The organism is Rosenbergiella nectarea (genome assembly GCF_900111105.1).
In the GTDB taxonomy this organism is placed as follows: domain Bacteria; phylum Pseudomonadota; class Gammaproteobacteria; order Enterobacterales; family Enterobacteriaceae; genus Rosenbergiella; species Rosenbergiella nectarea.
Map to the genome: position 1 here is coordinate 1 of NZ_FOGC01000007.1, position 57,671 is coordinate 57,671.

The window sequence follows — 57,671 nt, forward strand, 5'->3', positions numbered from 1 at the left end:
TTAAATAGTGATCCGCATAGTGATAGGCATCACCATAGGTGGTGGTATCCCCGCGGGTCGCATCGACCTGGGTGTTCAGGTCATCCGTGGCCTGGCGGTAATTATAATCACGGGTGCTGACCTGTTTTTGCACCACGCGATGATGGCTCTCCATGCCCCAGACCGAGTCCGCGCCTTTTGAATGCTGTCCTGATGGCGGAATCGATGGCAGGATCAGGCCTTTCTCGACCCCCTGCTGGCTGTCGTAAAACTCCACCACATCGATGTTCAGGCGCGTATCAGTGGTAAAGCGGAACCAGATACCGACCTCGCCCAACAGACGGGTAATAAAGTGCAGATCATCCTCGCCGTACTGCATCACCTGCTCACGGCGCGGGTACTCTTTTGTCAGTGAGAACAGAAAATCCTGACCGCGCATGGTGTGACGCTCACGCAGAATTTTTTCCACGATCTGCGGCACCGACATATCCTGATAAATCGCGTTCTGATGCGAGCGGTCAAGCAGCGCCAGGCGTGGCTGCAGCGTCAGGGCATAGTGAGTTTCATCTTTTGAGGTGTTGAGACGTTCAAAGCCGCTCACCACCCCCTGAAGGGTGCGCACGACCTGCTGTATTTTGATGCCGTAACCTTGATCAACCGGGGCCTGCAGCGTCAAGGAGGCCGCTTTCATCAGTATCATTTCTTTGCTGAGGGCATGGTCAGAACTGGTGAATTCAATACGGTAACTGAACGGTGTGCTCAGGGCCTCTGAGCCTTCAAAGGCCAGCACATCGAGTACAGACTCGCAGTCTTTCACTGCCAGCAGGTGGTGGTTATGGCTAAATCTTAGTGGAAAATGACTGCTCATCCCGACACTCCTTGTATAAGATCGAATGCGAGTCCAATCCCCTCTTCCTCACTCCAGCTAAGCGTCAGGCGTTGGGGTTTCTGTTTCGCTGCCATGTGGGTCAGCAGCTGCTGGCTCAGCACTGGCAAAATTTGCTGGTTGAGCAGGCTGTCGACGTTACGTGCCCCGGTGTCCGGTAACAGGCAGGCGGCGGTCAGGGCATCAAATAGGCTCTCTTCGATAGTCGTGTTCAAGCCGTAGTGGCGGTTCAGGCGCTTACTGACCTGTGCGAGCTTTATCTCCACGATGATACGCATCGCCGCTTCGGCCAATGGGCGGTAAATCACGGTCTGGAAGCGGGCTAGCAGTGCCGGCTGGAAGTGGTCGCGCAAAATCGGGCGCAGCAGCTCGTACAGGTCGCCTTCGGTGGCCTCCGGCTGTTCATCAAGCCGTTGCATCAGGAGGTCACTGCCGAGATTCGAGGTCATCAAAATAACGGTATTACGGAAGTCGATTTCGCGCCCTTCGCCATCACGCATAACGCCGCGGTCGAAGACCTGATAGAACAGGTTCATTACATCGCGGTGTGCCTTTTCCACTTCATCCAGCAGCACCACGCTGTACGGACGCTTGCGCACCGCTTCGGTGAGAATCCCGCCCTGACCATAACCCACGTAACCCGGAGGAGAACCTTTCAACTGGGAAACGGTATGCGGCTCCTGGTACTCGGACAGGTTGATGGTGATGAGTGACTTCTCACCGCCGTACAGCACATCCGCTAGTGCCAGCGCGGTTTCGGTTTTCCCGACGCCACTCGGGCCGACCAGCAGAAATACGCCCTGCGGACCATTCTCGGACGTGAGCCCCGTTTTTGCCGCACGCAGGCGCCGGGCGATGGCGGTCAGCGCCATGTCCTGCCCGACCACGCGCTTGCCTATTTCGTTTTCGAGTGTCAGCAGTTCGGTCTGTTCGTCTTTCATCAGGGAAGAGAGCGGAATACCGGTCCAGTCGGCGATCACATTTGCGACCGTGCGGCTATCCACATCCACTTGAGCCAGCACATCGCCCTGCTTCAGCTGCTGTTGCAGGTCGGATATTTTAGCCTGCTGGCTGATATCCTGGCGGCAGGCCATCAGCTGCTGTACCAACGCCTTTTCGTTGTTGAAACGCGCTTCCTGCTCCCCGATACGCGCGTCCAGTTCAGTCCGCTGCTGCTCAATGGCACCCAGTCGGTCACCATGACGGTTGCTGCCGCAGGCGATGTCTTCCAGCAGCGCCTGCTCTTCCAGTTCCAGCGCGGTCAGTTGTGCTTTCAGGCGTACAATAGCTTCCGGCACCGTGTCGAGACTCATACGGACACGCGCGGCGGCGGTATCCAGCAGATCAACAGCTTTGTCTGGCAACTGGCGGCCTGTTAAGTAACGACGTGACAGGGTGACGGCGGCACGCACCGCATCATCGGTGATATGTACGTTATGATGTTCGGAATAGTGGGATTTCAGGCCCCTGAGCATCAGGCACGCCGTGTCATCGTCCGGCTCATCCACTTTCACCCTCTGGAAGCGGCGCTCCAGCGCGGCATCGCGTTCAAAATACTGTTTGTATTCAGACCAGGTGGTGGCCGCAATAGTGCGCAGTTCACCGCGCGCCAGCGCCGGCTTCAGCAGGTTCGCCGCATCCGCCCCGCCGGCCTGGTTACCGGCGCCGATAATGGTGTGGGCTTCATCGATAAACAGCAGAACAGGCTCCGGCGACTGCTGTACAGCATCGATAACGTTTTTCAGGCGCTGTTCAAATTCGCCCTTCACTCCCGCCCCTGCCTGTAACAGTCCGAGGTCGAGGGTGCGCAGAACAACCGACTTGAGCGATTCCGGGACGTTACCCTCTGCTATACGTAGCGCCAGGCCTTCAACCAACGCCGTTTTGCCGACACCTGGCTCACCGACCAAGATCGGGTTGTTCTTGCGACGACGGGAGAGGATGTCCACCACCTGACGAATTTCCGTGTCGCGCCCAAATACCGGGTCAATCTTGCCCTCTTTTGCTTTGGCGGTGACATCAAGGGTGAACTTATCCAGTGCGTTCTGCAGCGCTGGGGGCAGCTCACCCTCTTTCAGTTCAGCCCCCACCGGACGTCCGACAAACTCCACTTCGCCGCCGTGGCGCTGCGCCAGTTCGGGTTCCTGCTGCACGTCCGGGCGTTCGTCGGACTGTGCATCCAGTAACGGACGCAGGCGCTCCAGCTGGCTCTGGCCGAGCGTCAGCAGTGGCCATAACCCATCACAGCGCAACAAACGTTGTTTTTCTGTCAGCACCATCAGTAAATGCACACTGCGAATACTCTCTTCACCCGATAGCGAAGCCAGTAGCCAGGCTTCCTGTAATAGTGTCTGGATAACAGCAGAGAGCTGTGGGCGACTACGTACCGAACGAGGTAAATTATCCAGCCAGCCCAGCAAATTCTGCCAGATAGCGTCCATGTCCCATTCATAGCGTCTTGCCAGCACGGTCAGGTCGCCCTCCCCCTGCTCCAGCAGTTTCAGCAGTTTCAGCAGCCAGTGCTCTGGCAGAATTTCCGCATGGGCACGCATCTGGCAGAGCGAAGCCGCCCCTTCCATCGCACGGGCACAATAAGGGTTCAGACGTCGAAGAAGGATTGCCGGGTTTTCCATGAAATTCTCTCTTTATCGGTTCCTGGACACGCTACCGCCCATCGCTGTTTCCCGTGAAGGGGACCAAAGCGCATACGGTCAGGCTGGCAGTTTGTGGTTTTTTTTGCTGAAAGCCTGTTCCAAATAGGCGCTCAGCAAAACAGCGGAAAGGACACCCCTCAGCTAAAAAGTGAGGATTACGCTAGAGAGTCCGTGTCGCAGGAAGGCGGCAAGTTCGTGAGTCCCCGGAAGCATAGATGACTATGTGACCGGGGCGAATAAATGAAGCCAATGCTCCTGCGGCGTGAAATATGATGCGTAATCAGGCGGTGGCGCGTTCGTTCCAGCTATCAGAATGAATGATGTTGCCGTCTTTATAAGTCCAAGTGATTTTTTCGTAACGCAACTCGATAGCTTCGAGGTGATTGTGTTTCTCGTAAGCAGGATCTTTGACGTCGTGCATCACCGGATTCACTTTCACCACCTTCACGTTCTCGAGTTTAGTGTTGAAATATTCCACTTCTTGGCCCGCATCGTTAATTTTGTACCACTTGAATTCCGCAGACTTCAGGGTCTGACCGGTAGTCACAGCCTTATATAGATAAGGGCTGGAGGAGTCGATTTCCTTGGTGAACAGGAACGGGGTGTGGATACGGGTACCGGTCAGCTTGCCGGTGTTGTTGTCGGTCGGTATATACAGGTTATGCTTCTGCGCGACCACTTCGATACTGCCTTCGCGATCCTGAACGTCTACAGACCCTTTGATGTCCGCGCCGCCGTCGTCTTTAAGCCAAAGGTAAACAGGTATTGCCATGAGAATTTCTCCATTTATACACTTCATCCTTCAGACTGCCTCTTTGTTGGCTGCCTTCATTCGCCCCGGTCACAGAGCAGTCTCTGCTCCCGGGGACTCACTCCGTTGCCGCCGCGATGCAGCCCGAATGATTTTGTGTATCCTTTTTACGAAGCGTCATCATCCTGCGATGACGTTTTGGGATTGCCCGGTACCTGGCAGGCATTGGCCTGCGGTACCAGACTGATGTCGACACGGCGATTGAGCGCACGCCCATCCGGGGTGTCGTTAGTTGCGATCGGGCGGCTTTCACCATAGCCCTGTACCGCAAAACAGCTTTCCGGTATCTCACCGGTGTCACGCATCCAGTCGCGTACCGCTTCGGCACGCTTCTGAGAGAGCGTCTGGTTCAGTTGCGCATTACCGGTGTTATCGGTATGGCCGGCGACCACAATCAACCAACCGGGCTTCGCCTTAACACCGACCAGCGAGTTCACGAGCATTTTGGTGGACCCAGCTTTCAGCGCCGATTTACCTGAATCAAATAGCGACATGCTGTCGAGGCGAATCGTTTTCGGTATCGGTTTGGGCGTGGGCTGCGGTGGTTTAGGGGGCGGTGGCGGGGGCACATATGTGCGGATCGCATCCAGCACCCGTATCCGTAGCCCCTCGCCCTGATACAGACCGAGGCTCAGCCGAGCGGGTACACCATTTCGCGCCCAGTCATCCAACTGCGCCACATCGGTGCGCAGGACGGCAACGGCATCACTTTTCTGCTCGTAATCACTCATCGGGATTCCGTCATAACGGGTAATATCAAAACTCACACGATGCATTAACTGACGATTATTCCAGCCGCTGCTGAGTAGCGCGGCAATTGCCGCCAGTGAGAAAATCCCGAGCGCACAGCGCCATGCACGTTCACGCGACGTAAGGCCTTTCCCTTCCGGCAGCAGCGGCAGGATAAAATCCGGTAGCAGGGAAATAACCGTACTGTCCGTTCCCACCGGCTGCCAACCAGCCACCCGTTGTAGTGCAGTGTGGCGTGAGAGCCACGCGGTCCAGACCGAGTTTGCCAGACTTCCGGCAAGGATCGGCCCCATCCCCCATAGAACCGCGGTAGGTGCTATAGCCGGAACGTCGGGACTCTCATCCAAAAAGACGGCTTCGACATGCTGATAGAACCAGCTCATCAGGCTGTTAATCAGTACCTGTTGCTGCATCACAGGCGTTCCGCCAGTCGTTATCCATCCAGCGATGGAACACGGAGCTAAAGACTCACGCCAGACCCGGCCCCCTTTCCCCGGAATAGCCGCCTGCCAGAGCGGGTCATTCGTCATCACACTGCCTATTTGACCATTCAGAACGAGCGGCACCGCATGTCCAGTTTCTTTACGAAGCTGGCTGATTTGCCAGCGCATAGCCAGCAGGCGACTGGCCAGGGCATCGCTGTCTGCATGCTTCTGCGGGCAGACACTAACCATTACCGAAAGCTGGCGTCCCCAGTCGGGGCGCAGCCACAGTATTTGACGGGCTGCCAGTTCAAGTTCCTGATGATCCTCTAACCGGATCCAGCACCCCTGCGCGACAGTGAGCACGGGTGACTGATGGGGCCAAGCAAGGGGCAGATCGCCACAGACCAGTACCACAGGCTGACGGTAAGTGGCGTCTGGAAGGTCATCCAGTTGCAGAGTCACATCAGGATCCGAACGGCAACGAGTGACAGTCCAGAACGCCAGGATAAGCCCCAGTATTGCCAGCAAAACGAGCACAGAAGCCAGGCGGGATGCCGGCAGGTAGCCCAGGCAGACCACAGCACTTAGCAAAGCGGCCCACAGCGCAAGCCCGCGCTGTTGTGCAGGACTCATTTCACGGCTCCCGGCATCAGGCTTGATAGCGTCTGATCTAACCAGTAATCTAGCCCCCACCAGAGTGCAGCGACCACCACCACGCCCAGACCGATACGTACGGGCCACAATGCCAGCCAACGACCCACTCTTCGTCCGGTACGGCTTTCTGCCATTACCGGATGAGTCTGCGGATAGTTGAACGGCGTGACATATTCATTGAGCGCGTCGATAAGTTTCTGGCGCTCCGGCTCGTTCAGAGAGCGGAAACTGCCGAGGAATCCCAGCATCATGACCCGCTGGAAGCAGGTCATCACAGCATGGTCAGGGGCCGGTTCGCGTAGCACATCGCGCATCCGATCACACAGCGTATCACCGGCGTCCATGGTGCCGAGGAAGTATCCTTGCAGGGGAATGTCATACCACTGTATGCAGGCATCATCCTCCACTCCTCGACCTTTGACTGCTTCATCAAGCAGCGCACACTGTGCAGTGAGAATATGCTGACAGCTGACTTCATCGAGTTCGTTCGCTTTCAGCTCACGCTGCACGCGCTCTACATCAGTAATGCAGCGCTCCCACAAGGTGCGCCCTTCTCCATCCTGAAACGTCGGGCCGTGACGCAGGCTGATCACCTGCAGCCAGGTGTCCTGCAGCAAGGCATCAATGTCAATGGATGCAGCAGCGCTGCGTTTAGGCTCACTCATGTTCTCAGTACCGCAAAGAGTTCAAGTTCAGGCTCGCCGAGCATGCCCGGCACGTAAAACATACAGGTGCCGCCCTGGAGCATTTCGCTGGCCAGAGGATGAGAGATATCGAGACTGAAATACTGGTTTTCCAGACGCAGTGGGATGGCGGCCGGCACATGACGCAGGGAGATCAGGGGTACACCCACCCGAGATGAATTGACGATACTCCTGACATGATCGGGACTGCCGACCTTGCATTGGCGTGGGAACTGTTCCTGCAGCTGTGTCACCCGCATGGGTGAACGCACGGAGAGGTAGTAATCGGCCCCTTCGCGCAGGCGCGGGTCATGCAGACGAGCCTGCCAGAAGTGAAGCCGGGCATCATGCTCAAGCTCAATCGTCACCACACGCGACGGCAAGCTGGCTTCCAGCAGGTCGGCCAGTAGGTCAAAGAGCGGCGGGAAGACGTTATTCAGTTGCTCATGCTGCCAGACAGGAATAGCACTCACCTGGTGTTCCAGCGAGAAGGTCAGCAGGCTACCCGCAAGGCGTACCAATTCCAGGTACAGACGCTCCGGGGGACTTTGCGGGTGACGCTGAAACTGTCCGAGCACGGGTTCTGCGCTGTTCAGGGCATTGAGCAGCCAGAACAGAGACACATCAGCCACGGCAAAATCGGCCATGCGCTCGTTACTTTCGCGACGCATGTCCATCAGGCGACTCAGACGGGCACGCAGTTGCATCATCAGCTGTTCTAGCTGGGTCACCAGCCAGCGGCTGCCCTGCAGAACCAGCAGTGGCGGAAGGAAGGTTTCATCGAGCACCCAGCTCCCCTGTGGATCCTGCTGCAGACGGGCGACCGGACAGGTCAAGTAATCACTGTTGTTCTGATGGGCTAAACGCAGCGTCAACTCGGGCTGCAAAACCGCAATCTGGCGGGTATCGTCCCCGAAGGTGTTGCGGACATCCCGCCAGCGCTGGCGATAACGCACAGGACGCTCGGCCATCTCATCGGGCTTAAGGCAGTTGCCGCCATTTGCCCGCAGAAGCGGAAGCGCCAGAACCACCACCACTTCCTGTGATTCGCCCTCTAGCGCCAGCACCGGCGGCAGGGGATCGGCATTATCCGTATCGATAAGCGTGCCGTCGGGGAAACGAATGTACAGACGACGCGGCTGCAAACGGCCCAGTTTCAGTGCATCCGGTTCGAAAGTGGCCTCAATCATTCCCCAGGGATGGCAGAGACCCAGTCGGGCGATACATTCCGCAGACCAGGCCGCATACGCGACCTGTTGCTGGAAATGCTGGGGAGAGACCATAACGCCCCTATCCCATAACGGTTGTTCCGTTCTCATTGGCTTCCTGCCTTAGCTTATGATTTCGCCTTCGGCATCTGGGAAACCAGTGATAGGTTGACATCCATGCCTTCTACTTGGAAATGTGGTACGGCGTAAAGCTTCACACGGAAAAAGCCCGGGTTATCTTCAATATCCTCTACCACCACTTTCGCATCGCGTAGTGGATGTGACGCCTGCAGCTCATCACCCGGATCGGTCATTTCCGTCACCAGACTGCGTACCCAAGTATTCAACTCCAGCTCCAGCAGACGACGATCTTTCGTCGTACCGATGTTTTCCCGCTGGATAAGCTTTAGATAATGCGCAATACGCGACAACAGGAAGATATACGGTAGACGGGCATTAATACGACTATTGGCCGTCGCGTCAGAGGTATCGTAAACTGCGGGCTTTTGGGTAGAGTTGGCGCTAAAGAAACAGGAATAATCCCTATTTTTATAGTAGCTTAGAGGAATGAAGCCCAGATTTGCGAATTCAAATTCGCGGGTTTCTGGGATCATCACTTCTGACGGGATCTTGACCTGATTGCCGGTCCCCAAATCGTAGAGATGAATAGGTAAGTCCTCGACGGCACCACCGGCCTGCGGACCACGAATCTGTACACACCATCCATTATTGATAAAACTACGAACCATATTCGATGCGAAGGAAAACGAGGCGTTGGTCCAGAGATATTTATCGTGATCGGGGCCTTTTACTTCTTCCATATAATTGAAGCTGCGCACAGGGACAGTATCTGGACCGTACGGCAGGCGCGCCAGGACGCGCGGCATGACTAGACCGATATAGCGGGAATCGTCCGTCTCGCGGAAAGATTTCCATTTGATGTATTCTGCGCGGTCAAAATAGTTACCAATGTCTTTGATTGCGGCCACCTCTTCCATCGACTCCTTCAGGAAGAATTCAGGACCAGCAGAGCCGATAAACGGCATATGCGCAGCAGCAGACACTTTTGATATGTTCCGCAGCAGGGCCACATCCTGCGCAGAGGCATCAAATTCGTAAGCGGAAATTAGGGCCGCAATAGGCTCGCCACCCGGCGTATCATACTCATCAATATAAGACTGTTTGTACAGACCACTCTGAATGATCTCGGGGCTATCCTCGAAGTCCTGACGTAGGTCCTCTTTAGACATATCCAGTAGCTCAATCTTCACGTTCTGGCGGAAATCGGTTTTATCGACCAGGGATTTCGTGCCACGCCACAGACTTTCTACTGCCTGAAAAGCCTCATGGTGCATGACGGCATCAAGCTGACGGCTAATCTGGTAGTCCAGCTCAGCGATATGATGGTCAATGAGGTTTTTGTCGAGTTTAGCAATCTTTGAGCCCGATTTTTTCAGGCATTCCAGAAATACCTGCATCCCAGCCGTTAAACGTTCATCCGCCGTCGCATCCGACATCGCTTGCGTGTCCTGCCAGATATCCAGCGCGCTTAGCTCGGATACCGGGTGTAGGTTTATTTTCTCGAATAAAGACGTATAAACTCCACCTGTAGCAGGATGTTCCAATACCACGCTCTCGCCGCCAGTCGTATTCTCATTTTTTGAAGACATCCGTTTCTTCCTTATTAATCCGTTAAATCATGGGGACCTTTAGGGCTGTTTTGGGGCCAAGGCTAAAAGTTCGGCGCTAAGTTCGGCGCGTAGAGTGGGATCAATCAGAATTTTTTCCAGCTCCTTTCGAAAAGCCTGATTGTCCAGCAAGTTAGCTTTTAAATCGCGAAGCAAATTACGCATAGAAAGCATCGCCTTTAACTGGGGGACCTGCCGGGAAACCTCCTCCGGGGTGAAGTCTTTCATGCTGCGAAAGGTCAGGCAGATACTGTCTTCGCTGCCATCGCCGGCGAGTGTGTTTTCAACGGTCAAATTAACTTTTGGGGAATACTCTACAAGCACAGAGTCAAAGTTTGTTTTGTTGAGGTTAACTTTCTTGCGCTCAGATAAGGGCGCGGACTCCTGGCCATTGCTGAAATCACCCGCCACGAGCAACTTTAGGGGGAGCTCAGTTTTCTTGCTCGCTCCCCCGGTATGTAGGTCAAGCTTTAGATTAATACGTGCCTTGGGTACTTCATTCTGGAAACTATCAGCCATATCATCATCCCTTGTTTATCGCTGTGTAGACTTTTCAGACTCTCATGATCTGGATGCATGATAGAATAATGATCGATTAAAGATCAATAATACGGAGCTTTAATTTGCATATATGTTATTACTAAGAATTTTACACTAGACCCTAATAGTAAATCGTTTTACAAGCCCATTAAAATGAACTACATATAGCCTATTAAATGAGCATTTATATCGTAATAAATGAAAATCCGGATAATTAATAATCAAATGCGGTTCAGGTGATTTAAATCAATACCTGAGAGTTACGGATACGCATTCAGTTTCAGGAATAACGTTCAGATAAGCTGTGTAGAAAAATGAGGAGCAGGACAGGAACACGGAATTGATAATATTGCCACCGATGATGATATCTTTCGCTACGGTCTTTACGTCGAATTCCCATAAAGATTATACCGAGAAATTAGGGTTATCTCCGACGCAGGGCCTTATCTGCTATCAAAACGATACATAATCTGGCTAAGCCACTGCATACTTTCAGCAAGTGTGAGTGGAGAAAATGCTTTGGGGGAAGATTGAAGAAGAGTATTCAAGGCTGGAATGGGTCGCGAAAAAAACCGTCATTCTCTATACCAGATTACGGTTTTCACAGGACTCTTAAACGTTTAACCAATCGCCTTACTGATGGCTAATCGTTACGGCTCACACTGTGAGCCTTTTTTTAGCGGGTCATCCCGGCACTGTGCATCAATAGCCAGAGGATGATTGCCACCCCCCCCAGTGCCGCAATACTGCCTAACCACAGCAGCAACAACCAACGAAGCTGTGTCATCTTGCCAGAGGGCGTCTTGCCCTCTGACGTTGATGCGAGACGCTTAACCGCCAACTCAGTGATACCCTTCATCTTCAGAAATCTTCCCACGGAAGACATAGTAACTCCAGAAGGTGTAGGTCAAAATGACTGGGATGATCAGTAAGCCACCCACTAGCATAAAGCCTTGGCTTTGTGGGGGTGAAGCCGCCTGCCAAATAGAGATGGACGGTGGAATAATATTTGGCCATAAGCTAATTCCAAGACCAGTAAAGCCAAGGAAAATTAAGCCTAAGGTCAGTAGGAACGGCGCATAATCCGCACGACGTTTCACTGCCTTCAGAATACCCAAGCCACACATCACCACCAGTACGGGCACAGGTAAGAACCAATAAAGATTCGGTCGAGTAAACCAACGCTCAGAAATGGCATTGTGCGCCAGTGGTGTCCAAATACTGATAATCGCGATAACAATTAATAGCGCAATCGTCAGCGGCTTGGTTAATTGTGACATCTTATCGTGCAATGCATGCTGAGTTTTCATGATCAGCCAGCTGCTGCCCAGCAGAGCATAGGCTAATACCAATCCAACGCCGCAGAATAGAGGGAACGGCGATAACCATCCCATCACATCGCCGGTAAAGACACGGCCCGTCACCTGGATACCTTTAAGAATGGTACCAACCGAGATGCCTTGCATAAAGGTCGCGAGGAAAGAGCCACCAATAAAGGCTTTATCCCAGAACGGTCGGTGATGTTCTGTCGCTTTGAAGCGGAACTCGAATGCCACACCACGGAAAATTAACCCGAATAGCATCAGCGTGATGGGGATCGATAAGGCATCCGCAATCACGGCGTATGCGAGAGGGAATGCACCGAAAAGCGCTGCGCCCCCTAGAATGAGCCAGGTTTCATTACCATCCCACACTGGCGCGACAGTGTTGACCATCATGTCACGTTCAACAGGATCTTTAATGAAGGGAAAAATTAACCCTATCCCAAGGTCAAAGCCATCCATCACGATATACATCAATATGGCAAAAATAATGATGGTGAACCAAATAATTGAGAGATCGATACCCATGTTATTTTTTCTCCTCTGGTTTCTTAGAGGCATCTACCGCAGAGAGTGGACGAGCCGGCGTATGGTGTTGACCTGGACCACCATGGATCTCTTCTCTTCCCTCGCCTTCTACTGGACCTTTCTTGATAAGACGGATCAGATACACATAACCAATACCAAATACCGATGCGTAGACAACAATAAAGGCAATCAAACTGAAGGTCATTTGTAGCGCGCTGTGTGGCGAAACGGCATCACTGGTACGTAGAACACCGTAAACCACCCAGGGCTGACGACCAATCTCTGTCGTAAACCAGCCGGCTAACATCGCTAATAAACCAGAAGGGCCCATTAGCAAGGTGAACCATAAGAATGGACGTGAATCATAGAGACGTTTTTTATAACGCATCCATAGGCTCGCAACACCTAACAGAATCATCAGCATGCCCAGCCCAGCCATCACACGGAATGACCAGAAAACAATCGTCGAGTTAGGGCGATCCTCTTTCGGGAAGGTTTTCAATGCAGGCACTTGCTTATCAAGGCTATGCGTGAGAATCAAGCTTCCCAGATAAGGAATTTCCAGCGCATATTTAGTTTTTTCCTGCTGCATATCTGGCATACCAAACAGAATAAGCGGAGTCGGCTCGCCAGGAGGGTTTTCCCAGTGACCTTCAATCGCTGCAATTTTTGCTGGTTGGTGTTCAAGCGTATTCAGACCATGCGCATCACCCAAGAAAGCTTGAATAGGCGAGACGATTAATGCCATCCACAATGACATTGATAACATTTTCTTAATGGCAGGCGTTTTATTGCCCCGAAGTAAATGCCACGCCGCAGAAGCTCCGACGAAAAATGCGGTCGCCAAGAAAGCTGCGGTACTCATATGCATTAAACGGAACGGGAACGAGGGGTTGAAGACAATCTGCATCCAGCTTTCAGGTACCACAACACCATTCTGAATGCTAAAGCCCTGCGGGGTTTGCATCCAACTGTTAGAGGCTAAAATCCAGAAGGTCGAGAGAATGGTGCCGAGTGCCACCATACAGGTTGCGAAGAAGTGCAAGCCAGGCCCTACGCGATTCCACCCAAATAGCATTACCCCAAGGAAGCCCGCTTCCAAGAAGAACGCTGTCAGTACTTCGTAGGTTAACATGGGGCCGGTGATACTTCCCGCGAACTGGGAGAATCCACTCCAGTTAGTCCCAAACTCATAGGCCATTACCAGCCCAGAAACGACTCCCATACCGAAGTTAACCGCGAAAGCCTTTATCCAAAAATGGTATAAATCGCGATAAGTTTCGTTTTTCGTTTTTAACCACAATCCTTCTAGCACGGCGAGGAAACTCGCTAGCCCGATCGTGATCGCCGGAAACAAAATATGGAAAGATACAGTAAACGCAAACTGTAATCTTGCCAGATGAAATGCATCAAGCCCGAACATTGCCACCTCTTACATTACAATTAAAAGACAATTAATGATAATACTTAACAGACAGTGAAATCATTTAACACAATGATTTCTATCAAACTATTTTACGCTTATCGCCTGATATGAACAGAATTATTCAGAATAATTTAAGCGTTTTTGGTGGACCGACTGTTACCTAAGGGAGAGCGGTAAATGGAAAGTAATTAAAGTGTAGCGGAAAAAGGAGATAGTGGAAACACTGGAGATAATAGTGTTACTTAAGTGTGACTATTTACAACAATTAGCCAGAGAGGCGCTGGCAATGAACGTTAACTTTTGACTTCGTAGTTGCATTGGAACCAACGTGTCGTATAGCCAGGTAAGGTACCGGCCTCCTCGGGTAAAGGGTCAACTTTGTCAAAGCCTTGTTGAACACAACGTTGCGTAATATAGGCATTGAGCGCGGCGCGGTCGAGTTGATGAGGTTGATAACGGAATTGATAGGTATGCGCAACCTTATCGTGATCGATTTCTGTAAACCCCCCTATTTGCTGCTTCGCACACCCCACCACTAGAGTGCTGATACTAAACGCTATTCCTGCCCAGAGTGCCTTATTGTACGACATGGTGCCCCTTCCATAATGAGATTGACCCTAGATCTCGCTACTATAACCGAGACAACGGTGCGCATTATCGTATTTTATGGTGTTTGGATGATTATCAGTAGATTCTGAACCTTTATCAGCCCACGACCATCTGACGGATAAGATTCGCAGCTTTTGGCTGAGGTAATGTTAGGATCGTTCGATAAAGATCAATCGACATCACGCAGAGCTTTTGATGGTCTGTCGCTAAATCCTCTGGTTGATTGAGTTGCTGTAATTCATTACCCCATTGCGGATAAAGCCTCTTCACCACGTCATTCAGCGCATTATGTGCAGCCGCAATATCGCGCGGCCGGTCGCCATCTTGACTGTGTAGAAATAGTTGCTCTAGGGCTTCTTCATCAACTTGATTCATTTGAGGGCTTAGGAGTTCGCCAATGTTCACGCCGCCTGATACTTGCGGATAAAGGAATCGATAGCAACTTTCAGCTGAGATCTTGTTCAATGCTTGCATCTCTTGAACCGCGACGGCAATGTAGCCCGTTACCGCGCGATCATCTGCCTTAACAATTCTAAGGTTCACCAATTCGGTGAGCTGTCCACGCACCTCACCGATCGCTTGTTGTTGACTATGCTCTGCGGCCAATGAATGCATAAAAGACTCACTCACTTCCTGCCAAAGCTGTGGCTCTTGCTGTTTAAGTAATCGATAGCCCGGTAACGCGGCAAATTGAGCGAGCGCCTGTTGCTGCGCGTGCTGACGCGAATCGGTTGAAGGGGTATAGAAGCGATAACCGATGGCACCGATGATAACGATGATGATAAAAATAAGAGTGGCTTTACGCACAAATAATATCCGTTAAATCTCACTACTCTGCCTAGCAGTCGCTGTGACGGCCAGTCAAAGAAGAAATATTAGGTCGTTAAGGTATTGAACTGGATGGATAACCTAGGTCATAACCCAGTCCTCAATCCTTAGAATATAGCTGATTTTCTCAGAGGATTAAGTCTGAAATTGTTAATCTTCCCTACAGACGACAGAAATTTAGCCACTAGCCATCACTCTGCCCTTCGCTCAAATCAATCAATACCGGACAGCACGCGGTTTCGAGCACCGCGGCGCTGACGGAACCTTTAAACAGTCGGTTAAAGGGGGAGAGGTGTCGACGTCCCATAATAATCATGGTAGCGGAGAGCTTATTCGCTTGCTCAACAATGACCGCTGCAGGCTCCCCTCGGCAAAGTAGACCGCGAGCCGAGACCCCGGACTGTTGGAAAGGGACTAATGCGGCACGAACGCTGGTCTCAGCACAGTTTAGGGGATCTTTAGGCTGCCCATGCTGTTGGACGGCTTGGTCGATCGCGCACTCAATATCCATCACCTCACCCTCGACGCCGCCGTCAGTCGGTAGACAGCAAATAATCACGACTGACGCATTTCGGAGCATAGCTTCTTGCAACGTTAATTGACTGATCGTGGTGGAAAGATTGTTCTGGTGATCGATTGCCATAACCACTGTATTCATCACATTATCCCTTAGTCGAAGATATTTTCACTCTACTGCCAATCTAAATACTCTCTCAAGCGATTTAATTAAAAAAAATGATGTAGGGTCATCCGCATTATGTCAGTAGCGCGTGAATGATGTTAATTCTCAGTAAGGAATATTTCTTTTTACGTTAAATCAACGTACATTACGCGGGATCAAAATCGTGATGCACATCACGTAGTACGATTGCGATGAGCTGTACCAAGGTATTCAGCGGAATAAAATGATAATAGAGGATATCTTATGAAATATGCACTGATGGGAATTTCGTTTTTTGTTGTGCTGTGGCTAGGGACGTTTGTATTGCTACTGAAATAATAACAGGGCGTTAGCCCTGTTATGCTCTCGGTTTATAACACCGAACCGAGGGTTTGGCGTATGTGCGCCCCTGCCCCGAGCAACCCAGGTTGTTCATGAGTAATCATGTAGACAGGGATGTCTTTAACATAATCACGAAAACGTCCTTTGTCTTCGAATGCAGCACGAAAGCCTGAGGCTTTAAAGAACTCAAGGAAACGTGGAACAATTCCGCCGGCAATATAAACGCCACCGAAGGTGCCTAAGGTTAAGGCTAAGTTTCCGCCAAAACGCCCCATAATGACACAGAACAGAGAGAGCGCACGACGGCAGTCGATACAGCTATCTTCTAACGCACGTTCACTCACTTCGCGTGGTTTGAGTTCTTCCGGCTCACGATGGTCGGCTTTCACGATACCGCGGTAGAGATTCACCAAACCTGCACCAGAAAGTACGCGTTCAGCAGAGACGTGACCCATCTCTTCACGTAAGACTTCTAATATTTGATCTTCTTCTTCACTATTCGGTGCGAAGTCAACATGTCCGCCCTCTCCAGGTAAGGGTACCCAACGCTTATCCACGTGCACTAAATGGCTCACACCCAATCCAGTTCCGGCACCATAAACAGCGATAGGTTTATCTGCTACAGGTTCATCTCCACCAAACTTCAATACGTCACTCTCCCCTAACATCGGGATGGCCATTGACACTGCGGTGAAGTCATTAATCACTTCAAAGTGTTCGAAGTGTAGATTTTCTTTCATAGCCTGGATTGAAAAAGCCCAAGGATGATTGGTCATTGCAATCCAATCACCTTTAACTGGGCAAGCAATGGCGATGCAGGCATCAACAACGTCAATATGTTGTTGATCTAAATAGTGCCGGATAACCGCCTCAAGGCTCGGGTAGTCTGATGTTGGAAAAGTATCAATTTGCGATATCAATCCGTTAGCCACATCACAAAGTGCTAACCGTGCATTGGTGCCACCCACATCGCCGACTAATGCATATTTAGTCATTATTTTTAATGCTCCACTCGGGATAATTCATCTTAAGTCGCCAAACAACTTAAGCTAAGTTTCAATGAGCTTCGTTATGCCTACGCCAGACAGGTGCATACGAATAAACTCAATAAAGTATTAAGAGGACAATTATTTTTATAATCCAACCAAGTCGCCGAATAATAATCCTAAATTAAGAGAAACAACAATCAGAATGATCCCCCATGCTGCTATCTTAATCCAGCGGGTATTAACCAGATCACCCATAATTTCGGTTCGGTTAGTAAACATCAACAATGGGATCAGAGCAAGTGCAATCCCAAAACTTAAGACCACCTGACTCAATACCAATATTTTGGTCGCATCCATCCCCGCTAAGATGACCACGAAGGAAGGTAACATGGTGATGGTACGGCGTAACCATAAAGGAATGGTGAAATGGACAAAACCCTGCATCACTACCTGACCTGCTAAGGTCCCCACGACGGTTGAGGAAAGCCCAGCAACCACCAAGCTTAAGCCAAAGACTACTGTGGCGGCGTTCCCCAGTAAAGGTTTTAACGTCATGTAGGCTTGGTCGAGTTCACTGATTCCCGTATGGCCATTAAAATGGAACACGGCCGCTGCAGTCGCCATCATCGCTAGATTCACAAAACCCGCAATCGTCATCGCAATCGCGACATCCAGTTTGGTGGAGGCGTAACGTTGCGCTTTATTTTTATCATCACCCCGCTGTGTTAAGGCAGAGTGGAGATAGATAACATGCGGCATGATGGTCGCGCCCAGTACCCCTGCGGCGAGATAGAGCGCATTAGTATCGGGTAATTTAGGAACCGCCATCCCTACCAGCAATCCTCGTGGATCAGGTTGTGAGAAAAACAGTTCGGCAATGTAAGCGCCGGCGACGAAGAGTAGCATTAGCCCAATTAACCATTCCAACGGCTTGGGCCCACGGCTCTGTAACATTAAGATGAGGAAGGTAGCGACCCCGGTAATCACCGCCCCTTCGAGTAGACTTATCCCAAACAGCAGTTTAAAACCCAGCGCAGAACCGATAAATTCAGCCAGATCCGTTGCCATCGCGATGATCTCTGCTTGTACCCAATAGAACCATACTAAGGGCTTAGGAAAGCGGTCGCGAATATGCTCGGCGAGGTTTTTCCCCGTCGCTATCCCTAACTTCGCTGAGAGTAATTGGATCAACATGGCCATGATATTGGCCCATACCACTACCCATAACAGTTGATAACCATAACTGGCACCCGCTTGGATATTGGTGGCAAAGTTACCGGGATCGATATAGCCGATAGCCGCGATAAAAGCCGGGCCCAATAACGACATTTTGGCTTTGCGTTGAGTCATAATAGGCATTGTCGTTTTCTGGCGACGAGACATAGATGAATCCTGTTTAACATGATGTCCAACTCTAGGCGATCCCCTCAGTGAAAAGAAATCGGTATAAGTAATCACTCTGATAGCAGAGACTACAAAGTATAGCCTTTGCTATACTTTGTAGTAAGGTACCTGTTCATTTGCTCATCAGCAACAGTTTTATTACTCGATCACACCGTAAATCGCTCACCTGTAACCTAACGTCTATTTATCAATAACAAATCGGCCGTTCCCAAGATATTGAGTAAAAAAATATGAGATCCATTGCTTATAATAGGCAACTTTGCTCGTTTTTAAGCTAACTCTGCCCTAGAATAGCGCCCTACGATCTATCCCTTTAGTTTTAAGGCACTATGCATGTCACAAGCACTTCATTTTGTACTCGCTCTGATAGTTATAGCCGTTCTAGCGCTGATTGTTAGCAAAGACCGTAAAAGTATCGCTTACCGTTATATTTTACAGCTTCTGGTGGTCGAACTTGTGTTAGCTTGGTTTTTCCTCAACTCGAACGTTGGGTTGGGTGTGGTTCAAGGCTTTTCAAACTTCTTCTCCATGCTGCTTAAATATGCAGCAGAAGGCACCAATTTTGTGTTCGGCGGCTTGAACGATAAAGGAATGGCGTTCTTTTTCCTGAATGTGTTGTGCCCGATAGTCTTTATCTCTGCTTTAATCGGTATTTTGCAGCATTTCAAGATTCTCCCCATCATCATCCGTTTTATCGGGACAGTGCTCTCAAAAATCAACGGTATGGGAAAGTTAGAATCCTTTAACGCTGTGAGCTCACTTATCCTGGGCCAATCTGAGAATTTTATCGCCTATAAAGATATTCTAGGTAAGATGTCAGAGCGTCGTATGTACACCATGGCCGCGACCGCCATGTCAACTGTATCAATGTCTATCGTTGGTGCCTACATGACCATGTTACAGCCGAAGTACGTTGTGGCGGCCTTAATCTTAAATATGTTCAGCACCTTTATTGTGCTATCCATAATCAATCCCTACTCGGCTAAACAAGAAGAAGACCTTTCGCTGAAGAATACCCATGAAGGGCAGAGCTTTTTCGAAATGCTCGGCGAATATATTCTTGCTGGCTTCAAAGTCGCAATGATTGTCGCGGCGATGCTAATCGGTTTTATCGCCCTGATTGCAGCGGTCAATGCCCTGTTTACTGCTATTTTTGGTATTAGCTTCCAAAATATCCTCGGCTATATCTTCTATCCACTCGCTTGGGTGATTGGTGTTCCTAGCAATGAAGCTTTGCGCGTCGGTAGTATTATGGCGACAAAATTGATGTCAAACGAGTTTGTGGCGATGATCGACTTGCAAAAAATGGCTGGACAGCTGTCACCCCGCTCCGAGGGGATACTTTCCGTCTTCTTAGTCTCATTCGCTAACTTCTCATCCATTGGCATTATTAGCGGCGCGATTAAAGGGTTAAATGAGAAACAAGGAAATGTTGTCTCGGGCTTCGGGCTTAAACTTATCTATGGTTCAACCTTGGTAAGCTTGCTCTCCGCAGCCATTGCCGGTCTAGTGCTCTAACACTCTGCTCCCTACAGGCGGCTGATTAAGCCGCTTGTATTCACTCCCCTACTTCTTCCTTCACGCATTCGCGTAGAGTAATGTGAAACTGTACTGGCCCAGTGCAAAGACGGTATGGGCAATTATCATCATTATGATTGCAGCACCTCGATTCGGTATTTTTCTGCCGCAGAACCCAGCCCCCATCGCCGGCATAAAGAGCATCAGACCCGCAATGGAACTCAGCACAATTCCTACTAAGATGATGGGTAAAAGTGTTGGTGCTTGAATAAAGGGCATTCCCCAGCCAATAACCAGTATTACCGCATAGGCAACGCCTACTAGATAATGGAAGGTCCAGCCGCTTATTTTTTCTACTGCAGAGGGAGGCCGAGTGTCCTGTTGGATTGCGACCCACGCCCCCTGCCGAAGTCCCAATAACCATCGGCCTACGCTCCCCCAATCAGTGGGTGTTGTTCCCTTCAGCTTGAAGAGTAACATTCCCCAGAGATCCAACACCAAGGTTGAGCCTATTCCTACCACCAGACTAAAGATAATTAGTGTATTCATTTGTATTCACTCAATAATGACGCATTGCTTAGCCTAGTATAGAACGCGTTGCCCTTCTGCGCTGTACGACATTAACTCTCTATTAAAGGCTAAAAAAAGAGCCCATCGTTGATGAGCTCATGTGCGTTTGTTGATAAGAATAACGATTATGACGACTGATCGCTGTGATTCTGTTCAGCCAATTTCGCTCTTAGGGCCTCTGTTTCATCTTTCCCTTCGGCAATGAAATCAGGATCAATCTCTTCGGCGTTATCTTTATTTTCTCGTCCAGAGAGTAGATTCCAACACGCTATAAATAGCGCGGCAATTAACGGACCGATCACGAACCCATTGATCCCGAACAGTTCCATTCCGCCTAACGTTGAAATCAACACAAGGTAGTCAGGCATTCTGGTCTCTTTACCGACTAAGAGTGGACGCAGGAAGTTATCAACTAGCCCGACGACGACGACAAAGAAGGCGATCAAGAATAACCCTTTCCAAACCGGTCCTAACACGAGGAAATAGAGCGCGACAGGCGCCCAGATAATCGCAGAACCGACGGCTGGGATTAAGGATAAGAAGGCCATCAGTGCTCCCCAGAGCACACTTCCCTCGACGCCTAGGAACCAGAAAGCAATTCCTCCTAAGGCACCTTGGACTATTGCCACCACCACGGTTCCTTTGACAGTCGCTTTCGAAACTGCCGCAAACTTTAATAACAAGTGATGCTTAGCGTGCTGGGTAAGCGGTACGGCATCCAGCAGTAATCCGACCAAATAAGCGCCATCTTTTAGGGTAAAAAAGAGCAGGTAGAGCATGATAGCGAAGCCGACCGTGAAACTAAACGTCCCCTGACCAATTATCAGCGCGCTATTAGCCAGCGTGTGACTACCCTGCATCGCTAGGGCTGAGACTTTTTGTTGCAGGGTGTTCACATCGGTCAGTCCATAGCGCTCCAGGAAATTCTGGACGAAGGTAGGCAGATGCTGGATTAACTGAGTGATGTCCCCGGCTAAATTCCCACGGTTTTGAGAGACACTCTGATACAGTTGGTTGCCTTCATAGGCCAGCGAAGTGGTGACTATGACTAATGGAATAAAGACAATCAGACATATCACAAGAAGAGTGAGAAAAGCAGCGAGCGCATTACGATCGCCCAACCATGCTCTGATACGGGTTTTCAGCGGATAAAACAGTACCGCTAAGATAATTGCCCAAAAAATCGATGAGTAGTAGGCTTTCAGGACAAAGCAAAATGCAACAGTCGTTAATAGCAGTAGTAAAATGAAGAAACCTTGATTGATTCCCTTAAGCTTCATAGCGTAATCTCAATTGACAAATAAAATTCAGATATGTGTCGTAAAGCCGTCAGTGGCTTACCGCGTTATTATTGCTTAATAAGTAATAAATTTCACTTAACTGGGAAAATAAAAATGCTTAGAAGCGTAAATTGAAGGGAAGTCATTAAGAATTGGTGGAGATAAGCGGGATCGAACCGCTGACCTCTTGCATGCCATGCAAGCGCTCTCCCAGCTGAGCTATACCCCCACGTCTAGGAATTTCATTGTACAAACTCGAGGAGTTTGGTGGAGCTAAGCGGGATCGAACCGCTGACCTCTTGCATGCCATGCAAGCGCTCTCCCAGCTGAGCTATAGCCCCTTCAATGAAGGTGTCAGTGTTACTGACGCCGGAATAATAGGTAACTGATTGATAACTGTCAACATCATTTTTTATATCCCTGTGCAATCGCTGAAAATTACAGCAAAAAGTTGCGAAAGCCACCAACCTAAAGTTTTATTGACCTTTTCTAATGAATTAGTGTTGATAATTAAAGAAAGTATGAGTAAACGCATAATCTTGTATGATTAGTTCTTTTATTTTATTCCACTTCAAGTTATTTTCATAATTACGGGTTAACGTTAGACAATCTACTAGAAGGAACTGATTGTGAATAAGGAATGGATGACACCTGAAGAACTCGCGCAGGAAACGGGTTACTCGCGTCAAACTATCAATAAGTGGATTAAACGTGAAGGATGGACCACAGTTGCCAAGCCTGGTGTACAAGGGGGTAAGGCACGATTAGTGCACATTGACCAGCAAGTAACCGAATTTTTGAAATCCGTGCGGCACGCAGCAGAACCACGAAGTCATTACACGGTTCGTAAAGATCAACTCACCCAGATCTTACTGAGCTCTCTCCAGCAAATGAGTCCCGATGAAAAAGCGCAGCTTACCTCTCTTTTATTACGAGAAGGGATCAGTGGCATTCTGGGTCGATTAGGCATCACTTCGTGAGGAGTCCCGGCAGCCTAGACTGCCGGAACTTATACAACTAAGCTTGGTTTTCACGTTCGCTGATAAAGGCGAGTGCTTGGGCAATTCTTTTTACGCTACGTTGTTGACCAATTGCCTCAACGGTAACATCCAAAGCAGGTGACTGCCCTGCTCCGGTAACGGCGACGCGTAACGGCATCCCCACTTTACCCATGCCGACGTCAAGCTCGGTAGCGGTTTGCTCAATAGCGTTATGAATTGCTTCAGTCGTCCACTCTGTCAGGGCAGCTAATTTCTCAGAAATTAACTCAAGCGGCTGGCGAGCCACTGGACGTAAGTGTTTTTTCGCCGCATCCGCGTCAAACTCATTAAAATCTTCGTAGAAATAGCGACAAGTCTCCGCCATCTCTTTCAACGTTTTACAGCGATCCCCTAACAGCGTCACTAATTTTGCCAGCTCTGGACCCGTGCGCGTATCGATCTGTTGTTGATCAATATGCCACTGCAGCTGTGTGGCGACATATTCTGGTGCCAGCGTGGTGATATAATGATGGTTCAACCATAATAATTTTTCGGTGTTAAACGCACTCGCCGATTTACTCACCGCATCCAGTTGGAACAGTTGTACCATCTCATCGACAGAGAAAATTTCTTGGTCGCCGTGCGCCCAACCCATTCTCACCAGATAATTTAACAATGCCTCGGGCAAGAAGCCGTCATCACGATATTGCATGACGCCGACGGCCCCATGACGCTTAGACAGTTTTTTCCCATCGTCACCTAAAATCATGGAGACGTGCGCATAAATAGGCACTTCTGCGCCAATTGCTTTTAGGATATTAATTTGACGAGGCGTATTGTTGATATGGTCTTCACCCCGGATCACATGTGTGATCCCCATATCCCAATCGTCAACCACTACGCAGAAGTTATAGGTTGGGGAACCATCCGTACGGCGAATAATCAGGTCGTCGAGTTCTTGGTTGCTGAATTCAATAGGTCCACGGATTTGATCATCAAAAATGACCGAACCCTCTTGTGGATTGCGAAAACGCACGACATGAGGCTCATCAGGAGTATGGCCATGTTCGGTATCACGGCAACAGCCGTCATAACGTGGTTTTTCACCGGCTTCCATTTGCTGTTCACGCAGCGTGTCTAAACGTTCGCGCGAGCAATAACAGCGATAAGCGGTATCCGCCTCAAGCATCTGGTCAATCACTTGGTTATAGCGATCAAAACGTTTGGTCTGGTAATAAGGGCCTTCATCCCAATTTAAGCTTAGCCAGTTCATACCGTCCATAATCGCTTCAATAGCTTCCGGTGTGGACCGCTCAAGATCGGTATCTTCGATACGCAGAACGAAGTCACCTTGGTTGTGTCGGGCGTAAAGCCAAGAGTATAAGGCGGTGCGAGCGCCACCAACATGGAGGTAGCCTGTAGGGCTTGGTGCAAAACGTGTTTTGATTTTCATTTGAGGTTTGCCTTAACGTACATTGGGTAGAACACCCGATAAAACCTTGTGGAATCGTATTATTCTTTGCACAGTGTAACAGTTAGCGCTTTTTCCTCAATAATAAGACATGACTAATCTCGTGAGGTTACGCAAATTATGGGGCTATTTTCAGCAAATTGATTAAATGGCCGACAGAGTGGCGAAATTTAAACCGAACGAAAAATTAAGTGATAAAAAGCGTTGACTCAAAGTCAACTATCCCTATAATGCGACTCCACACAGCGGGGGTGATTAGCTCAGTTGGTAGAGCATCTCCCTTACAAGGAGGGGGTCGGCGGTTCGAATCCGTCATCACCCACCACTTATTTTAGGTGGGCTCGCAGTGTAAGGTTATGAATTTGGGTGATTAGCTCAGTTGGTAGAGCATCTCCCTTACAAGGAGGGGGTCGGCGGTTCGAATCCGTCATCACCCACCACTTATTTTAGGTGGGCTCGCAGTGTAAGGTTATGAATTTGGGTGATTAGCTCAGTTGGTAGAGCATCTCCCTTACAAGGAGGGGGTCGGCGGTTCGAATCCGTCATCACCCACCAAATTCAGCCAAAAGGTATTTTTATACCGAAGTGGGTGATTAGCTCAGTTGGTAGAGCATCTCCCTTACAAGGAGGGGGTCGGCGGTTCGAATCCGTCATCACCCACCACTTCGGGTCGTTAGCTCAGTTGGTAGAGCAGTTGACTTTTAATCAATTGGTCGCAGGTTCGAATCCTGCACGACCCACCAAATTCAGTAAAAAAGCACCTCTAGGGTGCTCTTTTCGTTTCTGACGCTCAATGCCAAATCGTTCAGGATGAGAACCTGCGGCAGGTTCGAGTCGAACGCAGTGAGACAACGTTGCCCTCGGCAACGACCCGCAGGGCGAGCGCAGCGAGTCATCCTAATCCTGCTCACCGTCATTGAGTCTTCCGGGCATCATGCCCATCACCAGTACGCCGATGGGAGCACCGGGGCCACTGGCGGCAATCCTTCCGAGCCCGGTTACTATTTCACCCAGTTTTACTGCCCAGGTTCCTGACGTAATGGCACTGCCACCTACCAATCCAAGAATACTGGCACCTTCAACAGCCGTCTGAGCATTCGCAGCACTCGTCGCGGCGGCTATCGCCCGCTGATAGTCGATTTCTTCGTGATCACCGTTCAGCCATTTATACAAGGCACTTCGCTTTTTCGGTTTCGGTATATCGTCTACTGCTTTCTTTTTCTTAGCGGTCTGAGCACGCTGAGGAACATCAGTCTCGGATGGAGGGATAGCCTGATAAAAGGCCATTGCCGCAAAATGCGTATGGGGTTCCGGCTCTTTCCCGGCATCATTACAGCCCTCTCCACGCAGGCAGGATTTGGCGAACACACGATTGCGGTCTCACTCTTCAGCCCGTTGTTTCTCATCAACTTCCCGCTGTGCTCGCTTTTCATGAAGCGTGACAAGGTCAAGCCATTGCGTCTTTTCTGCTTGCTCTTCGGCTGGATCCTCCTTGATATAGCCATCCGAGATTGACGGGATGAATCTTGCCCCACACGGGCAGGAACTTACACTATCCAGCGTACCTGCTAGTCTTCTGCCTTCATCCCAGCTATCAGAGGTCCCCCCCAAAATTTTATACGTTCCAGGAGACTGGCCGCACGATACCGCATCACCTTCTCGCGCTCCCGCCACGCCATACCAACTGAGCGTTTGATCCCCGGTCAGTATCTTGCCCCCACAGGTGGTAAGATCACCTACCCGTAGGTAAAACCCCATCGCTGCCATGAGTCTATTCTCCTATCCTTAGAGAGTGTACCTGCCGAAATTACCGAGGTAACGTCGTCAATGTATTGACGTTTTATTCCCTTATTCGTGTCATGTTTATCGCTACGCGGGTCGAATACTAACCTATTTGTAATTTGACGTAAAAGTTGATGTTTGTATTCCGATCACAACATTCAGCATTAATCGGCCTTTATCCAAAGTGTTAACCTAAAGCAGTCTGTATTGCTGATTATCCAGCGGCAGTAAACTCGCTGGTTGCCAATCACCATCTGAGTGGCCGTCTCCTCATTGATATAGCTATCCGAGATTGACGGGATGGATCTCGCCCCACATGGGTAGGAACTTACACTATCCAGCGTGCCTGCCAATCTTTCATCCAATTGGTTCTCTAATTTCGATATTAATTTATTTTTATCCCCGACTATAACTTCATTGTTCAATTGCTTTTCAAATGAAGCGACTGAGTACCATGGTAAGTTATCGCGGGTGCGTTTTTACAGGAAAAGACTGTTTTAACTGGGCTTAATTCATCTCACTCTCGCCGTCAGTGACTTGGCGAGGAACGGGGAATATTATACTGAGTTATTAGGCTATGAGTCTAAAGCCAAGTGGAATACCGAGCTTATCTCTCATTAGGAGAGTTTTGGCTATATCTGACCCTCAACCGTATCACCTGATGCCTTTACTTCCCTTGGTCGAGTAATAAAATTTAAGGAAGTAAAAGAGTGCAAGTTGCCATCCTCTCCGCCCTATAGGACAGAGATTTGCGGCGCACCTGATAAACGCCGCATTAAAAAAGCAGTGGAGCTAATGCCTTGACCGTTTAGTAACGCCTGTATACACCCACCCTCTGAGTGCTTTTTCCGTTTCTAGCTCGCAGTAATCTTACGTCTTTCCGCCAACTGCTGTGCTTGCTCGGCCACCAATTGCCAAATCACTTCTGCTGCGGGAGAGAGTGAACGATTTCTGCGACGTATAAGTGTCAACAATCGTCCCCTCTCTGGGGATATTTTCCTCACCACCAGCTGACTCTCTCGCGGTAAAGGCAGTGCCAGCGCTGGAAGAATACTGATCCCAATCCCTGCATCAACCATCGTAAACAGCGTGCTAGGGTGCCCCACTTGCTGAACGACCTCAGGGTGACCACCTTGCTGCTGAAAAATCGCATCGATAAGTACTCTACTGCCGGAGGCATAATCTTGCAGGACACATTGGCGCTGCGCGATGTCCCCCCAACTTACCTCTGGCTGCTCTGCGAGCGGGTCATCGTCGCGGCATAATAAGAGAAAAGGATCTTGAAGGATGGGTTGCGTCTCAAACTCTCGCGTATTCTGAAGCTCAATCACTATACCGAAATCAACTTCTTCCTGCCTCACCGCTTGGACCACCGATTGCTGGACGCTGTCTTGCAGGAGTAAACGTATTTCCGGGTAACGCTGCTGACATGCAGCTAAACATTTCGGCATCAGTTGCGCGGAAATGGTCTGACTCGCCGCCACTCTTACCGTACCCGTACGCTGTTCACCATAGCTGTATAAGTCTTTAATGAAGCTGTCCATATCATCAATTAGCAAGGCCATGCGTGAAGCAAGCTGTTTACCCGCTAGGGTCAGCAGCACTTCACGAGTCGTGCGATCGATCAGGCGTAATGATAGCGTTTGTTCCAACTCCTTAACGGCATGACTGACCGCCGATTGGCTTAAGCCTATCAACTCCCCTGCTCGACTAAAACTCTGTTGCTCAGCCACCGCAACGAAGATGCGAAGCTGACGTAAACTATAATTCATCTATTTTCTTCATATATTCATGTAATAAATCAATTATATTTCTAACCTGATTTCAAGCACAATCCAATCATTACTTTTTGCATGGACACAATTATGGGCTTTCTGCGACTCGATCCGATGATGGTCAAACTTATCATCACTGTTTTACTTGCCACTTTTCTTCCCGCCCGTGGTGGGTTCGTTCCGATTGTTGAAGGGCTTACTACCGCAGCCATCGCACTCTTATTCTTTATGCATGGTGCCAAGCTTTCCCGCGAAAAAATTATCGCCGGAAGTAGCCACTGGCGCTTACATTTATGGATCATGTGCAGCACCTTTATTGTTTTCCCCATCCTCGGTTGCTTACTGGTGTGGTGGCATCCGGTCAACGTCAGTAACGATATTTACACTGGCTTTATTTATCTCTGTATTCTCCCTGCTACCGTTCAATCAGCAATTGCCTTTACCTCTCTAGCGGGCGGTAATGTTGCCGCGGCAATCTGCAGTGCCTCTGCCTCCAGCTTATTGGGCGTCTTTGTCTCGCCGCTATTAGTGAATTTGGTGATGAATGTTCACGGTGCGATGCCGGGTAATGGCTTTGAGCAGATTGGTAAAATCATGCTACAGCTGCTGTTACCCTTTGTGCTGGGGCATATTGCGCGGCGTTGGATTGGCGGGTGGGTTGAGCGTCATCGTAGTTTAATCGGTAAAACTGACCAAACATCAATTTTATTGGTGGTTTATACCGCCTTCAGTGAAGCGGTCGTCAACGGTATTTGGCATAAAGTCGATGCCACCACGCTTGGCTGGATTGTGGTAGGCTGTATCCTGTTACTGACTATCGCTTTATTAATCAATCTCGTGGTCGCCCGCCTGTTCGGTTTTAGTCGTCCCGACGAGATCACCATTTTATTCTGTGGGTCCAAAAAGAGCCTAGCCAATGGTGTACCGATGGCCAATATTCTTTTCCCCGCAAGCATTGTTGGCATTATCGTTCTGCCCTTGATGATCTTTCACCAAATCCAACTGATGGCTTGTTCATGGATAGCGCAACGCTATAAAAAAGCCGGTGAGCAGTCGTCTACCGAATCATAATCTATTTACATTCACCCAATGGGAATCCCCTTGGGTGAAGACTTTATCGCTATTCTTAACGCCAACTCGTCATATTTTATCTACACTCATAACGTGTATACGTTGAAGATGTCGCCTTCGGGTAATTTTTAGGATGGAAGATACCATGACAGACAATACGCGAGATGACCGCGAGCAGGATGCAGCTGAACAAAATCAGGATGCGCCCTCAAAAGAGAAAGAACAAAACGATGCTCCCCAGCGACAACGTCCAGGTAAAAAACCCCTTATCATTCTAGCAATCATCGCCTGCATCGTTCTCTGTGTGGCATTGATTTTCTGGTTAATGAACCGAGGGATCGAATCCACAGATGATGCCTTCACCGATGGTAACGCTGCGACTATCGCGCCGAAAACTAGCGGATATGTCGTCAACCTCAACGTTAACGATAACCAATTTGTTCATCAAGGCGAGCTACTGGTGGTGATCGATCCTCGTGATGCCAACGCCCAACGTGAACAGGCGCAAGCCCAACTTGGTAGCGCCCAAGCGCAACTGCAACAGGCACAAGCGCAATATCAATTAGCCAAAGTCCAGTATCCCGCACAACTGCATCAGGCCCTGGCTGATCAGGCCAAGGCAAAAGCAAATTTGGCCAATGCAGAATCGGTGTATCAACGCCAACACGGTGTTGATCCGCGCGCGACAACGCAAAGCAATATAGACAGTGCCACCTCACAATATCGTGCCGCGCAAGCCGATTATCAGCAAGCACAAGCCCAAGTCGAGATAGCCTCGCAAGTACCGCTACAACTGCATCAACAAGAAACAGCCATTGCCGCCCGTGAACAGCAGGTTGCACAAGCCGAAGCGCAACTGGCGACGGCCAAGCTTAATCTTTCTTATACTGAAGTACGTGCACCTTACGACGGTTATGTCACCAAGCGTAATGTCCAAGTCGGCAGTTTAGTTCAAGCGGGTACGGCGCTCTTTTCATTGGTCTCTCCGCAAATTTGGGTAACGGCAAATTTCAAAGAATCGCAACTTGAACATATGCATCCGGGTAATAAAGTGACTGTTAGCGTCGATGCGTGGCCTGACCTGAAACTTGAGGGGCATGTTGACAGTATTCAGATGGGTTCAGGTTCACACTTCTCGGCCTTCCCGGCAGAGAATGCCACCGGTAACTTTGTTAAAATTGTGCAACGCGTTCCCGTAAAAATCGTTATCGACAAGGGCCTTGACCCTCATCACCCTCTACCCTTAGGCCTATCGGTAGAGCCTGAGGTTCATGTTGATGAGTGAAGCACAACGCTGGCAACCGCGCGGTAATCCTTGGTTGGTTGCCCTCACCGTCACCTTGGCGGTATTTATGGAGGTACTCGACTCCACTATCGTCAACGTTGCCCTTCCCCATGTTGCCGGCTCGCTCTCTTCCAGTTATGATGAGGCGACCTGGGTGCTGACCTCCTATTTGGTTGCTAATGGTATTGTTCTCCCCATCTCTGCTTTTTTTAGTCGCCTCTTTGGCCGTAAAAATTATTTCTTAATCTGTGTCATCATGTTTACCCTCTGCTCATTTCTCTGCGGTATCGCAACGGAGCTTTGGCAACTGATCCTGTTTCGTATTTTGCAGGGCTTTTTCGGCGGTGGATTACAGCCCGTCCAGCAATCGGTATTACTCGATTATTTTAGTAAGCAGGACCGTGGCAAGGCTTTCGGACTCTCTTCAATTGCCATTATTGTCGCGCCGGTAATAGGGCCAACTTTGGGCGGCTGGATTACCGATAACTTCAGTTGGCGTTGGATTTTCTTTATCAATATTCCGGTCGGAATCTTAGCGGCCCTTGCCATCTATCGACTGCTTGAAGATCCGCCTTGGGAACGCAAGGCAAAAAAAGGCCAGCTGCGTATCGATTATATCGGTATCAGTCTTATCACACTGGGATTAGGCTGCTTGCAGGTCTTTTTAGACCGCGGAGAAGATGCAGATTGGTTTAATTCCTCCTTTATCATTACCTTTGCCATACTCGCGGCTATTGGACTTGTCGGAACCGTCTATTGGCTAATGTACGCCCGCCGGCCAGTTGTAGATATATTGGTCATGCGCGATCGTAACTTCTGGGTAGCGGGACTATTGATGGCCGCCATGGCCTTTATCCTGTATGGCAGTTCGGTCGTCATCCCGCAATTGGCTCAGCAAGACTTGGGCTATACCGCCACACTGGCTGGTCTAGTGCTGACGCCCGGTGCATTCTTTATCATTTTGACTATTCCATTGGTCTTAAAATTAATGCCGATCGTGCAGACCCGATTTATTATTATGTTCGGCTTTATCTGCTTAATGGGGTCGTTCCTCTACTCAGGTTTTCAAATGACTCCTACGCTAGATTTTACGTCGTTGGTCATTATGCGCAGCGTGCAGTCGATTGGGTTAGGCTTTTTATTCGTCCCCTTGACCACCATCGCCTTCATTACTATTCCCCAGCAATTGAATGCCGATGCCTCAGCGCTGTTTACTATGTTCCGAAATGTAGCGGGGTCGATCGGCATTTCACTGTCCACGGCGGCGATTACCGAGCGACAACAAGCGCGTTCGGCGTATCTCTCTGATCACACCTCGATGTTTGATGAGCCCTTTTCACAAATGGTACAAAAGATGAGCGCGGCGATAGAGAATTTCACGACCTTGGTCGGGAACAGTACCCAATTAGCCACGGCACAACTCTATAAACAGATGATTAGCCAAGCCCGTATCCTAGCCTATGTCGATGTCTTCACGGGGCTATGTGTCATCGCCCTCGTCATGATCCCCTTCTGTCTTTTACTCGCACCCGTGAAGAGTGAAGGCAGCGCAGGAGGCCATTAAATGAAAGGAAAACTCATGAACTCACAGCGATTAGTATTACCGATGCTGATTATGGCCCTCAGCGGCTGTGCGGTCGGACCCGATTATCATGCCCCAGAAAACCACTTAACCGGCGCTTGGCACGCGAATGAAAAAGATCAAGCCTCTCACCCGTTAATGACCGATACCCAAGTCAGTTGGTGGGAAAACTTCCAGGATCCGCAGCTCAATAGCTTGATCCAACGGGCAACAAAGGGAAATTTAAGCTTACAACAAAGCGTGTTGCGTATTTCTGGTGCTCGCGAACAAGTGTCGAGCGCACAGGGAGGATTATTACCGACCCTGAATGGCCAAGCCTCGTATTCTCGACAACAGTTGGGGCTAAAGGGAGAGCTGCAATCTCAAGGGCTCTACGATGCGATTCCCAGTGACATAGCGAATCAAGCGACAGGCAGCGTGAACTTCTACCAGGGCGGATTTGATGCCAGCTGGGAACTCGATTTGTGGGGAAAAACCCGCCGACAAATTGAGATGGCGCGTGCCAGCGAACAGCAACAAATTGAACAGCATAATGATGCATTGGTCTCTCTCGAAGCCGAAGTGACACGTACTTATCTCCAATTACGTGCGGCTCAGGCTACCGAAGCCTCGCTTAGTCAACAGATCGCTATCGCCCAACAGAGTCTAGAACTGACGCAAAGCCAGATGCAAAACGGTTTAGCGCCGAGTAGTGACGTTGAGAGTGCAACGGCCCAGTTAACCGCTTTACAGGCCCAGCTGCCTCAATTTCAATCACAAATCGCCCAAGCGAAAAATGCGCTGGCGGTGCTGATTGGCCAACCGCCAGGTGCCTTAGATAGTGAGCTGGCAGCCACCAAGCCGCTCCCGGCGTTACCGCAGCTGGTCGCCGTCGGCATCCCTTCGCAGCTGACACGCCGCCGGCCAGATATTCGCGCCGCCGAATCGACCCTCCACGCACAAACTGCCAATATTGGTGTCTCTGTGGCGCAATTATTCCCAAGCCTGTCGCTGACCGGGCAACTGGGAGTGCGTAACAGTGACATCAATTATATGGATAATTGGAGTAGCCATTTTTACAGCATCGGACCCGGTATTAATCTGCCGATTTTTGAAGGGGGACGCCTCGTTTCCAATGTAAAATTAGCGCGTGCGCAACAAGCCGCCGCCGCACTCAATTACCGGCAAACCGTCTTAACGGCCCTACAAGAAGTAGAGAATACCTTAGTCAGTTACCGCACGGGGCAACAACAAGATTCAGCCTTAACGCAGTCGCGTGACGCGTTACAGCGCGCTTATCAACTTGCTTCCGAAAACTATAGAAAAGGCTTTATTACCTACATTACCGTGTTGGATGCACAGCGTCAGTTAGCACAAACCGAACAGCGGGCCATCCAGGCGCAAGCACAAACGGCGGTGGATTTAGTTGCACTCTACAAAGCGCTAGGGGGCGGCTGGGAACAGCAATCCACAGTGACGCTGCCCCATTATTCCGTTTTTGGTGACGTGGGTAAAACGGGGGTCACCTCCCCGTAATATACTTTCGCCCCGTTTACGGGGCGGAAGTGTTTAGACCTTGAGCGGCGTGACTAAGTGTTCAAGCCCTTCGATTCTTATCGCTAAAGCCAGCTGCAGTAACTGCCCAAGGTGCCCTTCTGGAAAGGCTTCTTTGCGAGCAAACCACAATAAATACTCTTCAGGGAGATCGATAAGCCGCCTTCCCTGATATTTTCCAAAAGGCATACGCCAGTTCGCCAGTTCAACCAACTGCTCTTTATCCGGCATTACGCCTCCAGCATCGCAATAAGTTGTTGCTCGTCAATCACCGTAATCCCTAATGCCTGCGCTTTCTCGAGCTTCGAGCCCGCCGCTTCACCGGCGATCAGCAGATCGGTCTTTTTCGAGACACTCCCTGTCACCTTAGCACCGCGTTGCAATAGCTGCGCCTTCGCCTCGTCACGTGTCATTTGGTACAAGGTCCCGGTAAGCACCACTGTTTTGTGATTAAAGGCCGACTCCGTTGCCTGAGCGACCACCGCGGCTGGCCAATAGATCTGTGCGTCATCTACCAGCTGACGAATAACCTCACGGTTACTCTCTTCGTCCATAAAATGACGAATATGGGTGGCCACGACCGTGCCGACATCATCGACTGCGATGAGGTCATCCATCGAGGCAGCGATCAGCGCCTCTAAGGTAACAAAGTGGGTGGCTAAGGCGAGGGCCGTTGCCTCACCCACTTCGCGGATCCCTAAGGCATAGATAAAGCGGGCTAAGGTGGTTTGACGAGATTTCTCTAAAGCCTGAATGATATTTTGTGCCGATTTAGGTCCCATTCTCTCCAAGCCGGTTAACTTACCCGCGGTTAAGCGGAAGAGGTCGGCTGGGGTAGCAACGTATTCTTTATCAACCAGTTGCTCGATAAGTTTATCGCCAAGTCCATCAACGTCTAGCGCTTTACGCGAGACGAAATGTTTTAGGGCCTCTTTACGCTGAGCGCCACAGATCAGTCCGCCGGTACAGCGCAAAACCGCTTCGCCTTCAACCCGCTCGGTGTCCGACCCACAAACTGGGCATTGGCTTGGAAATTCAACGTCTCTTGCATCGCTCGGACGCTCTGCGGCGAACACACTAACGATTTGCGGGATCACATCTCCGGCCCGTCTCACCACCACACGGTCACCGATTTTCAACCCTAGGCGTTCGACTTCATCAGCGTTATGTAACGTGGCATTACTCACCCATACCCCGGCAACTTGCACCGGCTCTAGACGCGCAACAGGGGTGATGGCTCCCGTACGACCCACTTGAAACTCGACATCGCGAACCTGGGTCATCTGCTCCTGTGCGGGAAACTTAAATGCCGTCGCCCAACGTGGCGCGCGCGCGACAAACCCAAGCTGCTGCTGCTGAGCGAGGGCATTAACCTTGATCACGACCCCATCGATATCGAAGCCAAGCTGTTCACGTTGTTCAATCACCTGATGGTAAAATGCCATCACCTGCTCGGATGATTGGCATACCGTCACATGCGGCTCCATGGGTAATCCCCACTCTCGCAACTGAATGAGGCGCTCATAATGGTTTTGGGCGAGTTCGCCGCCTTCATGGACGCCGATACCGTAGCAATAGAAACTCAGCGGACGTTGCTCAGTAATACTGGGGTCGAGTTGACGTAGTGACCCTGCCGCGGCATTACGCGGGTTAGCAAAGACTTTACCGCCCTTTTGTCGGGCTTTTTCATTCAGGGCTTCGAACCCCTTCTGTCGCATAAAGACTTCCCCCCTCACTTCGAGACGACGAGGGATCTTATCCCCCGTCAGCGAGAGAGGGATAGACTTAATAGTACGAATATTTTGGGTAATATTTTCGCCTGTCGCACCATCCCCTCGGGTCGCGGCGCGGGTCAGAATCCCCTCTTCATATAATAGGCTAACGGCTAACCCATCCAGTTTTAATTCGCAGCAATAATCGACGCCATTCGCAGCGGGTAAACGCTCATTAACTCGGCGAATAAAGGCCAAAAAGCTGGTTTCGTCGAACACGTTATCCAGAGAGAGCATGGGGACTTCATGTTGGACAGAGTCGAAAGCACTCAGTGGTCGCGCACCGACTCGCTGGGTCGGCGAATCGCTGGTGATTAAGTCAGGATGCTCGGATTCGATCAGGCGCAACTGCTGCATTAAGCGGTCATATTCCGCATCGGGCACTTCAGGGGCGTCCAAGACATGATATTGATATTCGTGATGACGAAGTTCACGACGTAAGCGGTCTACCTGTTGTTGGAGGTTAGCCATAATGCACCATGATAAAAAACCCCCGACAGGCGGGGGTTGATAGTCTGAACAGAAGCGATAAGTTACGAGTGACTGATCACTTCACGAATTCGAGCTTTATATACTTCGACTTTTTGTGGGGTCAACATATGGCGTTCGTCATCCATCACGACTCCCCCAACATCATCGGCAATACGTTGCGCGGATTGAAGCATCAATTTGAAGTTTTGTAGCGCGTCACCATAACAAGGCACCATCATAAAGATAGAGACACTTGGCGTGGTGAAGTCGGACATCGTATCCGGATCAAAGGATCCTGGTTTAACGCTGTTCGCTAGACTAAAGAGGACAGGCCCGCTACCTGTCGGGCTAAGGTGGCGATGAAAGATATTCATCTCACCAAATTGGAATCCAGCTTGTAAAATAGCTTGGAGTAACGGCTCGCCATTTAATTCGCTGCCGGCGTGGGCCGCAACATGGAACACCAGTACTGTTTCAGTTAATGGTTTTTCAGCCGGAGTAGCTTTGCTCTCTTCTCGCTCAGTTACCGGCTTTTCTTGCACGGTCGGTGCTGGGGTCGCCTCAGGCATTTCGCTTTCACTAGGCTGTAGTGACTGCTCTTCTGCTGAGGATACGGGAACTGTCGGTTTCGCGACCGGTTCAGCCACGGCGTCAACAGGAGTCGGCGCAGGAGGTGTTGTAGGGTTTTGGTCAACGTCTTCGGGACCCAATAAAGGATCACCTTGCAGTGCAATACCGTCACGCAACGAACCGCTTTTCGCTGGCGTCTGTTGACGTGTATCAGAAGGCTGAGCGGATACGTTCGCACTGCGTTGGACTGGTGCAGCATCACGCGTAGCGGACGGTTGTGGCGAATGGACAGGAGGTTTTCCCTGAGCAGGAGCCGTTACTTCGTCTTCGTCAAGATTCTCATCACGACGTTGCATAACGTGCTTATGAGGACGATCACGGAAAAGCCTAGACCGCTCTTTACGATTAGTCCATAGACCGTGCGCCAATAACGCGATAATTGCGATAGCACCGACAACTATTAAGATCAGACGCAAATCCTGCATCACTATATTCTCTGTTGTTCAAACACTTTGCCTAAAAAAGGCACCTATATACCCTTCAATGTATTGGTCAGAGCGGATAAGTGCAAGCATACACTGCCAATTATCTTGAATAATATCACTAATCTGGTGCGATTGATTAAATTAACAGCAGTGAGCCCTACGCCAAGACGAAAAAAACGTTACTATGATGAGGTGATTATTATTATGAGTATTTGGATATGACACAGCGCCAACAGCCTCTCCCCTCTTCGGGTTTTACCTACGTTAAGTTAGGGTGCCATCTCGTTTGTTTACCGGGTATTCGCCGTTATGTCATCGTTCCTCTGTTGATTAACATCCTTCTACTGGGATCAGCGTTCTACTGGTTGTTCACTAAGCTTCACCAGTGGATCCCTCAATTAATGAGCTATGTGCCACACTGGTTAGCCTGGCTGAATTTTATACTCTGGCCACTCGCCGTAATCTCCATCGTTCTCGTCTTTGGCTATTTCTTCTCCACCCTCGCCAATTGGATTGCCGCACCTTTTTTTGGTTTGCTGGCTGAACAGCTTGAGCAGCGCCTAACCGGTCATACGCCCGATGAAATGAGTTGGTGGTCGCTGGTTGCCGACCTGCCCAGGATCATGAAACGAGAGTGGCTAAAGCTCTGTTACTACTTGCCACGAGCCATCGGACTACTGCTTCTTCATTTTATCCCTGGGGTAGGTCAACTGCTGGCGCCCATTCTATGGTTTATCTTTGGGGCGTGGATGATGGCCATCCAATATGGCGATTACCCTTTCGATAACCACAAGATCGCTTTTGAGAATATGCGCAGAAATCTTGGCCGTGATCGAAAAATTAATCTAGAATTTGGTGGTCTAATTAGCGTTCTCACGATGATCCCGATTATTAATTTGGTCATCATGCCAATTGCCGTCTGCGGTGCTACCGCGCTCTGGGTTGACCGCTACCGTCAAAGTCTCCACAAATGAAGGCTGAATGCAGTTATTGCACTCTGACATATCGATATAGCATTTCGTCACTTCACTGCGACCCTATAAAGCGTATTCTCATTAGGTTCCCCAAAATTCAAAGAGTCAAGGAAAGGATATGAGTAAGATTTACGAAGATAACTCGTTAACAATTGGCCACACGCCTTTAGTCAGGTTAAACCGCCTTGGTAATGGACGTATCCTTGCTAAAGTTGAGTCACGTAATCCGAGCTTTAGCGTGAAGTGCCGAATCGGTTCCAACATGATCTGGGACGCCGAAGAAAGAGGGTTATTGAAAGCGGGCGTTGAATTGGTCGAGCCCACCAGCGGTAATACCGGTATTGCCTTAGCCTATGTGGCGGCGGCCCGTGGCTATAAATTGACGCTGACGATGCCTGACACCATGTCAGTGGAACGCCGTAAATTACTCAAAGCCTTAGGGGCTAACTTAGTCTTAACTGAAGGCGCGAAAGGAATGAAAGGCGCGATAGGTAAGGCTGAAGAGATTGTCGCCAGTAATCCCGCAAAATATTTGATGCTGCAGCAATTTAGTAATCCTGCCAACCCTGCTATTCATGAAAAAACCACGGGTCCAGAAATTTGGGAAGACACTGACGGTGAAGTTGATGTCTTGATTTCCGGTGTCGGCACAGGCGGTACTCTGACGGGTACGGCTCGCTACTTAAAACATACCCAAGGAAAAACCAGTCTGTATGCCGTGGCAGTCGAACCCACGGACTCGCCAGTGATTTCGCAAACCCTCGCGGGTGAAGAAGTCACGCCAGGTCCTCACAAAATTCAAGGTATTGGCGCAGGATTTATCCCTGAAAACTTAGACCTCAGCTTAGTGGACAGAGTGATTGCCATTACTAATGATGAAGCCATCAATACTGCCCGTCATCTAATGGAGTCGGAGGGGATCTTAGCCGGTATCTCATCAGGTGCAGCAGTCGCCGCAGCGCTGAAATTACAACAAGAGCCTGAGTTCGCCGATAAAAACATCGTGGTTATCTTGCCATCCTCTGGTGAACGTTACCTATCAACCGCGTTATTTGCAGACCTGTTCACAGAAAAAGAGAATGGTTAGTAGACTTTCTTCTTGCTTTTAAAAAAGCCATCTACAAAAAGCACCTACGGGTGCTTTTTTTGTGCAGTAGATCTCAATTTTGCCTGGTTCACATTTGCTTTGCTCCCCCCTATTCTGGTATCAACGATGAGGTTTATTTCGAGCCAAAAAATAATGCGCTAAATTTTTTGCTTTTGATCAACATCACACTGCAAAAACGGTAGGGTAATCGTCGTAATTGAAGTATAACTTTTAGTTGAACCGTCATCGTAGACAGGTTCAATACGTCATAACTTTTGAATAATCACGTTAAGTAACAAATCTTTTGATTATCTTGGGGAAAAATATGTTTCAGCAAGAAGTAACAATCACTGCACCAAATGGTCTACATACCCGTCCCGCGGCACAATTCGTCAAAGAAGCTAAAGGATTTCAGTCTGATATTACGGTCACCTCTCAGGGTAAAACGGCCAGCGCAAAGAGTCTTTTCAAGCTACAAACCTTGGGATTAACACAAGGAACTGTTGTGACCCTTAGTGCGGAAGGCGAAGATGAGCAACAAGCGATCGAACATTTAGTAAAATTAATGGCTGAGCTAGAATAATAGGCCTGCAATACGATAAGCCCATTGATTATTGGTCAAGCGTAGCTTTACACTCAATGGCCCCATTGATCCGCTACACTTGGGCGCTTACTTCCAGTATTTACACTTAAGCATCGTTGATTTAAAGGTAAGATTATGATTTCTGGTATCCCTGCGTCACCCGGTATTGCATTCGGTAAAGCACTCCTTCTAAAAGAAGATGACATCGTCATCAATAGCCACAAAATCGATCCGAGCCAAGTTGATCAAGAAATTAATCGTTTTCTTGAGAGCCGCCAGAAAGCCTCTGCACAATTAGAGACGATCAAAACCAAAGCAGGCGAAACCTTTGGCACGGAAAAAGAGGCTATCTTCGAAGGGCATATTATGCTGCTGGAAGATGAAGAGCTTGAGCAGGAAATCATCGATCTTATCCGTAAAAATCACCAAACCGCCGATGCGGCGGTTTATGCTGTTATCGAAGACCAAGCTTCGGCTTTGGAAGAATTAGATGACGAATACCTCAAAGAACGCGCCGCAGATGTGCGGGATATTGGTAAGCGTCTACTACAAAACATCCTTGGTCTGACCATCGTTGACCTGAGCGCGATTGCCCAAGAGTCAATCTTGGTAGCAAAAGACCTAACACCTTCTGAAACGGCACAGCTAAACCTAGAAAAAGTTTTAGGTTTCATCACCGATTTAGGCGGCAGAACCTCTCACACCTCGATTATGGCCCGTTCTTTAGAGCTCCCCGCAATCGTAGGGATTGGTAATATTACCCAATCGGTAAAAAACGGCGATTTCCTGATTTTAGATGCCGTTAACAACCAAGTGCTTATCAACCCCTCTGAAGATGACATCACGGAACTCCGTGAGATCCAAACGGCTTGGTTAGACGAAAAACACGAGATGGCCAAGCTTAAAGACTTGCCAGCGATTACGCTAGACGGTCATCATGTAGAAGTCTGCGCCAATATCGGGACAGTACGCGATGTGGCGGGTGCTGAGCGCAATGGCGCAGAAGGTGTCGGACTCTATCGTACAGAATTCTTGTTTATGGACCGTGAATCGCTACCTTCCGAGCAAGAGCAGTTTGAGGCTTATAAAGCTGTCGCAGAAGCCGTCGGGGCGCAAGCCGTCATCATCCGTACCATGGACATCGGTGGTGACAAAGACCTACCTTATATGAACCTTCCAAAAGAAGATAACCCCTTCCTAGGATGGCGTGCGATTCGTATTGGTATGGACCGTAAAGAGATCCTGCACGCACAGTTACGCGCCATTCTGCGTGCCTCCGCGTTCGGTAAGCTACGTATTATGTTCCCGATGATCATTTCCGTGGAAGAAGTGCGTAGTTTAAAAGCAGAACTTGATACGCTTAAAGCGCAATTGACCGAGGAAGGAAAAGCCTTCGACCAAGGGATTGAAGTCGGTATTATGGTCGAAACGCCTGCTTCAGTGGCTATCGCCCATCATTTAGCAAAAGAAGTCGATTTCTTTAGCATCGGTACTAATGACTTGACGCAATACACCTTAGCGGTTGACCGGGGTAATGACCGAATTTCCCATTTATATAACCCAATGAGCCCTTCTGTACTGCTTTTAATCAAGCAAGTTATTGACGCATCTCACGCTGTTGGAAAATGGACGGGGATGTGTGGTGAGTTAGCTGGCGATGAACGTGCTACACTATTACTATTAGGCATGGGACTAGATGAGTTTAGTATGAGTTCTATTTCTATCCCTAGAATTAAAAAAATTATTCGCAACACTAACTATGAAGATGTTAAAACTTTAGCGGCTGAAGCCCTCGCGCAACCTACTGCTGAAGCCTTAACGGGTATCCTCGATAAGTTTATTAAAGAAAAAACGCTTTGCTAACTTGTCACCAGTGTTTCGACGTTATTGCTTAGGAGAAGATCATGGGATTGTTTTCTAAACTTTTTGGCGACAAATCGGATAGCGATTCAAGCAACATTGAAATTGTTGCACCGCTTTCAGGCGAAATTGTCAATATCGAAGATGTACCGGATGTTGTTTTCGCTGAAAAAATCGTAGGTGATGGTATCGCCATTCGTCCTAACGGTAACCAAATTGTGGCCCCAGTCGAGGGAACAATTGGTAAAATTTTCGAAACTAACCACGCCTTCTCTATCGAGTCGGATAACGGCATCGAGTTGTTCGTACACTTCGGTATCGATACCGTTGAGTTAAAAGGCGAAGGCTTCAAGCGTCTCGCAGAGGAAGGACAAAAGGTTAAGAAAGGTGACCCTATCATCGAATTCGATCTTGCCTTTCTTGAAGCGAAAGCGAAATCAACGCTGACCCCAGTCGTCATTTCCAACATGGATGAGATCAAGTCCCTGTCAAAACTATCGGGACACGTTACGGTCGGCGAAACACCGATTATGCGGATTCAGAAATAGTGATAAAAAAAGCTCATCCTTGGATGAGCTTTTTTTTTACTCCGGCCACCGTGGCAAGCGTATCGAGATTTTAAGCCCACCTTCCTGACGATTCGACGCCGACACTTGACCATGGTGTGCCGTAATCACTTTGCGCACAATCGCTAATCCTAATCCATAGCCCTTGCCAGAAAGCGAAGATTGTAGGCGAACAAAGGGGTCAAAAATACTCGACATTTTCTCCTCCGCCACGCCCGGCCCACTGTCACAAATGGTGAGTAGTAGCGTATCGCGATCGACCTCTACTTTCACGACAATCACCTGCCCCTGTGTTGAATAGCGTAAGGCATTGCGTAACACGTTCTCGATAGCACGACGGATTAGCTCGGCATTGCCTCGGACCGTTACCGACTTTAGGCTATCGTAATGGGCGACTACATCGACTTGCGGCTGTTGAGCTTCGTAGCGTACATCAACCAGAATCGCTTCAAGAAGCGTGATAAAATCGAAGTATTGCTCAATATCGATGCCGTCGTGTTCTGCGCGTGACAGGGTCAGCAGTTCGCCGATCATTTTGTCGAGCCGCTCGGTCTCAAGATCGATACGATCAAGCGATTGAGGGATATTCGATTCACTTTGTCGAGCTAAACCTACCGCGAGCTGCACTCGCGCCAAGGGCGTACGAAGTTCATGGGAGATATCATGCAGCAACGCCTCGCGGGCTTTGACTAATACATCGATACGTTCAACCATCGCATCGAAGTCCTTCGCAACAATCGACAATTCGTCATAACGCCGCTTCATGGCGGGAAATAGTCGTACCGATAGATCACCACGTGAAACTTTAGCAAATCCTTCCCGCAACTGCCTTATCGGACGTGTCATATTCCAGGCTAAAAGTAAGCTAAAGAAAATGCCAAGAAAGGGTGCAAAGAACATAATCGGCGTCGGAATATGTAATGAATCGTGCCACGAGTGATGGCCGCGTTCATAAAAGCGATCCAATCCATTGTAATCCAGCACAACCTGATAGCGATGACCCGCGTTATCCCTCAGCTGCTGGCTAAGGATGGTGGGTACACCACGATCTTCAGCATAAATGGTCGTCGGCGTGTTAGGGGCAGGAGAAAAGCTCACCTGAGGTCTAACATTGGGTTCCCAACTTTCAACGAGAGCTTGTACCGCTGCAGGTCCTGACGAGTGCGCCAGTAACCCACTGATAGACGCCAGTTGCACTTGTTGTAAACTGCGCTGTTGTCTCGCAAACGGCGAGTCATCATGGGCAAAAAGCGAAAATCCTAACCAGATTACTTGGCTTATCAACAGAAATACAAATAGAAAAGCCACCAGCATCTTGGTGAATAATCGCCTTGGATAACGTTGGTTCATCGAATTTTGTAACCAATACTGCGCACGGTTTCGATAAAGATTTGGTCGTGGGTGGTTTTTGCAATTTTCTGACGAATATTACTAATATGCACATCGACACTGCGGTCATAAGCCTCGCGCGTACGACCTAGCGCTTTCTCCGACAGTTCGTCTTTAGACACCACACGGTCCCCTGCCACTAATAATAGTTCGAGCAGATTAAATTCAGACGCGGTGAGATCGATGGGTTGCTGCTGCCACGTCACGGAACGCATGGCTGGATTAAGCACTAACTCTTTCAAGACGAGCGGTTGGTTATCGATAGGCGCGACGGGGATCTCTTCAAAACGACGCATTACCGAGCGTAAGCGCGCGACAAGCTCTCTTGGGTAACACGGCTTAGGCATATAATCATCGGCCCCCATCTCTAACCCAATCACCCGGTCGATATTTTCCCCTTTCGCGGTGAGCATAATGATGGGTAAGCGGTGGTACTGACGTACCTGACGTAACACTTCAATTCCACTGATATCAGGCAGCATGATATCTAAGATCATCGCATCGTAATGTGTTTGATTAATCACCTCCAAGGCACGCTTACCGTGCGTGACCACATCGGTGTTCATCCCTTCGCCAGCCAAGTATTGGCTCAGCATCTGTCCTAACTCTTGATCGTCTTCAACTAATAAAATTTTCATATTCTGGCCTCTAACTCACTTTACGTATAATGACGTCTTTTCTGGCGAGATTCTGTTAGTTTTACACAATAATTACGCTTCAACTGGCCGATTGATTGAAAACACCTGTAGACAGGTAGCGATCACCGCGATCACAGACTATGGCTACGACGACCCGCTCAGGATGTAATTCCGCAAGACTGAGCGCTGCCGATACTGCAGCACCAGAACTTATTCCACCGAAGATCCCTTCTTGCTGTGCTAAGGCTCGCGCCGAATGTTCCGCCCGCTCTTGCGTCATCATCACAATATCATCGACCCATTGCGGCTGATAAATAGTCGGCTGGTAAACCCCCTCCCAGTGGCGAATACCGGCAATTTGACTCCCCGCGGCAGGTTGTAATCCCACCACCTGGATCGCTGAATTTTGCTGCTTAAGATAACGGCCTGTGCCGCTAATGGTGCCCGTTGTTCCCATACTGGAAACGAAGTGGGTGATCCGCCCCGCGGTCTGTTGCCAAATTTCTGGGCCTGTCGTCTGGTAATGGGCGAGCGCGTTATCTGGATTATTGAACTGGTCTAATACTATCCCCTCGCCTCGCTTCGCTAAGCTTTGTGCGGTATCACGCGCATACTCCATTCCCTTCGCTTGATCGATCAGAATTAATTCAGCCCCGTAGGCTTGCATCGCCGCTTGACGCTCAATACTCATATTATCGGGCATCAATAGTTTCAGCTTATAACCCAATAACGCGCAAATCATGGCGAGCGCAATACCGGTATTGCCGCTGGTTGCCTCAATCAAGGTATCGCCAGGAGAGATCACGCCTCGACGTTCGGCCTGTCGCACCATAGACCAGGCTGCGCGGTCCTTCACCGATCCCGCTGGATTGTTACCTTCGAGTTTAACCCACACTTCACCCGCCCCGGCAGCGGGCAGGCGCTGTAACCGGACTAAGGGCGTGTTACCTATCGTGCTTTCTAAGGTGGTCACGTATTTTTCCTATCGCTTAAACGCCATCAGCCTAGGTAAAAACCTAGGCTGATGGCAATGCTAGCCTTGAAATTATCAGTACAGTTAATCAAAGGCAAGTGGCGCTAAGAGATTGTCTTGTTGGTAAACCCGCGCTTGGACCAAATTCAGATAGACCGTGCTTCCCCGCTCCGGAGCCACCACGGTTTGACTAATGGCGGAGAGAGGGTCTATTGCTACGCCCTCCGCGTCTAAGCTGAGTTGCCAAAAATGCCCGCGAGGCGTCACTTCAAGCACTGTCGCCGGCAGTCGATGCAACGCATCGGGCTGCGTTGACCATGTCAGTTCCCAAGGCCGGAGAAACAGGTCGATATTGCCCTGTGCACCGTAAGATTGACTGAGTTGCCACTGATGCCCCCCCACCTGGAGCGACTGCCCAGAAACCGTTGCGGGCAGTCGGTTAATCTCACCTAAAAACTCCAGCACAAAGCGGCTTTCTGGCTGCTGCCAGACTTGCTGGGGGGTGCCATGTTGTTCGATATTCCCTTGGCTCATGACCACGACATGGTCGGCGACATCCATGGCTTCTTCTTGATCATGCGTCACAAAGACGCTGGTGAATTTCAGCTCTTCGTGCAACTGGCGTAGCCAACGACGCAGCTCTTTACGTACTTGTGCGTCCAGAGCGCCGAACGGCTCATCGAGCAATAATATTGCAGGTTCTACCGCCAAGGCGCGTGCTAAGGCTACACGCTGTTTTTGCCCACCAGAGAGTTGGGCAGGATAGCGTTTAGCGAACTCCTTAAGCTGCACCATCTCCAACAGTTTCATCACCTTTTCACGGATCACCGCTTTACTCGGTCGCGTTTTACGCGGCATCACGGTCAGTCCGAAGGCAATGTTATCGAATACGTTCATATGGCGAAACAGCGCATAATGTTGGAAAACAAATCCCACCTGCCGATCACGAGCGTGGACTTGGCTAACATCGCGTCCGTGGAATAGGATCTCCCCGGCATTCTGATTTTCCAACCCAGCAATAATACGCAGTAGCGTGGTTTTTCCCGAACCAGACGGCCCAAGTAACGCCACCATCTCGCCAGAAGGGATATCGAGACTGATGTTGTTCAGTACCTGAGTGTGACCAAAGGATTTAGAAATCTGGTTAATATTAATGCTCATTTTCGCCTGCCTGTGCGCCGTGCTGCTGACGTTCTAAGCGCCATTGCAGTACACTTTTTAAACATAGGGTGATCATCGCCATCATAGCGAGTAACGCCGCCGCAGTAAAAGCCCCGACGGTATTGTAATCTTGGTTCAAGAGTTCTACTTGTAAAGGAAGGGTATAGGTTTCGCCGCGTATCGCCCCAGATACCACTGATACCGCGCCAAACTCACCAATCGCTCGCGCGTTGGTAAGGACTACGCCGTACAGCAATGCCCAGCGGATGTTCGGTAAGGTCACACGACGAAACATCTGCCAGCCATTGGCCCCCAGCAAAATCGCCGCTTCATCCTCTTGGCTTCCCTGGCTTAGCATCACTGGCACCAACTCTCGGATCACAAACGGGCAGGTGACGAAAATAGTGACCAATACCATTCCCGGCCAGGTAAACATCACTTGAATATTATGTGCATCCAGCCAGCTCCCCGCAGGGCCGTTGATCCCCCAAAATAGCAGATAGAGCAAACCTACCACTACCGGTGAAATCGCAAAGGGAATATCGTACAAGGTCAACAAGAATTGCCGACCCGGGAAATTAAAACGGCTGACCAACCACGCGAGTAAGGTCCCAAAAATAAGGTTTACCGGTACGGTGATCAACGCAATCAGCACCGTCAGCCAAATTGCGTGCAACATATCACTGTCATGCAGATTATGTAAGGCAACCCCTACCCCTTCGCTAAGGGCCTGCCAGAAAATATAGATTAATGGCACCAACAGGAAGAGTGCGGCGCTGAGCAGCGCTAAGGCGATCAGTATCCACTTCGTCCAAGGGCGTGATGATCCAGTCATTATTTACCCCCTAAACGACGCCCGTAGCGACTCTGTAATGTATTGATGGTAAAGAGCAGAAGTAAAGACGCGCCCATAATCACGGAGGCGATAGCGCTTGATGCGGGGAAATCGAACTCTTGCTGGCGAACAAAAATCAGTAATGAGATAACCTCCGTCTTCCAAGCAATATTACCGGCGATAAAGATAACGGCACCAAATTCTCCCAGACTGCGGGTAAAAGAGAGCGCGGTACCCGCAAGCAGCGATGGCGCAATTTCGGGTAAAATAACCTTGAAGAAAGCCTGACGAGGCCTTGCGCCCAAGGTTTCGGCGGCTTCTTCATACTCTGGGCCAAGCTCTTCTAATACGGGCTGAACCGTGCGGATCACAAAGGGGATACTGGTAAAAGCCATGGCGACAGCAATCCCCAACCAAGTGTAAGTGACCTTAATACCGTGCTCCGCCAGCCAATGGCCGTACCAACCGTTTGACGAGAATAACCCCGCAAGCGTTAAACCGGCGACGGCAGTCGGTAACGCAAAAGGCAGATCCATCAAACCATCCAGAAATGTACGACCTGGAAAGCGATAGCGCGTTAAGACCCACGCCATCAACGTCCCAAACACGGCGTTAAACACTGACGCAACCGCCGCCGATAACAGCGTTATTTTGTAGGCGGCCACCAATTGAGGATCGCTAATTACCCGCCAATATTCTGCCCACGTCATATGCGATAACTGCATCAATAACGCGCTGACCGGTAACAGTAAAATCAAGCAGGTAAAGAATAGGCTGGTACCGAGACTCAGACCAAACCCGGGTAAAACGCGACGTTGACGTGAAAAAATCATAGTGATGATCCTGCTGCCTGCAATGTATCGAACTCCCCTTGCGGTGCAAAGTGCGACTGCATGGCTTGCTGCCATGAGCCAAACTGCTGTTCAACCGTGAAAAAGTGAATGGGCGCAAAATGTTGCTGCGCCACAATGCTAGGTGTGGCGTGATAGGTACGGTAATAAAAACGCGTTAAGATATTTTGCGCCTCAGATTGGTAAAGAAAATGTAGATAAGCTTTTGCCACAGCGGTTGAATGATCGCGTTCAGTATTACGATCAAGCCATGTGACAGGGAATTCCGCTTTAATATTAGTTCGCGGAATAATAACTTGGTAGTGTTGGTCAGGATAATGCTGTTGCAAGGCCCGAGCTTCCGCTTCAAAAGTGATTAGCACATCGCCCAACTTCTGATTCACAAAGCTTTGGGTTGCCCCGCGTCCACCAATATCGGCTACCTGCGTGTTTATTACCCACTGACGCATCGCTTTACGCACCGCTGAGACGTCTTGATCATGAGAGAAACTTAACGCTCCCCATGCAGCCAACCAGGCATAGCGACCGTTACCCGAGGTCTTAGGATTAGGGTAGATAAGCTTTACGCCCGGCTTAACTACATCCTGCCAGTCTGCGATATGCAAGGGATTACCGCGACGTACAACCAAGGCCATGGTTGAATAGTAAGGTGAGCTGTTATTGGCCAACCGTTGTTGCCAATTGCTGGGGATCAGTTGCCCTCGATCATGCAGAATCTGGACGTCGGGCACTTGGTTGAAGGTCACCACATCGGCACGCATCCCTTGCAATAATGCGAGCGCTTGTTTGGACGAGCCACCATGCGATTGATGGATCGTCAGTTTATCTTGTGGATGTTGAGTGTTCCATTGCTGAATAAACACCGGATTCAATTGTTCATACAGCTCGCGTGACACATCGTAGGAGCTATTGAGTAATTGAGCAGGAAAGGCAGACGGTGCAGCAAGCAGTAATAGGCCCACCACCGATGATCTATAGCGTCTCTTCATACCTGAAAATTCCAATCTCAACCTCAGTCAATCTAGAAGTTCTCAGTGTATTAACAAGGATAAAAAAGCAGTAATGGTTTTATATACCGATTACTGCTGTGTAATTGCTAAAAAATATATAATGATTAGGCGTGCCAAAGGATTTCAGAGAGTGTCCACTGCTTGAGCGTGGCATCGGCAGGCATAATACCGGAAGGACCGCTGAACTCGCCTTGGTAGATAACCTCTAAGTGTTGGCTATTCGGGACTTTACACTGCACATGCTGGCTATCACGGCCCGGTTGGCAGTTACCGTAAGCTTTCTGAAACAGGGCTGAGAACGGTGCACCAAATGCGATGCCCTTAGGCGTACCCACACCGGAATCCGACACACTGATGTTATTCACCGTGCCATCACCATAAAAAGTCATCGCCACCTGTTGATCTTTCATCGCTTGGATATAGCTTTCAATTTGGCCGTTACGCGTCCCCATTCCTTGGCGGATACGGTAATCGCTACCAATACCATCACTAATTGCCTCGGCATTAAAAGGGGTTGAGCGAGTAATTTTCCCCACCCCTTCCTCGCTCACGGCGACTGAGGAGCCAAACCAGTTCCAGGGGAGTGCGGATGACCAGGTGTAGCTCAATGGATTCCACCAATGGACGCTACTGCTTGAAGTGTCAGTCTGATGGCTGGAACCCGCACAGCCGCTGAGCAATACCGCACTGGCAAGCAGTGCGCAGGGTAACGCTTTCATTTCAAATCCTCTTGCATTTCTGATCAGTGCTACTAGGAGTGATCTTCACGTAAAAAGTTTACTGTAGACCGGTTTTTTATTGTTTGAAACACCGTTTTAAGCGGCCCATCGTCAGTAAGGCGGCTTCGGTTAATAGGTCAAATAGTGTCAATATCAGTAACAGCGGCGAGCTTTCGAGAGCCTCTCTGTTCCACTGGCTTAATTGCCAAGCACAGAGCAGCGCACCACTAATGATTACGCTCACGCGACAAACTCGCCAACCACGAGGAAAGCGCTGGCGATAACCACTCAACATCATACAAATAAGCGCCGGTAAGCCCATGACTAAACCAACATAAAAAGTCGAGGTTTCTGGCACAAAAAGACGTAAGAGTGTATCGCCTTGTTGTCGAGATGCCCCCGCCATTACCAGCAATATCCAAGCCCGCGCTTGATACAGCAAGATAGCCCACAGCAAAAAGGGTAAAGGGGCGGCTATCCCCTCACCTTCGATATCGAAATCTTCCATCATTAGCTGGCATTAATATTCACGATCTTCAATTAAGCGTTTTCCGAGACTGGTGACTTCGTTAATTTCGTAGTCTAATTTTTCATAGAAACCCAGTACCACATCATTATCATCACGAATTTGGAGATTGAGTTTGGGACAGCCTCGAGCAATCAACTTTTTTTCTAAACGATTCATCAGTGCATTGGCAAAGCCACGGCCTTGATAATCAGGGTGTACCGCGAGGTAATAGGCCGAGCCACGGTGACCATCGTATCCCCCCATCACACTGCCTACGATCTGCCCGGAGAGCACAACGACGAGAAAAAGGTCAGCATCGTGGCGTAATTTACGTTCGATATCGAGTTCGGGATCATTCCAAGGACGTAGTAAATCACAGCGCTCCCACAGCGTAATGACCTCATCGATATCTTGTTGTTCGAAAACACGAATTTCCATTTTTGACTCCCCCTTGGCGAAAACAAACTATTATGCGTGTGAGTTAGGGTGTTAGAAAAGGCAATACTCAGTAAAAGGCTGAAATATTTCAATGTTAGCAATATGGCTAATGTTATTATATAACCTTATTATTAATAGTAATTCTCATTAACTCTTCACGGATCTGAAACTAATGAAAAAATTGGCCTCTCTGAAACAATTAGTCAATCGCCGCCAATTACTCTTTTCCGGTCTTGCGTTGGCAGTGCTCTCACCCCGCGCCGTACTGGCCGAAGAGTCGCGGATCCCGGTTTCTCGTCAACGTCATTCGGCAGCAAAAAAGAGTAACTCGGGTAAATTTATTGTCATGCTCGACCCCGGCCACGGGGGAATCGATTCGGGGGCAGTCGGTGAAGAGGGCTCGATGGAAAAACACGTGGTGTTGGAAATTGCTAACACGGTACGTCAATTACTAAGTCGCCACCCGCATATTGAAGCCCGGTTAACCCGCGACAGTGACCATTTCATTCCGCTCTATCAACGCGTCGAAATTGCTTCGCAACATGGCGCGTCGCTCTTTATGTCGATCCATGCCGACGGCTATACCGATCCCTCAGCGCGTGGGGCCTCGGTCTTTGCTCTCTCTAACCGCGGTGCCAGCAGTGCGATGGCTCGCTACCTGTCTGATCGCGAAAATAATGCCGATGCCGTAGGCGGCCTAAAAGTGCAGCAGAAAGACCAATACTTACAGCAAATTTTATTCGATTTAGTTCAAACCGATACCATTAAAAATAGCCTGACTCTGGGAAAACACGTTTTAGATACCATTCGTCCCGTGCACCACTTGCATAGCCAACATACCGAACAGGCCGCATTTGCCGTATTAAAGTCCCCTTCTATCCCGTCTGTATTAGTTGAAACCTCGTTTATCACTAATCCAGGTGAAGAGAAACTGCTTGGCACCACGGCTTTTCGTAAAAAAATTGCTGGGGCTATTTCTGATGGTATCGTCAACTTTTATAATGAACAGCAACGACGTAATCGCCGAGTCAGTTGATTCACTTAATGTTCAACGAAGGTTGTAAAAAGAGATCATGAGTACGCAAACAATTGAGCAAGTAAAACAGTTCTTCCTGTCGTTACAAGACACGATATGTCAACGATTAGCCGATCTCGATGGCCACGCTTCTTTCCTCGAAGATGACTGGGTTCGAGAAGCAGGCGGCGGCGGACGCACTCGCGTCCTCACCCAAGGTAAACTGTTCGAACAGGCAGGCGTTAATTTTTCCCATGTCTATGGCGACCAAATGCCTGCTTCAGCGACCGCGCATCGCCCTGAATTAGCCGGACGTAGCTTCCAAGCCATGGGGGTGTCATTAGTCATTCACCCCAACAATCCCTATGTCCCGACCAGCCATGCCAACGTCCGCTTTTTCATTGCAGAAAAACCCGATGCAGAGCCAGTGTGGTGGTTTGGTGGCGGGTTTGATTTGACCCCCTTTTACGGTTTTGACGAGGATGCCCAACATTGGCATAAGACCGCTGCAGACTTATGCCGCCCATTCGGTGAAGAGGTCTACCCGAGGTATAAAAAGTGGTGTGACGAATACTTCTTCTTACGCCATCGTAACGAGCAACGCGGAATTGGTGGGTTATTCTTTGATGATCTGAATACGCCGAGTTTCGAGCACTGTTTTGCGTTTACCCAAGCGGTAGGGTTGGGCTTTTTGGAGGCTTACCTGCCCATCGTTGAGAAACGCCACCCCACCCCTTACGGCGAGCGCGAGCGCCAATTCCAGCTTTATCGGCGTGGACGTTACGTGGAATTTAATCTGTTGTGGGACCGTGGCACCTTGTTTGGTATCCAAAGTGGTGGACGTACTGAATCCATTTTGATGTCGATGCCACCGCTTGTCCGCTTCGAATATGATTATCAAGCACAAGCTGGCTCGCCGGAAGCGAGACTGACCGAACACTTTTTGACAGTTCGTGACTGGCTATAAGGCAATGGCTCGGTGTCGCACATCGAGTCATCATCATTGCTTATAAAAAGAAACATAATAGTTAATCCTTTTTCTAATAACACCGGTGTAAACCCGCTATTATCAGCACTGACTTTTTATTCACTGTGTATGGACGCTCTCCCTTGAAAAAACTCACTTTATCCTTCGTTGCAACGCTTGTTATCTCTGCAACCAGTACCAGCTTTGCTGCCCCGAGAGTCGCTCCGCAAGTCAGCGCCGATATTGTGCAGCGCTACGCACAACAAATTTTTCAACAAACCGCAGCCGCCAGTATGACGATGGTGGTTATTGATGGCAACCAACACTATTTCACCAGTGCCGGGGAAACCCGTCGCGGAAGCGGTGTTCGCCCGACGAAGGAGAGCGTTTTCCGCCTTGCCTCCATCAGTAAGCTTTTTACCAGCGAAACCTTGGTCAAACTGGACCAACAGGGCGTCGTCAAGCTTTCCGATCCGTTAAGCAACTATGCGCCGAAAGGGATGACCGTCCCCTCTTTTCGCGGCTACACCATTAAGTTACAAAATCTTGCTACCCATACGGCAGGACTTCCCCGCGAGATGCCGGGCGGACGCGCAAATCGCCCTGTCTTTATCTGGCCGGAAAAATCCTCGCGCTGGCAGTGGCTACAGCATGCGGAGTTGAAAGCGATCCCCGGTACTGTCGCCGCCTACTCGAATTTGGGCTTTGATTATTTAGCCGATGCGCTCAGCCGCGCCAGCGGTAAGCCATACCCTCAGTTAGTGCAATCGTTGATTACTCGCCCTTTGGGAATGAAAGATACGACCTTTACCCCTTCCCCCGATCAGTGTCGTCGATTAATCATTCCGCGCGACCATGCTAGCCCTTGTAACAATACTCTCGCCGCGATTGGCAGTGGGGGCCTCTATTCGACTGCGGATGATATGGAACGCTGGATGCAGCAATTCTTTTCCAGTTCAATCAGGCCTCGTTCTCCGCTCGCCAGTACTTTACAGCGCGTGGTGTATCCGCGTAGCCAATTAGTGCGGATGAACGGCATGGACGTTGCTGGCCCTGCCAGCGGATTAGGATTAGGGTGGGTACATATGAATGCGATGGGTAGTCAACCCGCTCTGGTGGAAAAAACCGGCGGCGGCGGCGGTTTCATGACCTATATCGTGATGGACCCACGCAGTAATGTCGGGGTCTTTATCGCCGTTGCCCGTGCGCCAGGCAGTCATTTTACCCCAATGAGCCAAGGCGCTAACCAGCTCGTCACGGCCTTGGTGAATAACCGTTAATTCCTCGCAAAAAAAACGGTGTCGTGACTGACGACACCGTTTCAACATTCTGACTACCCAGAGTTATCCCCTGCTATTTTACTTGTCGTGATGCGCCGAGATATGTTGCTGCTCACGTAACGATACTTCGTGAACACGTTTACGCACCCCAAACCAACCGATGATTAATAGAATTATAATCAGCGGTACTGATGCAATAGTGTAAGTCCCGTTAGGATAATCGAAAGCCATTAGCACTAACACGCTCGCTAGAAACAGCAGTGTCAACCAAGAAGTAAAGGGCGCGCCCGGGAGTTTAAAGGAAATATCTTCCGCTTTACCTTCGCGAATCGCTTTGCGTAGACGCAGCTGACACAGCACGATAAAGGCCCAGGAACTGATGATCCCTAGCGAGGCAAAGTTTAGAACGATTTCGAACACTTGGCTTGGAACATAATAGTTCAGTACCACACCGAAGATGTAGATCACTATCGTGGCTAAAATTCCCGCATAAGGCACCTGCTGGCGACTCATTTTCGACATAAAGCGTGGTGCTGAACCGCCCATCGACATTGAACGTAAGATACGTCCGGTGGAGTACAGCCCCGAGTTAAGGCTCGATAATGCCGCCGTTAATACCACGATGTTCATGATACTGCCAATGTACGGCACACCTAATTTACTGAAGAAGGTCACGAAAGGACTCTGACCTGCTTGATAGGCATTCCATGGAAGTAACAGAACGAGTAAAACCACAGATCCGACATAGAACAGACCAATCCGCCATATCACACTATTAATCGCTTTAGGTACCATGATTTTAGGGTTTTTACACTCCCCTGCCGCGGTACCGACTAACTCGATTGACGCGAAGGCGAATACGACCCCTTGCACCAAGACAAAGGCAGCCATTATCCCATGCGGGAAGAAGCCTCCGTTATCAGAGATCAGGTGGAATCCTGTCGTGTTACCGTCTAGCGGCTTGCCGCTTCCTAAGAAGACCACCCCCACGACTAAGAAAACAACGATGGCCAAGACCTTGATTAAGGAGAACCAGAATTCCATCTCCGCAAACCATTTGACCCCGACCATATTCATGGTACCCACAATCGCCAGTGCGCCTAAGGCAATGACCCATTGTGGGATATCGCCAAAGGCTCCCCAATAGTGCATATAGAGGGCAACGGCGGTGATATCCACGATGCCGGTCATTGCCCAGTTAACAAAGTACATCCACCCTGCGACATAGGAGGCTTTCTCACCCATAAACTCACGAGCGTAAGAGACGAAACTGCCGCTTGAAGGGCGGTGCAGAACCAATTCTCCTAATGCGCGTAAGATAAAAAATGAGAAGATACCACAGACCAAATAGACCAGTGCGAGGGCTGGCCCCGCGAGTTGTAATCGTGCCCCTGCGCCAAGAAAAAGCCCAGTACCAATTGCTCCGCCAATGGCTATCATCTGTACTTGTCGGTTCCCCATCTCCTTGCGATATCCGGAGTCATGGGAGTTTAACCACTTACGTCTGGCGTGCTGTAAATCAGCCGCTGTTTTTTTTGTATTTTTCATAGGTTTCCTGTTTGTCCACTTCTACAGCAAATCCCCTCTACCGCATTAGCACAGGTGAAAATTGGCGAATATCTCCAGAGGGTGATGAATCCTACCTGTAAGACGCTGAATTCGTAAAGCCCTGTAAAGAATTAATCTACGTTAACGTTTGCCCATTTGGCGCAAAATGGATATATACTGTTGAAATATAACATCTTTTATTTACAAAAAGGATTGTATAAATTCATGAGGTTGTTCACGGTTTATCTGGCTATATCAAAACACCTCGCGATAATTGTTACCAACCTCCCAGAAGGGTAGAAAATGCTGGCTAAATGCGGCATTATCCTTGATTACCCGTGATCTTTTGACTTAATAATTAGGTAGTACTGTCTCATGACTCAAGTAACCGCACCGACCCTAACCCTATATGGCATTAAAACCTGTGATACCGTGAGAAAAGCGCGTAAATTCCTCGCTGAATTCCCTATCGATGCCGCTTATCATGATTTCCGCCAACAAGGGTTAGATGAAACACTACTGGACCAACTGATTCAAGGTCTGGGGGTCAAGGCTTTGCTTAATACTCGTGGGACCACCTGGCGTTCGCTTTCTGATGAGCAAAAACAAAGTGCTTCCGATCCGGCAGCGGCCCGTCAAATCATGCTTGAGCACCCCGCTGTCATTAAGCGCCCAGTATTGGTACGAGAGGATGGAGAAATGCTGGTTGGCTTCGATACCGCCGTATGGTCAAGCTTTATACAGGGAGGGCGCTAAACATGTTTTGCCCGGTCATCGAGCTTGCCCAACAACTTATACGTTGCCCATCCTTAAGCCCTAATGATGCGGGCTGCCAAGCGTTACTTATCGCTCGCCTTGAAGCGATTGGCTTTCATATCGAACCGATGCATTTTGGCGATACCCAAAATTTCTGGGCCACTCGCGGTCAAGGTCAAACGCTCGCCTTCGCCGGCCATACCGACGTCGTCCCTGTTGGCGATGAGCGCCAATGGATTAACCCTCCGTTTGAGCCCGCTATTCGCGATGGACTCCTGTTTGGTCGCGGTGCCGCCGATATGAAAGGCTCCTTAGCCGCCATGGTCGTGGCGGCTGAACGCTTCGTTGAACAACATCCTCACCATACAGGACGGCTAGCCTTTTTGATCACCTCCGACGAAGAGGCAAGTGGTATCAATGGCACAGTCAAAGTGGTTGAGCAATTAATGGCTCGACAAGAGCGTGTGGAGTACTGCTTAGTCGGTGAACCCTCAAGTACCGAGCGTGTCGGCGATGTCGTCAAAAATGGCCGCCGTGGTTCAATTACCGCAAACTTGACCGTGCATGGCGTACAAGGGCATGTCGCGTATCCTCATCTCGCGGATAACCCTGTCCATCGCGCGCTCCCAGCTCTAACTGAGTTGGCGGCAACGGAATGGGATCAAGGAAATGAATTTTTCCCGCCTACCAGTATGCAAATCGCCAATATTCAGGCCGGTACTGGCAGTAATAATGTGATCCCGGGCGACTTATTCGTACAATTTAATTTCCGCTTCAGCACCGAATTGACCGACCAACAAATTCGCGAAGCAGTCGCTAACCTGCTTGATCGCCACCAGCTGCGCTATACCTTAGAGTGGAATTTATCCGGTCAACCCTTCCTAACGGCAAAAGGCGCATTAGTAGAGGCTGTCGTTGACGCCGTTCAGCACTATAATGAAATTAAGCCAGAGTTACTCACGAACGGGGGAACCTCTGATGGACGTTTTATTGCCAGAATGGGGACTCAAGTCGTTGAGTTAGGGCCGGTCAATGCCACCATTCATAAAATTAATGAATGCGTGAGTGCCGCCGACCTACAAACCCTCAGCCGAATGTATCAACGGATTATGCAGTTATTGCTGACCTAAGGAGCCTTACATGGAATGGGTAAAAGAGTATTGGTGGGTATTAATCATCCTGTTTATGGTGGGATTATTAGTCAATGTGTATAAAGATTTAAAGCGCGTTGATGTCAAAAAATACTTAGATAATAAACCCAAGTTACCGCCGCATCGTGATTTTAACGATAAGTGGGATGACGAAGAGGATGATTGGCCAAAGAAAAAATAGGCCGCCATTCGTGGACTGCGGGATGACCGCAGTCCCTATTCAGTTAGATCATGGGGATCACATCGTCGTTATCCGGCGCTTGCCCTTGCGAGGCTTCATCGAAATAGCGTTGCGGGATGGTCTCTTTTAAATGTTTCAGCGCGATAGCTATCCCCTGCTCATCGATGGCATGGGGGAGTTCATCAATAATATCCAATGTCACATCTCCCCCCGCTTCATTTAGCCACTGCTCGGCGTTCACCGCATGAATTAATGGGATCTGCTCGTCATCATCACCGTGAATCAAGTGAATCGTGGTATTCAGAGACGCCACTTCTGGCGCGCTATTATAGCGGCCACTAAAAATAATCGCTCGTCCTGCCAGTAACTCTTCACTTTTCAGTGCTTCAAGGATCATCACACTACCTTGTGAAAAGCCAATCAATGCCGTAGCCTCCGGGCTAACCCCGCACTGCTTTTGGCATTCACGAATCGTTTGCGTAAACAGGGGCATAATCTGATCAATTTTCTGCTGCGTTCGAGTGGTAGAAGCTTCTGGCTCCTCATCGATAAACCACGCGCTCCCCCCCTGAGTCAGTGGAATAGGGGCTCCTACCGACACCACAAAGGCAGCAGGAAAGTCTTTGGCAAACCATTGACCAATTTCAGC

Annotated in this window: 55 protein-coding genes, 7 tRNA genes and 1 other RNA gene (1 of these 63 running past the window's edge); 24 read left to right on the top strand and 39 right to left on the bottom strand. The window is 49.5% G+C overall.

Annotated elements, in window-relative coordinates:
- The 14 genes from vgrG to BMX14_RS09415 form a co-directional block, all read right to left on the bottom strand.
- The coding region (vgrG, locus tag BMX14_RS09350; RefSeq protein WP_143056408.1) for a type VI secretion system tip protein VgrG at window positions 1-847 on the bottom strand (847 nt) is incomplete at its 3' end.
- Window positions 844-3,498: a type VI secretion system ATPase TssH gene (gene tssH / locus BMX14_RS09355; RefSeq protein ID WP_092675993.1), complete on the bottom strand. Its 2,655-nt coding sequence runs from the start codon at window positions 3,496-3,498 to the stop codon at window positions 844-846. The genes vgrG and tssH, both read right to left, overlap by 4 nt.
- A gap of 301 nt (window positions 3,499-3,799) precedes the next feature.
- Entirely contained in the window at window positions 3,800-4,291 is a 492-nt protein-coding gene (hcp, locus tag BMX14_RS09360; RefSeq protein ID WP_092675996.1) for a type VI secretion system effector Hcp, read from the bottom strand.
- 146 nt (window positions 4,292-4,437) lie between these two features.
- Complete coding sequence (locus BMX14_RS09365) at window positions 4,438-6,138, bottom strand: OmpA family protein (RefSeq protein WP_092675999.1); 1,701 nt, start codon at window positions 6,136-6,138, stop codon at window positions 4,438-4,440.
- A complete protein-coding gene (gene tssL, locus BMX14_RS09370; protein ID WP_092676001.1) occupies window positions 6,135-6,824 on the bottom strand; it encodes a type VI secretion system protein TssL, short form in 690 nt (229 codons plus the stop codon). The genes BMX14_RS09365 and tssL overlap by 4 nt, the downstream gene beginning before the upstream one ends.
- Window positions 6,821-8,161, bottom strand: a complete 1,341-nt coding sequence (gene tssK / locus BMX14_RS09375; protein ID WP_092676004.1) for a type VI secretion system baseplate subunit TssK — start codon at window positions 8,159-8,161, stop codon at window positions 6,821-6,823. The genes tssL and tssK overlap by 4 nt, the downstream gene beginning before the upstream one ends.
- A gap of 17 nt (window positions 8,162-8,178) precedes the next feature.
- Window positions 8,179-9,720: a type VI secretion system contractile sheath large subunit gene (gene tssC / locus BMX14_RS09380; protein WP_092676007.1), complete on the bottom strand. Its 1,542-nt coding sequence runs from the start codon at window positions 9,718-9,720 to the stop codon at window positions 8,179-8,181.
- Window positions 9,721-9,759: 39 nt separating this feature from the next.
- Complete coding sequence (gene tssB / locus BMX14_RS09385; protein WP_092676010.1) at window positions 9,760-10,257, bottom strand: type VI secretion system contractile sheath small subunit; 498 nt, start codon at window positions 10,255-10,257, stop codon at window positions 9,760-9,762.
- 697 nt (window positions 10,258-10,954) lie between these two features.
- Complete coding sequence (locus BMX14_RS16915) at window positions 10,955-11,137, bottom strand: DUF2474 family protein (protein ID WP_230527423.1); 183 nt, start codon at window positions 11,135-11,137, stop codon at window positions 10,955-10,957.
- A complete protein-coding gene (cydB, locus tag BMX14_RS09395; protein WP_092676016.1) occupies window positions 11,121-12,128 on the bottom strand; it encodes a cytochrome d ubiquinol oxidase subunit II in 1,008 nt (335 codons plus the stop codon). Before cydB ends, BMX14_RS16915 begins: the two co-directional genes overlap by 17 nt.
- A 1-nt stretch (window position 12,129) precedes the next feature.
- Entirely contained in the window at window positions 12,130-13,551 is a 1,422-nt protein-coding gene (locus BMX14_RS09400) for a cytochrome ubiquinol oxidase subunit I (RefSeq protein WP_092676019.1), read from the bottom strand.
- A 296-nt stretch (window positions 13,552-13,847) separates the two neighbouring features.
- Window positions 13,848-14,144 carry a hypothetical protein gene (locus BMX14_RS09405; protein WP_092676022.1) on the bottom strand — a complete coding sequence of 99 codons (297 nt, stop codon included), beginning with the start codon at window positions 14,142-14,144 and terminating at the stop codon, window positions 13,848-13,850.
- A 115-nt stretch (window positions 14,145-14,259) separates the two neighbouring features.
- Entirely contained in the window at window positions 14,260-14,970 is a 711-nt protein-coding gene (locus tag BMX14_RS09410; protein WP_092676024.1) for a hypothetical protein, read from the bottom strand.
- Window positions 14,971-15,175: 205 nt separating this feature from the next.
- Entirely contained in the window at window positions 15,176-15,649 is a 474-nt protein-coding gene (locus BMX14_RS09415; protein WP_230527425.1) for a universal stress protein, read from the bottom strand.
- Between the two features lie 267 nt (window positions 15,650-15,916).
- On the opposite strand from BMX14_RS09415, the gene ypdK reads away from it, so the two are divergent.
- Window positions 15,917-15,991, top strand: coding sequence for a membrane protein YpdK (gene ypdK / locus BMX14_RS16420; protein WP_143056412.1), 75 nt, complete (start codon window positions 15,917-15,919; stop codon window positions 15,989-15,991).
- A 32-nt stretch (window positions 15,992-16,023) separates the two neighbouring features.
- Here the strand turns inward: ypdK and glk are convergent, their stop codons facing one another.
- The gene (gene glk, locus BMX14_RS09420; protein WP_092676027.1) at window positions 16,024-16,989 is read right to left on the bottom strand and encodes a glucokinase; all 966 of its coding nucleotides are present in this window, start codon (window positions 16,987-16,989) and stop codon (window positions 16,024-16,026) included.
- Between the two features lie 138 nt (window positions 16,990-17,127).
- On the bottom strand, window positions 17,128-18,366 hold the full coding sequence (locus BMX14_RS09425; protein ID WP_092676030.1) for an Nramp family divalent metal transporter: 1,239 nt from the start codon (window positions 18,364-18,366) through the stop codon (window positions 17,128-17,130).
- 354 nt (window positions 18,367-18,720) lie between these two features.
- On the opposite strand from BMX14_RS09425, the gene BMX14_RS09430 reads away from it, so the two are divergent.
- Entirely contained in the window at window positions 18,721-19,905 is a 1,185-nt protein-coding gene (locus tag BMX14_RS09430) for a NupC/NupG family nucleoside CNT transporter (RefSeq protein ID WP_092676032.1), read from the top strand.
- A 60-nt stretch (window positions 19,906-19,965) separates the two neighbouring features.
- Here the strand turns inward: BMX14_RS09430 and BMX14_RS09435 are convergent, their stop codons facing one another.
- The 4 genes from BMX14_RS09435 to BMX14_RS09450 all read right to left on the bottom strand — a co-directional run bounded on the left by BMX14_RS09435 (window position 19,966) and on the right by BMX14_RS09450 (window position 22,096).
- Window positions 19,966-20,454, bottom strand: a complete 489-nt coding sequence (locus BMX14_RS09435; RefSeq protein WP_092676035.1) for a DUF2938 family protein — start codon at window positions 20,452-20,454, stop codon at window positions 19,966-19,968.
- Between the two features lie 146 nt (window positions 20,455-20,600).
- Window positions 20,601-21,755 (bottom strand): AI-2E family transporter, encoded by a 1,155-nt coding sequence (locus tag BMX14_RS09440; protein WP_092676038.1) that lies wholly within the window; start codon window positions 21,753-21,755, stop codon window positions 20,601-20,603.
- A 153-nt stretch (window positions 21,756-21,908) separates the two neighbouring features.
- Window positions 21,909-21,984: transfer RNA gene (locus tag BMX14_RS09445), tRNA-Ala, on the bottom strand.
- A 36-nt stretch (window positions 21,985-22,020) separates the two neighbouring features.
- Window positions 22,021-22,096: transfer RNA gene (locus tag BMX14_RS09450), tRNA-Ala, on the bottom strand.
- A gap of 288 nt (window positions 22,097-22,384) precedes the next feature.
- Here BMX14_RS09450 and BMX14_RS09455 point away from each other — a divergent pair.
- Window positions 22,385-22,735: a YfeC-like transcriptional regulator gene (locus tag BMX14_RS09455; RefSeq protein WP_092676041.1), complete on the top strand. Its 351-nt coding sequence runs from the start codon at window positions 22,385-22,387 to the stop codon at window positions 22,733-22,735.
- Window positions 22,736-22,772: 37 nt separating this feature from the next.
- Here BMX14_RS09455 and gltX read toward each other — a convergent pair whose 3' ends face one another.
- Window positions 22,773-24,188, bottom strand: coding sequence for a glutamate--tRNA ligase (gltX, locus tag BMX14_RS09460; protein ID WP_092676043.1), 1,416 nt, complete (start codon window positions 24,186-24,188; stop codon window positions 22,773-22,775).
- 267 nt (window positions 24,189-24,455) lie between these two features.
- Between gltX and BMX14_RS09465 the strand changes: the two genes are divergently transcribed.
- From BMX14_RS09465 to BMX14_RS09490, 6 genes are all read left to right on the top strand, one after another.
- A tRNA-Val gene (locus BMX14_RS09465) sits at window positions 24,456-24,531 on the top strand.
- Window positions 24,532-24,570: 39 nt separating this feature from the next.
- A tRNA-Val gene (locus BMX14_RS09470) sits at window positions 24,571-24,646 on the top strand.
- Between the two features lie 39 nt (window positions 24,647-24,685).
- Window positions 24,686-24,761: transfer RNA gene (locus tag BMX14_RS09475), tRNA-Val, on the top strand.
- 32 nt (window positions 24,762-24,793) lie between these two features.
- Window positions 24,794-24,869: transfer RNA gene (locus BMX14_RS09480), tRNA-Val, on the top strand.
- A gap of 4 nt (window positions 24,870-24,873) precedes the next feature.
- Window positions 24,874-24,949: transfer RNA gene (locus BMX14_RS09485), tRNA-Lys, on the top strand.
- Between the two features lie 46 nt (window positions 24,950-24,995).
- A non-coding RNA gene (locus tag BMX14_RS09490) (RtT sRNA) lies at window positions 24,996-25,118 on the top strand.
- Here BMX14_RS09490 and BMX14_RS09495 read toward each other — a convergent pair.
- The 3 genes from BMX14_RS09495 to BMX14_RS09505 form a co-directional block, all read right to left on the bottom strand.
- Window positions 25,104-25,574 carry a hypothetical protein gene (locus BMX14_RS09495; protein WP_092676046.1) on the bottom strand — a complete coding sequence of 157 codons (471 nt, stop codon included), beginning with the start codon at window positions 25,572-25,574 and terminating at the stop codon, window positions 25,104-25,106. The two genes, BMX14_RS09490 and BMX14_RS09495, sit on opposite strands and share 15 nt — an antisense overlap.
- A 12-nt stretch (window positions 25,575-25,586) precedes the next feature.
- The gene (locus BMX14_RS09500) at window positions 25,587-25,973 is read right to left on the bottom strand and encodes a PAAR domain-containing protein (RefSeq protein WP_092676050.1); all 387 of its coding nucleotides are present in this window, start codon (window positions 25,971-25,973) and stop codon (window positions 25,587-25,589) included.
- 869 nt (window positions 25,974-26,842) lie between these two features.
- Entirely contained in the window at window positions 26,843-27,760 is a 918-nt protein-coding gene (locus BMX14_RS09505) for a LysR family transcriptional regulator (protein WP_092676052.1), read from the bottom strand.
- Window positions 27,761-27,853: 93 nt separating this feature from the next.
- On the opposite strand from BMX14_RS09505, the gene BMX14_RS09510 reads away from it, so the two are divergent.
- From BMX14_RS09510 to BMX14_RS09525, 4 genes are all read left to right on the top strand, one after another.
- The gene (locus BMX14_RS09510; protein WP_092676055.1) at window positions 27,854-28,834 is read left to right on the top strand and encodes a bile acid:sodium symporter family protein; all 981 of its coding nucleotides are present in this window, start codon (window positions 27,854-27,856) and stop codon (window positions 28,832-28,834) included.
- Between the two features lie 145 nt (window positions 28,835-28,979).
- Entirely contained in the window at window positions 28,980-30,119 is a 1,140-nt protein-coding gene (locus BMX14_RS09515; RefSeq protein ID WP_092676058.1) for an HlyD family secretion protein, read from the top strand.
- Entirely contained in the window at window positions 30,112-31,683 is a 1,572-nt protein-coding gene (locus tag BMX14_RS09520) for a DHA2 family efflux MFS transporter permease subunit (RefSeq protein WP_092676061.1), read from the top strand. Before BMX14_RS09515 ends, BMX14_RS09520 begins: the two co-directional genes overlap by 8 nt.
- A complete protein-coding gene (locus BMX14_RS09525) occupies window positions 31,684-33,216 on the top strand; it encodes an efflux transporter outer membrane subunit (protein WP_092676064.1) in 1,533 nt (510 codons plus the stop codon).
- Between the two features lie 33 nt (window positions 33,217-33,249).
- Here the strand turns inward: BMX14_RS09525 and BMX14_RS09530 are convergent, their stop codons facing one another.
- The 3 genes from BMX14_RS09530 to zipA form a co-directional block, all read right to left on the bottom strand.
- The gene (locus BMX14_RS09530; RefSeq protein ID WP_092676067.1) at window positions 33,250-33,465 is read right to left on the bottom strand and encodes a DUF3820 family protein; all 216 of its coding nucleotides are present in this window, start codon (window positions 33,463-33,465) and stop codon (window positions 33,250-33,252) included.
- Window positions 33,465-35,477, bottom strand: coding sequence for an NAD-dependent DNA ligase LigA (gene ligA, locus BMX14_RS09535; protein WP_092676070.1), 2,013 nt, complete (start codon window positions 35,475-35,477; stop codon window positions 33,465-33,467). Before ligA ends, BMX14_RS09530 begins: the two co-directional genes overlap by 1 nt.
- Window positions 35,478-35,539: 62 nt before the next feature.
- Window positions 35,540-36,535, bottom strand: coding sequence for a cell division protein ZipA (gene zipA / locus BMX14_RS09540; protein WP_092676073.1), 996 nt, complete (start codon window positions 36,533-36,535; stop codon window positions 35,540-35,542).
- A 215-nt stretch (window positions 36,536-36,750) separates the two neighbouring features.
- Here zipA and cysZ point away from each other — a divergent pair, with 215 nt between their 5' ends.
- From cysZ to crr, 5 genes are all read left to right on the top strand, one after another.
- A complete protein-coding gene (cysZ, locus tag BMX14_RS09545; RefSeq protein ID WP_092676076.1) occupies window positions 36,751-37,506 on the top strand; it encodes a sulfate transporter CysZ in 756 nt (251 codons plus the stop codon).
- Between the two features lie 118 nt (window positions 37,507-37,624).
- A complete protein-coding gene (gene cysK, locus BMX14_RS09550; RefSeq protein WP_092676079.1) occupies window positions 37,625-38,593 on the top strand; it encodes a cysteine synthase A in 969 nt (322 codons plus the stop codon).
- Window positions 38,594-38,918: 325 nt separating this feature from the next.
- Complete coding sequence (gene ptsH, locus BMX14_RS09555; protein ID WP_062812147.1) at window positions 38,919-39,176, top strand: phosphocarrier protein Hpr; 258 nt, start codon at window positions 38,919-38,921, stop codon at window positions 39,174-39,176.
- A 135-nt stretch (window positions 39,177-39,311) separates the two neighbouring features.
- Entirely contained in the window at window positions 39,312-41,039 is a 1,728-nt protein-coding gene (gene ptsI, locus BMX14_RS09560) for a phosphoenolpyruvate-protein phosphotransferase PtsI (protein WP_092676082.1), read from the top strand.
- 41 nt (window positions 41,040-41,080) lie between these two features.
- Window positions 41,081-41,584 (top strand): PTS glucose transporter subunit IIA, encoded by a 504-nt coding sequence (crr, locus tag BMX14_RS09565; protein WP_092676084.1) that lies wholly within the window; start codon window positions 41,081-41,083, stop codon window positions 41,582-41,584.
- 36 nt (window positions 41,585-41,620) lie between these two features.
- Here the strand turns inward: crr and BMX14_RS09570 are convergent, their stop codons facing one another.
- The 10 genes from BMX14_RS09570 to BMX14_RS09615 form a co-directional block, all read right to left on the bottom strand.
- Window positions 41,621-42,952: an ATP-binding protein gene (locus BMX14_RS09570; protein WP_092676086.1), complete on the bottom strand. Its 1,332-nt coding sequence runs from the start codon at window positions 42,950-42,952 to the stop codon at window positions 41,621-41,623.
- The gene (locus BMX14_RS09575) at window positions 42,949-43,629 is read right to left on the bottom strand and encodes a response regulator transcription factor (RefSeq protein ID WP_092676089.1); all 681 of its coding nucleotides are present in this window, start codon (window positions 43,627-43,629) and stop codon (window positions 42,949-42,951) included. Before BMX14_RS09575 ends, BMX14_RS09570 begins: the two co-directional genes overlap by 4 nt.
- Window positions 43,630-43,708: 79 nt before the next feature.
- A complete protein-coding gene (gene cysM, locus BMX14_RS09580; protein ID WP_092676092.1) occupies window positions 43,709-44,602 on the bottom strand; it encodes a cysteine synthase CysM in 894 nt (297 codons plus the stop codon).
- Between the two features lie 84 nt (window positions 44,603-44,686).
- Window positions 44,687-45,763 (bottom strand): sulfate/thiosulfate ABC transporter ATP-binding protein CysA, encoded by a 1,077-nt coding sequence (gene cysA, locus BMX14_RS09585; RefSeq protein ID WP_092676095.1) that lies wholly within the window; start codon window positions 45,761-45,763, stop codon window positions 44,687-44,689.
- Entirely contained in the window at window positions 45,753-46,598 is an 846-nt protein-coding gene (cysW, locus tag BMX14_RS09590; RefSeq protein ID WP_092676098.1) for a sulfate/thiosulfate ABC transporter permease CysW, read from the bottom strand. The genes cysA and cysW overlap by 11 nt, the downstream gene beginning before the upstream one ends.
- The gene (gene cysT / locus BMX14_RS09595) at window positions 46,598-47,431 is read right to left on the bottom strand and encodes a sulfate/thiosulfate ABC transporter permease CysT (RefSeq protein WP_092676100.1); all 834 of its coding nucleotides are present in this window, start codon (window positions 47,429-47,431) and stop codon (window positions 46,598-46,600) included. Before cysT ends, cysW begins: the two co-directional genes overlap by 1 nt.
- Window positions 47,428-48,438, bottom strand: coding sequence for a thiosulfate ABC transporter substrate-binding protein CysP (gene cysP / locus BMX14_RS09600; RefSeq protein ID WP_092676102.1), 1,011 nt, complete (start codon window positions 48,436-48,438; stop codon window positions 47,428-47,430). Before cysP ends, cysT begins: the two co-directional genes overlap by 4 nt.
- A gap of 125 nt (window positions 48,439-48,563) precedes the next feature.
- Complete coding sequence (locus BMX14_RS09605; protein ID WP_092676105.1) at window positions 48,564-49,178, bottom strand: RpoE-regulated lipoprotein; 615 nt, start codon at window positions 49,176-49,178, stop codon at window positions 48,564-48,566.
- 76 nt (window positions 49,179-49,254) lie between these two features.
- On the bottom strand, window positions 49,255-49,689 hold the full coding sequence (locus BMX14_RS09610) for a DUF2919 family protein (RefSeq protein WP_092676108.1): 435 nt from the start codon (window positions 49,687-49,689) through the stop codon (window positions 49,255-49,257).
- A 9-nt stretch (window positions 49,690-49,698) separates the two neighbouring features.
- Window positions 49,699-50,124 (bottom strand): GNAT family acetyltransferase, encoded by a 426-nt coding sequence (locus BMX14_RS09615; RefSeq protein WP_092676111.1) that lies wholly within the window; start codon window positions 50,122-50,124, stop codon window positions 49,699-49,701.
- A 172-nt stretch (window positions 50,125-50,296) separates the two neighbouring features.
- Between BMX14_RS09615 and amiA the strand changes: the two genes are divergently transcribed.
- The 3 genes from amiA to ampH all read left to right on the top strand — a co-directional run bounded on the left by amiA (window position 50,297) and on the right by ampH (window position 53,386).
- Window positions 50,297-51,160 carry an N-acetylmuramoyl-L-alanine amidase AmiA gene (gene amiA / locus BMX14_RS09620; RefSeq protein WP_092676113.1) on the top strand — a complete coding sequence of 288 codons (864 nt, stop codon included), beginning with the start codon at window positions 50,297-50,299 and terminating at the stop codon, window positions 51,158-51,160.
- Window positions 51,161-51,197: 37 nt separating this feature from the next.
- On the top strand, window positions 51,198-52,106 hold the full coding sequence (gene hemF / locus BMX14_RS09625) for an oxygen-dependent coproporphyrinogen oxidase (protein ID WP_092676116.1): 909 nt from the start codon (window positions 51,198-51,200) through the stop codon (window positions 52,104-52,106).
- Window positions 52,107-52,249: 143 nt separating this feature from the next.
- Window positions 52,250-53,386, top strand: coding sequence for a D-alanyl-D-alanine-carboxypeptidase/endopeptidase AmpH (ampH, locus tag BMX14_RS09630; RefSeq protein ID WP_092676119.1), 1,137 nt, complete (start codon window positions 52,250-52,252; stop codon window positions 53,384-53,386).
- A 78-nt stretch (window positions 53,387-53,464) separates the two neighbouring features.
- Here ampH and ansP read toward each other — a convergent pair whose 3' ends face one another.
- Window positions 53,465-54,934 (bottom strand): L-asparagine permease, encoded by a 1,470-nt coding sequence (gene ansP / locus BMX14_RS09635; protein ID WP_092676122.1) that lies wholly within the window; start codon window positions 54,932-54,934, stop codon window positions 53,465-53,467.
- 375 nt (window positions 54,935-55,309) lie between these two features.
- Here ansP and BMX14_RS09640 point away from each other — a divergent pair, with 375 nt between their 5' ends.
- From BMX14_RS09640 to BMX14_RS09650, 3 genes are read left to right on the top strand one after another with little or no spacing between them, the layout of a single operon-like run.
- Window positions 55,310-55,690, top strand: coding sequence for an ArsC family reductase (locus tag BMX14_RS09640; RefSeq protein ID WP_092676125.1), 381 nt, complete (start codon window positions 55,310-55,312; stop codon window positions 55,688-55,690).
- A 2-nt stretch (window positions 55,691-55,692) separates the two neighbouring features.
- Window positions 55,693-56,820, top strand: coding sequence for a succinyl-diaminopimelate desuccinylase (gene dapE / locus BMX14_RS09645; protein ID WP_092676128.1), 1,128 nt, complete (start codon window positions 55,693-55,695; stop codon window positions 56,818-56,820).
- Window positions 56,821-56,830: 10 nt separating this feature from the next.
- On the top strand, window positions 56,831-57,022 hold the full coding sequence (locus tag BMX14_RS09650; protein ID WP_048912403.1) for a YpfN family protein: 192 nt from the start codon (window positions 56,831-56,833) through the stop codon (window positions 57,020-57,022).
- A 43-nt stretch (window positions 57,023-57,065) separates the two neighbouring features.
- Here the strand turns inward: BMX14_RS09650 and ypfH are convergent, their stop codons facing one another.
- Window positions 57,066-57,671: the 3' portion of an esterase gene (ypfH, locus tag BMX14_RS09655; protein WP_092676130.1), read on the bottom strand. The gene runs 99 nt beyond the window's last position; the window shows 606 of its 705 coding nt (coding positions 100-705); the start codon falls outside the window, past its right edge; its stop codon occupies window positions 57,066-57,068.

Coding starts and splice junctions, on each gene's coding strand:
- tssH (WP_092675993.1), bottom strand. CDS start 3,498: ATGGAAAACCCGGCAATCCTTCTTCGACGTCTGAACCCTTATTGTGCC.
- hcp (WP_092675996.1), bottom strand. CDS start 4,291: ATGGCAATACCTGTTTACCTTTGGCTTAAAGACGACGGCGGCGCGGAC.
- BMX14_RS09365 (WP_092675999.1), bottom strand. CDS start 6,138: ATGAGTCCTGCACAACAGCGCGGGCTTGCGCTGTGGGCCGCTTTGCTA.
- tssL (WP_092676001.1), bottom strand. CDS start 6,824: ATGAGTGAGCCTAAACGCAGCGCTGCTGCATCCATTGACATTGATGCC.
- tssK (WP_092676004.1), bottom strand. CDS start 8,161: ATGAGAACGGAACAACCGTTATGGGATAGGGGCGTTATGGTCTCTCCC.
- tssC (WP_092676007.1), bottom strand. CDS start 9,720: ATGTCTTCAAAAAATGAGAATACGACTGGCGGCGAGAGCGTGGTATTG.
- tssB (WP_092676010.1), bottom strand. CDS start 10,257: ATGGCTGATAGTTTCCAGAATGAAGTACCCAAGGCACGTATTAATCTA.
- BMX14_RS16915 (WP_230527423.1), bottom strand. CDS start 11,137: ATGAAGGGTATCACTGAGTTGGCGGTTAAGCGTCTCGCATCAACGTCA.
- cydB (WP_092676016.1), bottom strand. CDS start 12,128: ATGGGTATCGATCTCTCAATTATTTGGTTCACCATCATTATTTTTGCC.
- BMX14_RS09400 (WP_092676019.1), bottom strand. CDS start 13,551: ATGTTCGGGCTTGATGCATTTCATCTGGCAAGATTACAGTTTGCGTTT.
- BMX14_RS09405 (WP_092676022.1), bottom strand. CDS start 14,144: ATGTCGTACAATAAGGCACTCTGGGCAGGAATAGCGTTTAGTATCAGC.
- BMX14_RS09415 (WP_230527425.1), bottom strand. CDS start 15,649: ATGAATACAGTGGTTATGGCAATCGATCACCAGAACAATCTTTCCACC.
- glk (WP_092676027.1), bottom strand. CDS start 16,989: ATGACTAAATATGCATTAGTCGGCGATGTGGGTGGCACCAATGCACGG.
- BMX14_RS09425 (WP_092676030.1), bottom strand. CDS start 18,366: ATGTCTCGTCGCCAGAAAACGACAATGCCTATTATGACTCAACGCAAA.
- BMX14_RS09430 (WP_092676032.1), top strand. CDS start 18,721: ATGTCACAAGCACTTCATTTTGTACTCGCTCTGATAGTTATAGCCGTT.
- BMX14_RS09435 (WP_092676035.1), bottom strand. CDS start 20,454: ATGAATACACTAATTATCTTTAGTCTGGTGGTAGGAATAGGCTCAACC.
- BMX14_RS09440 (WP_092676038.1), bottom strand. CDS start 21,755: ATGAAGCTTAAGGGAATCAATCAAGGTTTCTTCATTTTACTACTGCTA.
- gltX (WP_092676043.1), bottom strand. CDS start 24,188: ATGAAAATCAAAACACGTTTTGCACCAAGCCCTACAGGCTACCTCCAT.
- BMX14_RS09500 (WP_092676050.1), bottom strand. CDS start 25,973: ATGGCAGCGATGGGGTTTTACCTACGGGTAGGTGATCTTACCACCTGT.
- BMX14_RS09505 (WP_092676052.1), bottom strand. CDS start 27,760: ATGAATTATAGTTTACGTCAGCTTCGCATCTTCGTTGCGGTGGCTGAG.
- BMX14_RS09510 (WP_092676055.1), top strand. CDS start 27,854: ATGGGCTTTCTGCGACTCGATCCGATGATGGTCAAACTTATCATCACT.
- BMX14_RS09515 (WP_092676058.1), top strand. CDS start 28,980: ATGACAGACAATACGCGAGATGACCGCGAGCAGGATGCAGCTGAACAA.
- BMX14_RS09520 (WP_092676061.1), top strand. CDS start 30,112: ATGAGTGAAGCACAACGCTGGCAACCGCGCGGTAATCCTTGGTTGGTT.
- BMX14_RS09525 (WP_092676064.1), top strand. CDS start 31,684: ATGAAAGGAAAACTCATGAACTCACAGCGATTAGTATTACCGATGCTG.
- BMX14_RS09530 (WP_092676067.1), bottom strand. CDS start 33,465: ATGCCGGATAAAGAGCAGTTGGTTGAACTGGCGAACTGGCGTATGCCT.
- ligA (WP_092676070.1), bottom strand. CDS start 35,477: ATGGCTAACCTCCAACAACAGGTAGACCGCTTACGTCGTGAACTTCGT.
- cysZ (WP_092676076.1), top strand. CDS start 36,751: ATGACACAGCGCCAACAGCCTCTCCCCTCTTCGGGTTTTACCTACGTT.
- cysK (WP_092676079.1), top strand. CDS start 37,625: ATGAGTAAGATTTACGAAGATAACTCGTTAACAATTGGCCACACGCCT.
- ptsH (WP_062812147.1), top strand. CDS start 38,919: ATGTTTCAGCAAGAAGTAACAATCACTGCACCAAATGGTCTACATACC.
- ptsI (WP_092676082.1), top strand. CDS start 39,312: ATGATTTCTGGTATCCCTGCGTCACCCGGTATTGCATTCGGTAAAGCA.
- crr (WP_092676084.1), top strand. CDS start 41,081: ATGGGATTGTTTTCTAAACTTTTTGGCGACAAATCGGATAGCGATTCA.
- BMX14_RS09570 (WP_092676086.1), bottom strand. CDS start 42,952: ATGAACCAACGTTATCCAAGGCGATTATTCACCAAGATGCTGGTGGCT.
- BMX14_RS09575 (WP_092676089.1), bottom strand. CDS start 43,629: ATGAAAATTTTATTAGTTGAAGACGATCAAGAGTTAGGACAGATGCTG.
- cysA (WP_092676095.1), bottom strand. CDS start 45,763: ATGAGCATTAATATTAACCAGATTTCTAAATCCTTTGGTCACACTCAG.
- cysW (WP_092676098.1), bottom strand. CDS start 46,598: ATGACTGGATCATCACGCCCTTGGACGAAGTGGATACTGATCGCCTTA.
- cysT (WP_092676100.1), bottom strand. CDS start 47,431: ATGATTTTTTCACGTCAACGTCGCGTTTTACCCGGGTTTGGTCTGAGT.
- cysP (WP_092676102.1), bottom strand. CDS start 48,438: ATGAAGAGACGCTATAGATCATCGGTGGTGGGCCTATTACTGCTTGCT.
- BMX14_RS09605 (WP_092676105.1), bottom strand. CDS start 49,178: ATGAAAGCGTTACCCTGCGCACTGCTTGCCAGTGCGGTATTGCTCAGC.
- BMX14_RS09610 (WP_092676108.1), bottom strand. CDS start 49,689: ATGATGGAAGATTTCGATATCGAAGGTGAGGGGATAGCCGCCCCTTTA.
- BMX14_RS09615 (WP_092676111.1), bottom strand. CDS start 50,124: ATGGAAATTCGTGTTTTCGAACAACAAGATATCGATGAGGTCATTACG.
- amiA (WP_092676113.1), top strand. CDS start 50,297: ATGAAAAAATTGGCCTCTCTGAAACAATTAGTCAATCGCCGCCAATTA.
- hemF (WP_092676116.1), top strand. CDS start 51,198: ATGAGTACGCAAACAATTGAGCAAGTAAAACAGTTCTTCCTGTCGTTA.
- ansP (WP_092676122.1), bottom strand. CDS start 54,934: ATGAAAAATACAAAAAAAACAGCGGCTGATTTACAGCACGCCAGACGT.
- BMX14_RS09640 (WP_092676125.1), top strand. CDS start 55,310: ATGACTCAAGTAACCGCACCGACCCTAACCCTATATGGCATTAAAACC.
- dapE (WP_092676128.1), top strand. CDS start 55,693: ATGTTTTGCCCGGTCATCGAGCTTGCCCAACAACTTATACGTTGCCCA.
- BMX14_RS09650 (WP_048912403.1), top strand. CDS start 56,831: ATGGAATGGGTAAAAGAGTATTGGTGGGTATTAATCATCCTGTTTATG.